The following is a 57,671-nucleotide window of genomic DNA, read 5'->3' as shown; positions in this document are numbered from 1 at the left end:
GGAATTTAATAAATTGAATTATGCTGAGGTTACTCTTTTTAATTAGCATATCTATCACGCTACCTTTGGGGCGCTCTACACTAGAATTAAGTAGTAACTACAAAGCACTAAGCAAGCTATTAGTTTTCAGGACGAATAGGTATCCGTTTTGTCTGCTTAAAAGTCAGGTTGTCTTTAGCAGTCAGCGCTATAACTCAGACTATATCTTGTTTAAGATTAATGGCAAAAATTTTTATAGATGCGTTTGCTATTTAGCAAGAACTAATATAGGTTAATTTTATCGGAAAACGTCAGGCAGTTTGCATAAACTCTACCTACAAATTTTGATATTTACACATCAAGTTTTTTGGGGTATCATGCAACTAGAAACATAGTTTCTAGTTGCATGAAATATATTCAGTCTAAAATTATCTCATTAACCTACTAAAAGCTGGTATCAATATTCTTAGTTAGAAATAGTCAGGCTAGGCAAAAACCTAAGAGAGAAGAATCTGAAATTTCTCATACTACTTCAGTGACGTTTATCGACTCTTTAGAATAGAATCTCTCCTAGAGTAGTCCTCCCGTTTCTTAAAAAGAGAAACTCAGTTAAAAACGGAGTATTGAGCGTTTATTAAAACTAGATATTAATTCTAAAAGTTATTCTACAATGCTTCTTCCTAGATTAGCTTAATCTGGAGAAATTGCTAAGTATTTTTGCTAAGTGCTTGAAATGCTTTCGATTTTAAATTAGGCATTATCTAATTATGCGTAGAAATCTCGCAGAGATGTATGATGTCTCGATTAATGCGTAAGTCTCTAAGTATTCGGAGATCGCGTATAAACAATAGTCAAGCACATGAACATAATTGGTTAACCATCTTTATTCGATAACTAACTATATTAGTGCTATTTCGGGGCGGCCGGGCTAGGCAAGCCACCTCCGCTTATTACAAAGATTGTAATACTAGTTTTATACGCGCTTAGTAATTGTGCGCAGCCAGGACACGCCTGGTCCTACACAAGCACATCTAGTAAATAACCTAGTAGTCTGCCCAGTGGGCGGCGGGGCACACGTACCCATCATCTCCTACCGCACCTAGAAATATTAAAGGTTGATAAGAGTCATTAAGAATGATCCGATATCACGCGATATTTACGTGATACATCCACCAATACTAGCGCAGTTAAATTTCGCGTGCCAGTATTCTGACACTCAGAGGTTGTTTTGAACGAAAAGTACAATCCCGATTCTCCTGAGTCGGCTCTTCAGCATTCATTGCTAGTGCCAATCACGGCGGAAGTTGGAGACGGTGAAGAGCCTCCCCGGCGCGGTTTACGACGGGGGCTACGCAGCCTAATGGCTCGCCGACGGGCGGTGATAAAGTTAAAGAGAACTATTGCTGTTAATACTACTTCCGCAATGAAATCACCTATTAGCGAGGTAGGAGCTCATACACGTATGCCTTCTAAAGATAAAGATCCTATTAATATAGATCAGGGTAAAAGCGCTCAGCGTAGCAGACGCCCGGCACAGTCGGGCAGGGCCCAAAAAAGAGACGGATATACCAACGATGCATTCGCGTACGTTACATCACCAGCATTCGATGCAGATAACACTAGTATAGGCGGCTCTCCTCCTATTAAACGAGCTTTATCAGCGGAGAATGATGCACCAAAGCTACATAAGGTATTAGCCGAGGTCGGCATAGGCTCACGTCGCGAAATGGAGGAATTAATTATTGCTGGTCGCGTATCTGTCAATGGTGAGCCAGCACACATCGGTCAGCGAATCATGTTAACTGATCAAGTTCGTATTAATGGCAGACTAGTTAAGCGAAAGCTGCCGCACAAGCTACCACGCGTTCTAATCTATCATAAGCCAGCAGGCGAGATTGTCAGCTGTGCGGATCCGGAAGGTCGCCCATCTGTATTTGATAAACTACCGCTAATTAAGGGGGCAAAATGGCTAGCTGTCGGTCGACTAGATTTTAATACTGAAGGCTTATTGTTACTAACCACATCTGGTGACATTGCAAATAGATTCATGCATCCGCGTTATCGAGTTAAGCGCGAGTATGCAGTGCGGGTTATAGGCGAAATAACAGAGCGTACGCGGCAAAAGCTATTAAGCGGAGTTGAGCTGGATGATGGTCCAGCAAGCCTCCTCCATATCCAGGATAGAGGAGGAGAAGGTGTTAATCGCTGGTACCATACAGCTCTTTTAGAAGGTCGAAACCGAGAGGTGCATCGTATATTTGAAGCCGTAGGTTTAACTGTTAGTCGGTTGATTCGAACATGCCATGGTCCGATTATTTTACCTCGCAGTCTCAAGCGTGGCCGCTGGGAGGAAATAGAGGATAAACAGGTGCGCTCGTTGATGTTAGCTGTTGGATTAAAAGATCCGGTGGAAGATAGAGTAGGAAAAGAGCGTAACAGGGAGATACCACATCGTCATCCTGATCCGATGCAAACAGCAATCGGCTATATTGGATATGATGCGCCAGGCCCGCAGCGGCGATTAGACTGCCGCATACGCGGTAGTAGAGATTGGAGTTCATCTCCAGTGCGAGCACCAGGATACACCGGCTTTTCTGCCGCCCATAGACATGGTAATATAAAAAATGGAAACACTAGCACTAATAGCTACAATGCTAATCGTAACCGGAAATCTGGAAAAGATGTCCAGAAAGACAATCTACTTGATAAGCGCAGTATAATAGTACCATCCTCACCAGGTAGTCCAGGTCAGAGCAGCTTGCCACGTAGACGCCCGCGAGGTTAATTAAGCGTGCGCTTATTAGAGTTAATCTAACATACGTAGTATAGTATTTCAATGCGATATTTTAGGTCCCCATCGCTTTGTTACTTTTAGTTGCGTTTTACTATGTAAATTGCGGGTCGCCTTGAAAAACACTATACTTGATAAGTAAACAAAACTCTTGTTATTTAACAATGCGGTTTCGAAGCGTTACCACCAGTAAAAAAATGAGGCGTTTTAACGCCCATTTTTTTATCGTTTACTCGGTGCAGCGTTATCGTTCAAAATAGTTATATGTTGATACTTCATTCTACTGCTGATGCGTGCTACTTTCGAGAGCGTACTTGATACAAAAAATAAAAACTGGCGCGTGTGTTGCGCGCGATCCGTGCTGCATGAGGGCAAACAACATGCAATTGTCGAAACTGATTAAAAATAGTGTTACTGGGCTCGGATATGAGCTAGTCAATTTAGAGCATTCCAGACGAGGCATGCTACGCGTGTTTATTGACCAACCAGCGGGTATTGCGCTAGATGATTGCCAAAAAGTGACACGCCAGCTTCAACACGTGCTCACAGTTGAGAATATTAATTATGAACGTCTTGAGGTTTCGTCTCCAGGGCTAGACCGGCCACTGAAAAATCGAGCAGATTTCCAACGTTTCGCCGGAAATAAGGCAATAGTGACCCTTAAACATCCACTGAACCATAGCAAATCGTTTTGCGGCATTTTGCATGCGCCCAATGACGATAAGATAGGTTTAGAGGTAAAAGGGAAGGACGGCTCAATAAGGCTCGACTTTGCGTTTGCTGATTTAGAGCGCGCCTGTCTTGTTCCGCAAGTCGATTTTAGGAGCCGAAAATAATGAGTCGCGAAGTGTTGATGCTAGTAGATGCTTTGGCGCGTGAAAAAAACGTCAACACAGGTGTGGTATTCGCTGCGCTCGAAGCCGCGCTAGCTTCGGCTACGAAGAGACTATTCGATAAGGACGTTGACATACGCGTGTCAATTAACCGCGAGTCTGGCAAGTATGAAACTTTCCGACGCTGGCATATCGTTCCAAACGAGGCAGGCTTACAACAGCCAGATCAAGAAATTTTGCTTTTTGAGGCACGCGAGCAAGATCCAGATGCGCAATTAGACGGTTATATAGAAGAACCTATTCCATCGATCGAATTTGGGCGCATCGGAGCGCAAGCTGCTAAGCAAGTAATTCTACAGAAAGTACGCGATGCTGAGCGGGAGCAAATCTTAAATGATTTCCTAGGGCGAGGTGAGAAGATTATGAGCGGCTTAGTAAAGCGGCTCGAAAAAGGAAACCTAGTTGTTGAATCTGGGCGGGTTGAAGCACTACTACGTCGCGATCAACTGATTCCGAAAGAGAATTTGCGTATAGGTGATCGTGTTCGTGCGTATATAACTAAGGTTGACCGCTCACTACGAGGAGCTCAGATCGAGCTTTCTCGGACCGCTCCAGAATTCTTGATAAAGCTGTTTGAGCTTGAGGTACCAGAGATCGAGCAGGGTCTACTAGAAATTAAAGCGGCGGCGCGCGATCCCGGTGTTCGGGCAAAGATTGCAGTAGTAGCCTATGATAAGCGCATTGATCCAATTGGATCTTGTGTCGGTATTCGTGGTTCTCGCGTGCAAGCAGTGCGCAACGAGCTAGCTGGCGAGAACATTGATATTGTGCTCTGGTCAGCAGATCCCGCACAGTTCGTTATCGGCGCCCTTGCACCAGCTGCTGTTCAATCAATTGTCGTTGATGAGGAAAAGCATGCTATGGATGTTGTCGTCGATGAAAACGAGCTGGCTATCGCGATCGGCCGTAGCGGCCAGAATGTACGGCTCGCTAGCGAGCTAGCTGATTGGCAGATTAATATTATGACACCGGATGAGTCAGCCGAGAAACAGTCTCAAGAGCGCAGCGTTCTGCGCAACCTATTTATGGAGCGCCTAAATATTGATGAAGAAGTTGCTGATATTTTAATTGACGAAAGTTTTACGAGCCTCGAAGAGGTCGCGTATGTTCCTTTTAATGAGATGCTTGAGATTGAGGCGTTTGATGAAGACACAGTACGCGAATTAAGAAATCGTGCGCGTGATACGCTGCTAACGATTGCTATCACAAATGAGAAAAAAGTAGAAAACACATCTCTTGATCTAAAGAGTCTTAATGGGATAGATAGACATCTTCTCGCTAAACTTGCTGAACACCAGATATATACGCGTGAAGATCTGGCTGAGTTAGCTGTCGACGAATTAATCGAGATAACTGGCATCGAGGAGAAGACCGCAAAAGCGCTAATCATGAGGGCGCGTGAACACTGGTTCCAGTGATAGGCGAAACGTAACATTATGATAGCGTATTAAATTAATACGGCTCGGTAAGCCACACTAAGATATCAACTGCAAAGACCCTTGTCTTTGCCCTAAGAGGGATGAATGGCGAGCAACAACGTAGCTCAATTTGCCGCGGAACTGAAGATGTCGATAAGCCTTCTGCTTGAACAGCTTCAAGCTGCGGGTATGCAAAAGGCTAGCGCTGACGATGTATTGTCCGAAGTAGACAAAGCGCGTTTGCTAGATCACTTACGCAAGTCGCGCGGCAGTGCTAACACTGGTAAATGTAAAATCATGCTGACGCGTCGGCAGACATCGGAAATTAAGCAGGCCGACGCGACTGGTAAAGCTCGACTGATCCAAGTCCAGGTTCGAAGGAAACGAGTATTAGTCAAGCGCGATGAGACAAATATCAAAGCGCCAGATAGTAGAAACATAAATAGTGAGGCCACTAATCTTGCTCAGCGTGAGGAGCAAGCTCGCCTTGAAGCCGAGACATTAACTCAGCAGGCATACGAATTACGTGAGCGACAGGAATATCTTAAACGTGCCGAAGCAGCCAAAGCAGCTGAAGCTGTTTCCTGGGCTGCTCAGCAAGTAGCTAATCAGAAGAGAAATTACGATATGCAACAACAGGGGGGTCAGTCCGATAATAATACTGCTCGTCTAGCCGCTGGGCGTGGTGCTGCTGCACAAAAATCGGTAGACAACACCCGAGGCACTGCTGAAAAAGCTCGCCTGCAGCAAGAAGTTATTCGAAAGCGCCGGGAAACAGCGGAAGCGGAAGCACAAGCGATCCGTAAGATGATAGCAACGCCGCGTAAGGTAATGATTATTAAGCCCCCTGAACCACCAAAGCCAATCGAACGAGTTAAGACTGTTGTTGAAGCAAAAAGCACATTGCATAGGCCGACTAAGCCAGCAGTAGGCATGAAGAAATCAGCATCAACAGTCGCCCTATCTAGCGACAAGAAAAAAATTCCGAATAAGGGTAGTTGGCAGGAAGATGCCGCAAAGCGGCGGGGTATAAAAACGCGAGGTGATTCAAGTGGCGGCGTCGACCGTAGCTGGCGAGGCAGTCCACGCGGGCGCGGCAAGCATCAGGATACACGTACGAATTTTCAGGTTCCGACCGAACCGGTTATACGTGAAGTGCATGTGCCCGAGACAATTACTATAGCCGATCTAGCGCATAAGGTAGCCGTTAAAGCTTCTGAAGTCATTAAAATAATGATGAAACTCGGTCAGATGGTAACAATTAATCAAGTGCTAGATCAGGAGACTGCAATGATAGTCATCGAAGAGCTAGGTCATCATGCGGTTGCCGCGAAGTTAGATGATCCGGAAGCACTGCTGATGAAAGGCGAAACAGCTGATGTTGAAGTTCTGCCACGTCCGCCAGTTGTCACCGTTATGGGGCATGTCGACCACGGCAAAACGTCGTTGCTTGACTATATTTGTAACTCAAAGGTTTCTGCGAGCGAAGTAGGTGGCATCACACAGCATATCGGCGCATACCGTGTCAAAACATCACGTGGTGTGATTACGTTTCTCGATACGCCGGGTCATGAGGCATTTACTGCCATGCGTGCGCGAGGCGCAAAGTCAACTGATATTGTGATTCTAGTGGTTGCAGCAGATGATGGTGTTATGCCACAGACAAAAGAGGCAATTTCGCATGCGAAAGCTGGTGGAGTACCGATTATCGTGGCGATTAACAAAATTGATAAACCCAATGCCGATCCTAATCGGGTAAAACAGGAATTGATATCAGAGGGTTTAGTATCGGAGGAGTACGGGGGTGATTCACCATTCCTTGAGGTATCTGCCAAGACTGGAAAAGGTATTGATGACCTGCTTGAGAATGTATTATTACAAGCTGAGATTCTCGAGTTAAGGGCACCTATTGAGGGGCCTGCCAAAGGCATTGTAATTGAGGCAAGGCTAGACAAAGGCAAAGGTCCGGTTACTACAATTTTAGTACAATCCGGGACGCTATTTCGTGGTGACGTTGTTCTATCAGGCTCCGCTTATGGCCGTGTGCGAGCGATGACCAATGAGTTGGGTAAAGCAGTAAAGTTAGCTGAACCAGCAACCCCAATCGAGATCCAAGGGCTCTCGGAGGTACCGTGTGCAGGTGAGTCAGTAATTGTCCTGCCGGATGAACGTAAAGCGCGTGAAATAGCACTATTCAGGCAAGGAAAATTCCGTGACGTAAAGTTTGCGAAGCAGCAAGCTGCAAAGCTTGAGAATATGCTAGAACAGATGGATGTTGGAGAGGTACAAAACTTACCGCTGATCGTGAAAGCTGATGTGCGCGGCTCGCAAGAAGCATTAGTACATGTTCTACAAAAGCTGTCGACTAATGAGATACGCGTACAGATTATACATAGTGCAGTAGGCGGTATTAGTGAAACTGATGTTAATCTGGCAATCGCGTCTAAAGCTGTCATAATCGGCTTTAACACACGTTCAGACGTTCAGGCGCGCAAGCTGGCCGAAACGAACGGTGTTGACCTACGACACTACAGTATCGTATATGATGTTATAGGTGAGATAAAAGCGGCGATGTCCAGCATGCTAACGCCGGAGAAATGCGAGACAGTAATCGGCACAGTTGAGGTACGTCAAGTCTTCAAGGTGCCAAAGATCGGTACAGTCGCAGGATGTATGGTAATAAACGGAGTTATTAGGCGTACTGCATCAGTGCGGATTCTGCGAACTAGCGTAGTGATTTATACTGGCGAGCTTGATTCACTTAAACGCTTTAAAGACGACGTAAAAGAGGTAAAACAAGGTTTCGAATGCGGTTTATCGCTAAAGAACTTTAATGATCTCCAAGAGGGGGATCAATTTGAGGTGTTCGAAGTTACTGAGGTAGCGCGAGCTGTAATCTGATTATCTTCGCTAAAGTAGACTCTCTAAAGTCTAATCCCCTTTAAAGGGAGGTTAATCCATGCTCAAAAAACGCAATAGTAGTAATCGAAATATGCAGATCGCCGACCAGATCAAGCGAGATTTAGCAGAATTGATTACGTATGAACTCAAAGATCCTCGAATTGGTCTAGTGACAATCCAAGCGGTTGAACTGACACTAGATTATTCACATGCAAAAATATTCTTTACAACACTGACCGGAGATCCTAAACAAACAGAAATAGCACTTAATCATGCGGCTGGATACTTACATAATTTACTGTTCAAGCGCCTGCATATTCATACAGTGCCAACCTTGCACTACGTGTTTGATAAGTCAATTGAGAGGGCTGCACAAATATTAAGGTTAATTGAAAAAGCGAACGCAACACGCATTTATTAGAAATAACTTGGGGAGCATATCCTATCGATATAACACAACAACTCGACTCGGCGCTTAAATGCTCTACCTCATGTCCAATCGATGGTGTGTTATTACTAGATAAACCAATAGGACTATCTAGTAATAATGCTCTAATGCAGGCTAAGCGCTTGCTTCACGCAAAAAAAGCCGGGCACGTAGGAACACTAGATCCGCTTGCGTCCGGTTTGTTGCCATTATGTTTTGGCGAAGCGACTAAGTTTTCAAAAGATCTTCTAGATGCAGATAAAGCTTATGATGCGACACTAAAGCTTGGCGTATCGACGACGACTGATGATGCGGAAGGTGAGGTGCTGCAGACGCGGCCTGTTACGTGCGACCGAACTGATGTTAATGCAGCGCTTATGGCATTTCGAGGGCTAATCATGCAGGTTCCGCCAATGTACTCAGCACTTAAGCGCAACGGAAAACCACTTTATGCATATGCGCGTGCAGGCCATACACTCGAACGTGAAGCCCGTGCAGTAACAATATATGCATTAGAATGCGTTACTTGTATTTTAGGCGAGTCAGCGTCTGTAACGATCCGAATCGTATGTAGCAAAGGTACTTATATTCGCGCTCTTGCAAGAGATATTGGAGAGATCCTAGATTGTGGGGCACATTTGGTAATGCTTCGTCGCACTAGTGTCGGGGAATTAACACTAGCTGATGCAGTAACATTAGACAGATTATCTAGTATGGATAAGCTACAACGTTCAGCTTATCTTCAGCCAATTGATACCTTGTTGTTAAAATTTGTGTTGGTCGATTTAGATACCGAAATGGCCCAACGATTTATGAATGGTCAGCAATTACGGTTAGCAAATAAACTAGGAGTTAGCGAAAATAGTAGAGTGAGAGTATATGACGCTAATAAGAGTCAATTAATTGGAATTGGCCGGTGGCGGTGTGGAGTACTATTACCAGAACGGCTTATCTCGTATCCCCGCTAATCTCACTGTTCTCTTACTATTGAGCATGTAGTATTCTTAGCGTTTAATATCTATCTTCTATAATAAAAACAGTAGGAATAAGAGCAGTTATAGTTAGCGTATTATTCTAGTGTAGATCAATATATTAAAACTAACTGTACGACACTTATTATGTAAACGACTCAATAGAGACGAACATAATATATGTAATTGCTTACTGCGACATTTTTGATTTATAACTAAATTATAAAATAATATATCCAAATTTTGGAAATTAATTAATGCGTAATATTAAAAAGCTCTTGTCATCTATAAATAGTCGGCTTCAAAAATTTATTTGAACTTTTTAGTAAAATCTTACTTAGACAAAAACATAGTATAAATCTATTAGATAGGCGGTTATTATTTGAGATTTTTTTCGTTAGCGAGTTAATATGATAAGAAATAATATTAAGCTCTACTCGCTCTATTCGTTTGCTCGATTTCGTTAATCTAAATCGCTAAGCTTAGAAGCTATAATGGTGAATGCTTCTGTCGTGATATAGCGTAAATTAATCTTTAAGATATATTTTCCATATATTTTAGACAATAGAATTATTAGAATACTAGCTAATATGCTTGACAGGCATACGAATATATATCTAAGGGCAAGATTACCAACAGTAAATCAATGTAGCATAAATTGTTGGTTAGTGCGTGTCTTGCTCAAAAGATTACTTTTTCAATTAAGATTTGCACAACAGTACTAGTTAAATATTTGTATGGCAGATCTATAGCTACGATAGTTACAAAAGATCTATTTATCTAGGTATTAGCTTAGCTTGGGCGTAATGAAAAGGTTCATTTCTAATAATATTAGGCAAGACTGCCTAGCAGTGGTTATTGGGGTTGATTGGTATCACTTAGTTCCGTCGGATGTTACTACTCATAGTAGGTCCTAATGTTGGTATAGCTTTAGTAAACATATAGATCAGGCTAGCAGTAGATTGCATTGACGTATTATCGATTTATTAAAGGATTCTAATAAGTTAAATCATAGTTAGAAGCTTTCTGTGTAGACTAAAAATAAGATACTTCCTATTGAAAATAGGAAGTTAAAGTGCAGATCTGCTTTCAAACTTGACTTCATCTAAATGTTAAAAGCGTATCTAATGTCCCTAGACTAATCTCTTATACACTCTGTGTGTTGACTGAACGTTGAGTACTTTAGTTAGTTTTCTAAAATTACTGATACTCTAATAAATCAACTAAAAGCTTTACCTCCATCACTGATTAGCTCTGCTAACTTTGCTTGAAAGATCGCATAGCATTTGGAGAGTCTTTCGTTGCAGTTAACAAACTTGTGAGGATAAAATAATTTTATCTGAGATCAAAAGGTTAACAACTCATCTAGTATTCGATGGTACATTATCAGCATTCGAGAATGCTGATACGATCTTTTCTCCATAAGTTTAACGCTCGATATGCCTACTGTTGCTTATATTGCTAGTTACCATGAAATAGTAAAGTGAGGGGGCTGCTAAGTTATCTGTTCTTACTACCTCTAACGCTATAGAGTAACCCCTCGGCTGCGTACAGCTCATTTTGTATTGCGTCAGCGAACTCTCATAACACCCCGCGTTCGAAAAATACCTTTATGACACGTCCGATCCGTAATATCGCCATCATCGCACACGTTGACCATGGTAAGACTACACTTGTCGATCAACTACTCCGGCAGTCTGGCACATTCCGTGAAAACCAACAAGTTGCTGAGCGAGTAATGGACTCGAACGATCTTGAGAAGGAGCGCGGTATTACGATTCTCGCAAAGCACTGCTCTGTCGAATACAAAGATACACATATCAATATTGTTGATACACCCGGGCATGCTGATTTTGGTGGTGAAGTTGAGCGGGTGTTATCAATGGTTGATTCAGTGCTTCTGCTGGTTGACGCAGTTGAAGGGCCGATGCCACAGACACGCTTTGTGACGAAAAAGGCCTTGGTTCTCGGGCTTAAGCCAATTGTAGTAGTCAACAAGATTGATCGTCTAGGCGCACGCGCAGATTGGGTCATTAACCAGACATTTGATCTATTTGATAAGTTAGGTGCAAATAACGAGCAGCTCGATTTTCAGGTAGTCTATGCATCCGCACTAAATGGCTACTCTAGCCTGGATGTATGGGTGCAGAATGGCGACATGCGTCCCTTATTTGACGTGATACTACAATATGTCCCAGTCCAAAAAGTGGATGCATCCGCGCCACTACAGTTGCAAATTACATCATTAGATTATTCGAGTTATATAGGTCGAATTGGTGTAGGCCGAATTACACGCGGGCATATTAAAGCTGGCCAGTCCGTCGTAATGCGTTTCGGACCGAAGGGTGAACTACTGAACCGCAAGATTAATCAGATTCGCGTCTTCAGGGGGCTAGAGCACGTACAGGTAGACAGTGCGGAAGCTGGCGATATTGTATTAATTAACGGTATTGACGATATCGGCATTAGCGCAACAATTTGCTCGTTAGACGCGCCAGACGCATTACCAATGATTATTGTCGATGAGCCAACATTGAAAATGAATTTCTGCGTAAATACGTCGCCGTTAGCAGGCAAAGAAGGAAAGTTCATCACCAGCCGCCAGCTCCGTGAGCGACTAAATCGGGAACTAACTCTTAATGTTGCATTGAGAGTTAGGGATACTGCTGACGAGACAGTATTTGAGGTATGCGGCCGTGGTGAACTTCATTTAACTATCTTGATTGAGAATATGCGTCGTGAGGGCTATGAACTCGTAGTATCACGTCCAAGTGTAGTAATTCGAGATATTAATGGCATCAAACATGAACCATATGAGTTGTTGGCAGTAGATCTAGAGGAGGCGCATCAGGGTGCGGTAATGGAGGAGCTTGGTCGTCGTAAAGGTGAGCTAACTGACATGTCGCCTGACGAACGTGGTCGTATACGACTAGAATACCGTATACCTGCGCGCGGACTCATTGGCTTCCAGGGAGCATTTCTTACGTTGACACACGGCGCTGGCTTAATGAGCCATATCTTCGATACATATGAACCCATGCGAGGAGGCGTGATTGGCGAGCGGCGCAATGGGGTACTAATTTCTCAGGATAATGGAAATGCAGTCGCATACGCATTGTGGAAGCTGCAAGATCGTGGTCGCATGTTCGTATCACCGGGCGATGCGCTTTACGAAGGGATGATTATCGGCATTCACAGCCGTGAGAATGATTTAGTAGTCAATCCAATTCGTGGAAAGCAACTGACTAATGTACGCGCATCGGGAACCGACGAGGCGGTACGTCTTATTCCACCAATCCAATTAACGCTTGAATATGCAGTCGAGTTTATTGACGAAGATGAAGTTGTTGAAGTCACACCACAGTCGATCCGACTACGGAAACGGCACTTAAAAGAACATGAGCGCCGTCGTGCAAGTCGCGAGGCTACAGCCAATTGAAGTACGGGGCAGTAGCCTTACTTCTAGCTAGAAAATTATATATGCTATTGATGCAGTACTTTTAGAGGAGGTGTATGCATATAGCCCGTTTCTGGTCCGATCGATTAAGCTCGGGCGTTAACGAGCTTTCGGATAAGGTAAATGGGTTTAATATAATAAACATGATAAGCTTCTTCTATAAATGTTTCGGGTCCTTCCAAGCTAACTTGATTGCGCAATCCGCTACACGTTCGGCCCGTCGCGCGGAGGGTTTTTTAACCCGCTATTTCTCGAGAAACTCGAAGAAAAGTGAGCTCTAAAATGAAGAGGCAATTCCAGCTGAACTCGCATTTGTTCGGCGGCAATGCTCTATATGTAGAAGAATTGTACGAAGCGTATCTTAATAACCCATCAGCTGTTCACGAAAATTGGCGCAGTTACTTCGATAAGTTACAAAAAGTACCATCCTCAGATGGCCATCATGCAAATGATATTGCACATACTCCAATCGTCAGATCTTTCGCGCAACAGGCTAAAAAAAACGCATTTATTCTACGTAACGGCAGTAGTGACCTATCTTCTACACGAAAGCAAATCTACCTTCAATCACTAATCGGCGCTTATCGCTTCCTCGGCTCGCAATGGGCTAACCTGGATCCTCTAAAGCGCCGAGAACCTCCTCATATTCCCGAACTAGAACCTGTATTCTATAGTTTTACTGAGGCCGACATGGACACAATGTTCCATGTGACCAACCTGTACTTTGGCTTTCAGCAAGCATCGTTACGTCATATTGTGAGGGCACTACATGATACGTATTGCGGCACGATTGGTGCAGAATTTATGTATATTAGTGACCCCGAACAGAAGCGTTGGTGGAAAGAGCGATTAGAGTCTACATATTCAACACCAGATTTCTCTGCTGACAAAAAAAAGCATATTCTTAAGTGCTTAACCGCAGCTGAAGGTCTAGAACGCTACTTACATACAAAGTACGTCGGCCAAAAGCGCTTCTCTCTTGAAGGCGGCGAGAGCTTTATTGCGGCGATGGATGAAGTCGTGCACCACACGGGCAGAAAAGGTGTGCAGGAGATCGTGATCGGCATGGCCCACCGTGGTCGACTGAATGTGCTTGTCAACACTCTCGGTAAGATGCCTGCGGACCTATTTGCTGAATTTGAGGGTAAGCACGTCGATAGCTTACCTGCTGGAGATGTAAAGTATCACAAAGGATTTTCGTCCGATGTTTCAACAGCTGGTGGTCCTGTACATCTATCTCTGGCATTTAATCCATCTCATCTTGAAATAGTTAATCCAGTAGTTGAGGGCTCAGCGAAAGCACGCATGGATCGCCGTGAAGACCTAGATGGTCTTCAGGTCTTACCGGTGCAGGTTCACGGTGATGCTGCTTTTTCTGGTCAAGGTGTCGTGATGGAGACACTAAATCTAGCTCAAACGCGTGGTTACGGTACTTGTGGAACACTACATATTGTCATCAATAATCAGATTGGGTTTACTACGTCCGATCCACGTGATACACGTTCGACGTTATATTGTACCGACGTCGTGAAGATGATTGAGGCGCCAGTATTGCATGTGAATGGCGATGATCCAGAGGCTGTTGTGTTTGCTACACAACTTGCAATCGATTTTCGAATGAAGTTCCATAAAGATATCGTGATTGATATCGTCTGTTTCCGTAAACTTGGCCACAATGAACAGGATACGCCGGCGGTTACACAGCCATTAATGTATAAAAAAATTGCGCAACATCCTGGTGTGCGTTCGCTATATGCTGCAAAGCTTGTAACACAGGGTGTGATCTCTTCCGATGAAGCTAATCAATATATGAAGATGTATCGTAAGGCGATGGATGAGGGACAACACACGATCAACCAAGTGCTGCCGAACTATAGAAGCAAATATGCAGTTGACTGGCTTCCTTTCCTAAACCGAAAATGGACTGATACAGCGGATACTGCCATGCCACCGGCTGAACTAAAACGCCTAGCTGAACGGATCGTGACGATCCCGAAGAACTTTAAGCTCCACCCGCTGGTAGAGCGTGTGATTAACGATCGTCGTAAGATGGGGTCTGGTAAGCAGCTGCTTGACTGGGGCATGGGTGAACATCTTGCGTTTGCATCACTAGTCGCCTCTGGCTATGCAGTTCGTTTGACTGGACAGGACTCTGGCCGGGGTACGTTTACGCACCGCCACTCGGTTCTGCATGATCAAAATCGCGAACGCTGGAACGATGGCACGTATATTCCGCTGCAAAATATTATGGATGGACAGGCAAGCTTCACTGTTATTGATTCCGTATTATCCGAAGAAGCAGTGCTTGGCTTTGAGTATGGATATTCGACGGCCGAACCGAATACGTTAGTGGTGTGGGAAGCTCAATTTGGTGACTTTGCCAATGGAGCACAAGTTGTCGTTGATCAGTTTATCTCGTCTGGTGAGGTTAAATGGGGCCGCGTCTCGGGGCTGACAATGCTATTGCCACATGGTTACGAAGGGCAGGGGCCTGAACACTCTTCAGCACGTATTGAGCGATACCTACAGTTGTGTGCAGAATATAATATGCAGGTTGTACAGCCGACAACGCCGGCACAAATGTTCCATTTACTACGACGTCAGATGATCCGGCTGTTCCGAAAACCGCTATTTATATTGACACCAAAATCATTATTGCGCCACAAAGAAGCACTATCAAATCTGTCCGAATTAGCGAATGGTAGCTTCTATCCGATACTTAGCGAGACTGATTCATCGATTGACCCCCAAAAAGTTAAGCGGGTACTGATTTGCTCGGGCCGTGTCTACTATGATCTAACTGCCTATCGACGTGAGGCAAGAAGGGCTGACATAGCGATCTTGCGTATTGAGCAACTTTATCCATTCGCACACAAAAAATTAGAAGCCGAGCTGAAGAGGTACTATAACGCAACTGAGGTTGTCTGGGTGCAGGATGAGCCGCAGAATCAAGGGCCTTGGTTCTATATTAAGCATCATCTCTCCGAAGTGATACAAGACAGTATGAAACTAGCGTACAGCGGGCGGCCCGCGTCTGCGTCACCAGCAGTCGGTTATTACACGCAGCACTACGAGCAACAGAGAGCGCTGGTTAAAAATGCATTTAGCCAGCTTAAATGCGCGACGCTCATTAAGTAACTACCACACAAACATAAGGATGCAGCCACGAGGGATAGCGCTACGACTAGGCGCCTAATCGCTCTATACGTATCAGGATAATAACAATGGCTATTGTTGAAGTTAAGGTTCCACAGCTTTCGGAGTCAGTATCTGAGGCTACAATGCTCCACTGGAAGAAACAACTGGGGGAAGCTGTTTCACAAGATGAAATACTAATTGAGATTGAAACTGATAAGGTTGTGCTTGAAATACCCTCGCCGGCTGCAGGTATACTTTCTCAAGTAAGTAAACATACTGGTGACATAGTTATTGCCGATGAGGTCATTGCCAAAATTAATACTGATATAAAATTTAGCGCTATAGCAGGTACTACGGCGATGGCAAGGGTTCAAGCAGGAGGCGCCGAAGTCAAGTTACCCTCGAAAACTTCACCTATTTTTACGATACCATCACTTGGAAATATAGCTTCTCCTGCAGCTTCAAAGTTGCTTAGGGAGAAAGACTTGAGCACCGATCAGCTAAGTAGAACAGGCCGCGGGGGTCGGGTGACTAAGAATGATGTGCTAGCATCTAGTAAGATGCCATTTGGTACTGCATTACCGCAGATCTCTACGTCAAGCGTGAATACTTGGCTGACAGATCGTCCAGAACAGCGCGTGCCAATGTCACGGCTACGCGTACGGATCGCTGAGCGTTTACTGGAGTCGCAACAGACTAATGCGATTCTAACTACGTTCAATGAAGTGAATATGGCACCAGTTATTAATCTACGTAGCAAGTATAAGGTTTCTTTCGAGAAAGAACACGGAGTAAAGCTTGGCTTTATGCCCTTCTTCGTAAAGGCGGCTGTACATGCGCTAAAGAAGTTCCCGATCGTAAACGCCTCAATCGAAGGTAACGATATTATCTACCACGGTTACTTTGATATCGGTATTGCAGTTAGTGCACCGCGCGGATTAGTTGTGCCTATCCTTAGAAACGCAGATCAGATGGGTTTTTCAGACATTGAAAAAAAGATTACTGAATTTAGTATGAAAGCCCGAGATGGAAAGTTATTAATCGAGGAAATGAGTGGTGGTACTTTCTCAATATCGAACGGTGGCGTATTTGGCTCGATGCTGTCGACGCCAATTATAAATCCACCTCAATCAGCAATTCTCGGTGTGCATGCGACGAAAGAGCGGCCAATCGTCGAGAATGGCCGGATCGTGATCCGGCCAATTAACTATCTTGCCTTGTCGTATGACCACCGGATTATTGACGGTCGTGAGGCAGTGCTCTCACTCGCCTCAATAAAAGCAGTACTGGAAGATCCGGCACGCTTACTACTCGACCTTTAAGCAAAAAATATTTTTATGGAAAAAGACTTTGATGTCATTGTGATTGGTGCAGGTCCCGGTGGATATATTGCAGCAATTCGTGCCGCTCAACTTGGAAAACGCGTTGCCTGCATTGAAAAACGAAGGAATCAAGCTGGTGAATTTAAGCTCGGCGGAACTTGCCTGAACGTTGGCTGTATACCCTCTAAAGCGCTTCTAGCTTCCTCTGAAGCATTTGAGATTGCTTCATGTCATCTCAACAATCACGGAATTTCGGTATCGAATGTAAAAATTGATATTGCGCAAATGCATGCTCGCAAGGATGCGATTGTCAACAAGATGACTAGGGGTATTGAGTTTTTATTCCGCAAGAATAATATTACGTGGCTCAAAGGGCACGGAAGTTTTACTAGAAAAACAGATGCTGGCTATCAAATTAATATATCTAGTGAAGATGGAGCAGAGTTAGTAAGCGCGCCTAATATAATTATTGCAACTGGCTCGAAGCCGCGCCACCTACCTTTTTTGAAAGTAGATAATCAAATTATCGTCGATAATGAAGGAGCACTGGCATTTGACTCGGTACCTAAGAAGCTAGCAGTAATCGGAGCAGGTGTTATTGGGCTAGAACTGGGTTCGCTGTGGAGACGTCTTGGCGCCGAGGTAACAGTACTCGAGGTCTTACCATCGTTACTTGGCGCTGCCGATCTGAGCTTAGCTCAGGAGGCTGCTAGACAGTTCGAGCAGCAAGGATTAAAAATCCAATTAGGTGTACAGATCGGAAAAGTCAGTGCAATTGGTGGTGCTACAACAATCCTGTATACATGTAAGAATAATCACGCTCAAAAGCTTGAAACAGATCGGGTGATCATATCTATTGGCCGCATTCCTAATACCGCTAACCTTGACCTTGAAGCTATTGGATTAACAGTTAACAACTATGGATTCATCGATGTCGATCATTATTGTCGTACTAAACTGCCTGGAGTTTATGCGATCGGAGATGTAGTGCGTGGTCCGATGCTTGCGCACAAAGCTGAGGATGAAGGCGTATTAGTTGCCGAAATAATAGATGGACAAAAGCCGCATATCGATTATAACTGCATTCCATGGGTTATCTATACGGAGCCAGAAATTGCGTGGGTTGGCAAGACTGAAGCGCAATTACAAGCAGAAGGCCGGAAAATTAAGAGTGGCCAGTTCCCATTCATAGCTAATGGACGCGCGTTATCTATAAATCGAAGCGATGGTTTTATAAAAGTGATAGCCGATGCAGATACAGATGAACTTCTTGGTGTGCATATTATTTCTGCGAATGCATCTGACCTAATCTCCGAAGCAGTTGTCGCGATGGAGTTTAAGGCCGCATCTGAGGACATCGCACGTATTTGCCATCCACACCCGTCTCTTTCTGAAGTAATGCGCGAAGCTGCACTAGCTGTAGATAAGCGTGCATTGAACATATAACCAGAAGTCGTTTGCAATAAACGAAAAATAGAGAAAGCGACACTCGCGTATTCTCTTTGCGCTGATGAATGTTATCGAATACTATGAAAAAGAACTAGCTAAGCATGGCTATAAAGCTGATGTAGCGCAACAACGAGCAATAAAACAGCTGCAGTACTGCTACGACGACTGGATAATCTATAAAGCACGGTGTTCTAATGTGCTTAAAAAGTGGATTATTAGACCTAATCTGCCTCGAGGGCTCTATATGTGGGGTGGTGTTGGACGTGGAAAAAGTTTCCTGATGGATATTTTTTACGCTGTCGTGCCAGTGCAACGAAAAACACGGTTTCACTTTCATGAATTTATGCGGGAGGTGCACCGTGAGCTCACGAACCTAAAAGGATACGCCAATCCGATAGATGAGCTTGCACGCCTAGTTGCAAGGCGTTATCAATTTATTTGCTTTGATGAATTTCATATTTCAGATATTGCTGATGCCATGATTTTGCACTTGTTATTATCAAAGTTATTCAATAACGGCGTACAGTTCATCATGACTTCTAATTATAAGCCTAGTACAATATATCCAGATGGCTTGCATCGAGACCGAGTGTTACCTACAATCGATTTAATTCATGAAAAGCTAGAAGTATTAAACATAGACGCAGGTACCGACTACCGCCAGTGCACAACAGCGCAGATACAAGCTTACTATACCCCGTTAGGTATCCGCGCCGATAGCTTATTACATGCAGCGTTTACGCGGTTAGCTAAAGTACAAGATAATAACGCAGTATTTCATTTTGAAAAACGGAGGCTTAAAGCACGTCTCTGTGCTAATGGTGTTGTTTGGTTTGATTTTTCGACGTTATGTGCCGGACAATGCTCACAAAATGACTACCTAGAGTTAGCAGCATGCTTTCATACGATTATTTTGTCTGGCGTTCCTCAAATGACGCCATATATGGCCTCTGAAGCGCGCCGTTATACGTGGTTGATTGATATATTATACGATCATAAGATTAAACTATTGATGTCTGCTGCTGTTCCTGCCGAACAACTCTATATTGAAGGGCTGATGGCTAATGAATTCACGCGGACTGTATCACGCATTGTCGAGATGCAATCGCAGGAGTATTTTAAAGCGCCGCTTCGCTTCTGCGATAGATCATTAACGAGAAAATCTGACGCTGTTATCATATAAGAAATACTATAGCCCAGTAGATTTAACTCGGATATTATTATCCTATGGTAATATTTTCTCGATATAGACTTATTGTAATGGTGGTATACAGTAATAAAAATCAAAACTGACGTATGTTTTATAGCATAGCAGCCCTATTGTTTAATAGTGAAATTTCTGAAAACATTCAGACTCACTCATTACTGCATAAGTTTTATAACAGAGTAGATAGGTAGGTTTCAATGCGCACGATAAGCACTAAATTATGTCAACGCGCGACAAAATTACTCTATAGTTAATAAGTCTGATGATAGAACTATCCATGCTAAACGTAGTCGAATATGTATATTGATAAGGCTTACCGCTATATAAAACCTGAATTAATTAGTTAGTTATTCTTTATTAGCTTGATATTTAAAGCTGTAACACATTAGGTTTTATAGATTATGCCAGTGTATTCCTTACGATGTAAAAACCGAAAGTATTTAAACAAGAGTAGAAACTTAAGCATTACAGAAAAACTCTAGCGGTATAATCTAGAGTTATCTATTGTAGTCTAGAGTCTAGAGAATATTTTTGATCTTCCTCTGGGTAGATACCGATGCATTGATACTTCATTCTAATGTAATTGTTGACACAACGTCGTCAGATTAAGACAATTAGGGTCTGACTTACTTGTGTAATAGTAAAGTCGCCCAGGTGGCGAAATTGGTAGACGCACTAGTTTCAGGTACTAGCGGGTAAATCTGTGGAGGTTCGAGTCCTCTCCTGGGCACCAATGCTTGCACTATTATGCAATGAGGAAGTAATATTCCAATAACATAAAATACTTTATAGCAGAGTATATCTTCAGTTTCTAACTACAGGCTAATAGTTCATTCACTCGATGTTATGCACTGCCCGATAGGCAGATGTAGCAAGGGTACGCATTTTAATCGGATAAACTTATGCACAAATCATTATTCAGTAAGTTCAGACACAGCTCTACTGCGTTCTAGCGCAGCACCGACACCTGGACGCTCTAATGCATATATTACGCACATTCTTAATAACTCTTTATCAACAAGGCCTTGAGAAAATATCCTTATCCGATTCCTAGTCGTAAAGAAATTCGTAACGTATTGTGCACAACGCATCAGCTACTTACCGGCAATGACATTGCTGAAATGCTAGAGGTTAAACGACAGGAGCGCGAAGGATTTGTCAAGCGTCTTAATGCGATGGAGCGCGATAGTCAGCTTAGACTTGATAAGCTTGGTTATTACCATCTCACAGATCCGTCCAGCTTTATCACTGGTCGGGTTCAGGGCCACCGAGACGGTTATGGGTTTTTAATTCGAGATGATGCTGGCGCTGATCTATTCTTATCTCATGCAGAGATGCGGAAAGTTATGCATAATGATCAGGTTCTTGCGCGTGTGATGAGTCATGATCGGCGAGGCCGTCCGGAAGCGTATATTGTAGAAATTACCGAGCGAAGAAATAAGAGAATTATTGGGCAGCTTCTGTACGAAAACAGTGTATGGGTCGTCTCACCAGAGGACAAGCGCATCGGTCACAACATCCTCGTGACACAGATGGGTACAGTTAAGCCCAGGGTTGGTCAAGTCGTTTCAATAGAATTAACAGATTTTCCGAAGCGTTATTCACATCCAGTAGGCAAGATTAGTGAAGTGCTAGGCGATATTAATGATCCCGGTATAGAAATTGAGATTGCCGTGCGTAAATATGGCGTGCCATATCAGTTTTCAGATGCAGTGCTAGCCCAGGCAGCCGAGCTGCCGGACCAGATATCTGCATCAGATCTTCGCCATCGCGTCGATTTGCGTAATATGCCGTTCGTAACGATCGACGGTGAAGATAGTCGTGATTTCGATGACAGTGTCTATTGTGAACCAATCCATAATGGCCAACAGAATGGGTTTCGATTGCTGGTAGCTATTGCTGATGTATCCCACTATGTTGCCGATGGAGACACCCTTGATTGTGAGGCATTCAAACGTGGCACGACCGTGTATTTCCCGCGCCGCGTGATCCCGATGTTACCTGAAAAACTATCAAATAACCTATGTTCATTAAACCCTAACGTGGATCGTTGCACACTTGTGTGCGATATAGAGATTAACTCACGTGGTCATATTCAGAGATACAAGTTCTATCCAGCAGCGATACATTCTGTAGCACAGCTTACATATACTGAGGTGTCTGCTATTTTGTCGAACCCTAAAGGGCATGGATCAGCATCTCGTTCTAAGTTATTGCTGCATCTTCAGCACCTGCATGCTGTGTTCAAAATATTGCTTCAGGCACGAGAAAATCGGGGTGCGATAGAATTTGACACAAATGAAACCTATATTGTGTGTAATGCACAAGGCAAGATTAAGCAGATCCTGCGGCGTCAGCGTAATGATGCGCATAAACTAATTGAAGAGTGCATGCTAGTCGCTAATGTATGCGCAGCTGATTTTCTTAAGCGTAATAAGCATCCTGGTCTGTATCGAATCCATGCCAGTCCAATAAAAGAGAAGCTTGCGAGCCTACGGACTTTCTTACGAAGTTTAGGCCTAAAGTTGGGCGGGGGTGACAAGCCGAATGCGAACGATTATGCGGCACTAATAAAAGAGGTTCGAATCCGTCCCGATGCAACAATGCTACAGACGATGCTGTTACGCTCAATGCAGCAAGCCGCCTATAGTCCCGATAATATCGGACACTTTGGTCTTTCGTATGATGCGTATGTTCACTTTACCAGTCCAATTCGACGTTATCCAGACTTACTTATACACCGTGCAATTCACGCGATCTTAGCGGGTAAAAAGTATCAGCCTCATCTGCCTATACTCTGTTATGACAATGAAAAAGAAGCGCGTACACGATCTTGCACAGCTACCTGGCATGCGCTTGGTCTGCATTGTTCAGCTAATGAGCGCCGTGCCGATGAGGCCTCACGTGATGTTGAGACATGGTTAAAATGCTACTTTATGAAAGATAAACTTGGAGAAGAGTACGGAGGAATTATCAGCAGCGTGACACCATTTGGTATATTTGTGCAACTTGACTCGTTATTTATTGATGGTTTAGTTCATGTTACTGAACTAGGCCCCGATTATTTCCAATATGACGAAATAAAAAACGAATTACGTGGAGAACATAGCGGTATACGATATAGTCTTTCTATGCATATACGTGTGCAGGTTAGTCGTGTTAATTTAGATACACGTAAGATCGATTTGCGCTTGATACGAGAGGTATCGAAACAGCCTAAATTTCTCTCAGACTCCTGTAATAAGCCAATTAATGGTGCGAGCGAATCAGTTACACACAGAGAAATAACAACGTTTATACCAAGCATGCATCGTAAAAAAGTTTGCTACGTAGGCAAGATTACTTCAAAAAGTATCTGCTAAACGACCGACTATAGTACAAGATAGATGCGCAGCAAGAAATTATAGATTATTTGCGTTTTACTTTCTTGAAAGCAGTCTACATGGCACATTTAAAGGTTTTGTATGGATTTCATACGATTACTACTCGGCTACGTCACAGCCCTTTGAGCATAAAGGAAATTTTATATGACCCGACACGACGAGATCGCCGTATGCAGAATTTTCTGCATACGGCGAAGTCATATAGTGTGCGGTTAATTAGCGCGGATAATATGAGGATGTCCGGTCTAGCCGGTACTAAACAGCATCAAGGTGTTGTTGCACGTGCTATGGATCTCCCCCTAGCTAAAAATTTAGATGAGCTACTCAAAACGCTTCTTGAACCTGCGTTACTACTGATTCTAGATAGGATCACTGATCCAAATAATCTTGGTGCGTGTCTGCGCGTAGCTGATGCAGCCGGTGTGCAAGCAGTAATCGCACCACGAGATCATACGGCTGGTCTTAATCCAATTACATTAAAAGTAGCGAGTGGCGCGACCGAAACAGTACCATATATTATGGTTACTAATCTTGCTCGTTCACTACGTGAATTGAAAGAGGCCGGAATTTGGGTAATTGGTACTGTTACCAATGCTCAGCGCAGTTTATACGCAACCCCACTCGATGGCCCAGTTGCGCTAGTCATGGGTTCTGAAGGAGGGGGCATACGCAGGTTGACTCGCGAAACCTGTGACGACTTAATACATATTCCAATGATGGGTAGTGTAGACTGTTTAAATGTATCAGTTGCCAGTGGAGTTTGCCTATTTGAGGCACTGAGACAGCGAACAAAGCACTAAAAATTAATGAATTAGAATATATATTTCTGCTGTTATTTGTGAGGTTGTGATGTCTTATATAATATTACTCATACAGAAGTTAAATTTAGAGTAAAAAATACAATTATATTTTTTATCAGAAAATAGCATTCTGTGTCGCTGCCTTTCAAAAGCAGGGGAGGTGCACTGTAAGAATTTTACTTCTGTAAGTAAGATCTATAAAAGCAAGAAAGCATCTTCTATACTTAATAAAAAGTTATTTTTACTATTTGGTGTATATTAGCACAAATTTTGTGTGTGATCAACGCCTCTATTAAAGCAACATAATTTCATCATATGCTTCAACTAATAATCTAGTGCCTAGCCTAACATAGGCAAATAAATTTTTTGAAAGCTTTAGACTATCGAAAAATTTTATGCTAACGATCAAGGAAAAGTATTTTTTATCTTTTTAAAACCGTCTTAGGTTACTTAAATTTAAGTTTACGTATATTTATATTTATTTTAATTTTTATTAAAAAAGACTAATCTAGTCTAGATTAATTAACTTTTTTTAAAAAATGCTTTATAAAATAAAACTATTCATCACTTTTTTTAAAAAATTTCTTTTATATAAATGTTAGTTTTTCTATAAATTTGTCAAGAAAAAATTTAGTAAAATAAAACTGATATTAGAATTGATACCCACTCTGTATGAGAATTTTTAATTTTTATTAAAAAAATAGTATTAATGTACTAAATTCTTAGTTAAAATTTTTTTATAAACTTTATATCTTTATTTTAAATGACTCAAGAAGAAATAAAGCGCCTTGTTGGTCAAGCGGCAGCTGATTATGTAAATACTCAAATACCGGAAGGTGCGGTAATTGGTGTTGGGACTGGATCAACCGTAAATTACTTTATTGATGCACTTGCTAGTCAGCGGAATCGATATCGCGGAGCAATATCGAGTTCTATTGCAACAACGCATCGCTTAATATCGAATAAGTTTCGTGTATTTGAATTGTGCGATATTGAGTTTCTACCTATTTATGTAGATGGTGCAGACGAAATTGATTCATATGGCGCAATGATCAAGGGCGGTGGTGGTGCATTAACGCGTGAAAAGATTGTTTCGGCGGCGGCTGAAATATTTGTATGTATTGTAGATGATAGTAAGGTAGTGCAAACTCTTGGAAAATTCCCGTTACCGCTAGAGGTTATGCCGATAGCTCGTTTAGCGCTGACTCGCCGACTCGCCAAGTTGTCTGTTGGTACGCCAGTTCTGCGTCTTGCGCATGATGGGAAACCATTTATTACCGAAAATGGTAATGAGATTCTTGACATCAATGGGTTAGTTATTGAGAATCCTATTGCGCTTGAGTGTAGCCTGAATCAATGGCCAGGCATTGTGACTGTCGGCTTATTCGCCGCATTTGGTGCTAATTTATGCCTAGTTGGTACTAAACACGGTGTACAACGTATTAATTACGTAAAGCACTATTCATCTCTTCTGCAACCAACTATCTCAAGTATTTCACCCAGTGTTAGAAATAGATATTAAGTACCCTAATTTTATTGAGGATTGAGGCTGGTGTATTGCGTGTGTTAGTCAACTGTGACTTATACACTTTCTTTATTATAGAAGACGTTTAAATTTATATTTAAACGCGATTTAAATAAATTTATAATAATTGAGCTATTAATTTAGTTATGTAGAATTCATTTCTATTTCCTAGGTTTTTATTAGAACTAATACTCCGGCATAATATTATTCTATGTCAGTTTAGTTTATAGTCCATCTGTATTAATCTGTATTAAATAGCTCATAGAAAACATGGAAAAACGAGTCACTGATACTAGGTTATATTTAAATATAAAACAAAGAAAGATCAATAGCATGTGCACATCTTGTGTCTGAATAATTATACAATATTAGAGGTTGTTAGAGCTTTATGTCATAACAATGCACGTTTTTCTGATGACATACTATAGCTATAATATGTAAATATACTGCACTCAGATTAGGCATTTTTGTTCTACAAACATAATAGACTATAATAAATAGTAACTCAAAATTTTTTTGATTGCCTTCACAGCTAAGCCCCTTGAAGCAGATATTAATAAATAATAAAGTTATAATAGACACGTATGAAAAGATATTGTTGTAGAGTAAATCTGAATTAAATAGTCTGATATTCCCTTACAGGGTACATCTTCATGAGCAAACTCTATTCATTCTCTATCCGATCTCTGAAAGGCGATGATATCGCACTAGAATGTTATCGGGGTAAAATTCTCTTAATTGTTAATACTGCTAGCGAATGCCGTTTTGTATCCCAGTATGCGGGATTACAGATTTTGTATGAGCAATATGCGGGATACGGTTTTGAGATACTAGGATTTCCATGCGATCAGTTTGGCAAGCAGGAGCCGCGTGATACACAGAAGATTAATAAATTTTATCAAATAAACTATGCGCTTAAATTTCAGATGTTTGATAAAATTGATGTAAACGGAATTAATGCCCATCCGTTATACTGTTATCTAACAAGAAAAGTACCCGGGCTGTTCGGAACCAAAGCAATTAAATGGAACTTTACTAAGTTTCTGGTCAACCGAGAAGGTAAGCCAATTAAACGCTATGGACCTATTACTGGTTCTAACGTGATCATGCCGGATATTAAGAAGTTGCTTTAACATAGCTTAACTAGTATATAAACAATTTTTTGAAAACTAAAAGCAGGAAGCTATTAAGTTAATAGTAAGGTGGCCTTCATGTTTTATACTTACAGACAGTTTTATCTTTCAACTTGATAAGTCATTAAGTTTTTAAGAAGCTTAAATTGTAGTACAGCGTGATAATAGTCTATACGGTATAATAAAAGAATTCATTCAGCTTGATGATCTAAAGTTAAATGACTTTTCAATAAAAACGAAAAGATCAAAATGTTTTTATTAGCAGAATAAATAAAGCTTTAATTTATTAAATACAAAGTAGTTTAGGATTTTCAAGTTAATGAAAAATTAATTATACCAAATCCGCCCTATCACACTGCTATAGAATTGGTGCGAACAGCCGTGCAATATGCATTGCTATACGTCGCCACGCTGGAGTTCGCTCGTATTCGTTAGCTTGAATCAGATCAGATAATGCAAAATCTGCCTCGAGCATAGCGGAAACCTCTGCGGCGAATATAGAATCAACAATCAATAGCATAATCTCAAAATTTAAGCGAAATGATCGATTATCAAGGTTCGCACTACCAATCGCAGCAGCAATAGAATCAATAAGTACAACTTTTTGGTGAAGGAAGCCGGGTCTATAACAGAAGACCTGGATGCCCGCATGTACCATATCATATGCGTATAACCGAGAAGCTTCAAAAACAACAATATGATCACAGCGTGCCGGGATCATTACCCGAACGTCAACACCGCGCATTACTGCCAGTCTAAGGGCAGAGAATACAGCTTCGTCAGGTACTAAGTAAGGACTAGTAATCCAGATCCGCTCACGTGCCGCATGAATAGATGCGACAAAAAATAGCAGGCATGTTTCTTGTCGGTCAGCTGGGCCACTTGCGATAACTTGGCAATGCATGTTGCCATCGCATGGTCTAATAAGTGATGTAGTATAGGGTAGCCGCTGAGTAGCCCAGAACCAATCCTCTATGAATACAAATTCGATTTGTTTCACAACAGGTCCATGAACTTCAATGTGCGTATCACGCCATGGTGATAACGATGGTTTTCCACCTAAGTATTCAATACCGACGTTATGACCCCCGATAAACGCGCATTCTCCATCGACAACGACAATTTTTCGGTGATTCCGGAAATTAAGTTGGAATCGGTTAACAAAGCGGCGGTTAGTAGTAAAGGCATGTACTTCTACGCTCCCGGCACGTAGAGCGCTCAGGTAGGCTATCGGCAGGTCGATACTACCGATGCTGTCATATAGCAAGTGTACCTGCACCCCCTGTGCTGCTTTAGCTAGAAGTGCGTCACGAAGCATATCGCCGACTGTATCGGCTCGAATGATAAAAAATTGGACAAGCACATAATAACGTGCTGCATTGATTGCATCAAATATTGCTGCAAATGTTGCTTCGCCATTAATAAGTGTGCGCACATGGTTACCAGCTGAAAACGACATACGCGCAAGCGATGACAATGCGGTAATAGTTTGTATACCTAGCTGGTTAACCGGCGCATTGTCTAGCACGTTAGCTTGCTTACTAATATCACCAATCAAATCTAAACGCAGCTCTCGGATCGCCTTATATTCAACGCGTCGCGCATCGACATAACCCTTAAAACGACTACGTCCAAGAAATAGATATGGAATTAGTGTCAGGTGAGGCATCGCTATAAGGGAAACAGCCCACGCAATTGCACCTTGAGACGTACGCGTGTGAAGAATCGCATGGCAGGCGGCAATGATGCCGAGCACATGACCGCAAGCGATTAATGTACCAAAATGGAGCCAATCTAGCTTCATACAGGAAAGTAAGCTAATAATAGCTCACACAGCGCGCTATTCCTTGTATCTTACCCGTCATGATACTTTTAGCAGTTCTCATGTAACATACATGGCGATCTGCTGCATGTGTTGAACGTAGAGCAGTGCCTTACTAGACAGCAAGGTCATTTATTAAAAGTGGTATATGACACTAATACCATTTTTGTTATTTTAATGTTTGTAGTGCGGTAGATCTGCCGCATGCAGCAAAAAAACACTATCGTTCCCAGCATTAGTTGGAAGCCATTCCAGTGGAAGACCACCGAATGCAGCTTCTAAGTGGTGTCGCCCGTTTCCAATTTCGATGATTAAAAGGCCATCTTGAGTTAGCCATTTGTGTGCTGCTCCGATAATCCGGCGTACAATATCCATACCATCGAAACCCCCAGAAAGTGCAATATGTGGTTCGTGGCAGTACTCGGCGGGTAGGGTTCTCATTAATTCATCGTTAACATACGGCGGATTAGTGATAATCAAATCATATTGGCGTGACGGTAGTGGCTTAAACAGGTCACCCTCGAAAAGCGTAATCCGCTCATTTAAGTCATACTCATCGATGTTCCGTTGAGCTACCTGAAGCGCCGTTTTTGACAAGTCAATCGCATCAATGTCGGCATAAGGAAATGCGTAAGCCGCTATAATCGCAAGACAACCAGCCCCGGTGCACAACTCGAGTATTGCACTCAGTTCATCTGGTGCGTTGATCCACGGAAATAGACGCTTGAGCAATAACTCGCCGATAAGAGAGCGCGGCACTATTACACGCTCATCAACATAAAAATGATAGCCTTGCAACCAAGCTTCATGTGTCAGATAAGCCGCAGGCAACCGCTGTGTGACGCGCCGCTCAATAATATCAAATACTGCGCTGATTTCATCTTTCAGCAAACGAGCATCAAGGAATGGATCTAACGTATCTAGGGGCAAGTGTAGAGTATGAAGTACTAGATATGCAGCTTCATCATAAGCGTTTGCATTACCCTGTCCGAACGCTAATTGAGCCTGATTAAATCGAGTGACTGCATAGCGTAGTAAGTCTCGGACAGTCAAAAAAGAGTGGTTCATGGTAAACGCTGGGTTAGCATTGGTAATAGAATCGGTCACAGAATGTCAGCGGGGCTAATTAATGTTAGGACTACCAAGAAACGCACAAATTATTATGTAATAAGACGCTCTAGCACGCCCCGATACACGTTTTTTAGTAGCTCAAGGTGGAGTAACTCAATATATTCATCGACTTTATGGATTGAAGCATTACATGGGCCAAACTCTATAACCTGCTTGCAAATCCGCGCAATAAATCGGCCATCAGAAGTGCCACCAGTTGTAGAAAAAACAGGGCATATACCCGTCTCAGCTTTGATTGCCTGCTCGAGCGCACTAGATAGTTCGCCACGCGGTGTGAAAAATGGCATCCCACTTAAGTTCCAGGTCAATACATACTCTAACCCGTGGGCGTCAAGAATCGAATGCACACACGCTTTTAATTTATCGGGCGTTGTTTCCGTTGAGAAACGAAAGTTGAAGTCGACGTTTACACTGCCTGGGATTATATTAGTTGCGCCAGCTCCAGCATGGAGTTTTGATACTTGCCATGTAGTTGACGGAAAATATTCATTGCCCTGATCCCAAGTTACGCGCACAAGGTCCGCTAGCGCCGGCGCGAATAAATGCACGGGATTTTTAGCTAGGTGGGGGTATGCGATATGACCCTGTATACCACGTATAGTCAACATGCCAGACAGAGAACCGCGCCGCCCATTCTTTAATGTATCGCCGAAGCGTTCGCCAGAAGTTGGTTCACCGACCACGCAGTAGTCGAGGAGATCACCTCGCGCTTCAAGCCACTCAACTATTTTAATTGTACCATAGCACGCCGGTCCCTCTTCATCACTAGTAATTAGAAAGCCGATAGAACCGCAGTGCTCCGGATAGGTCGTAATAAATTCTTCTGTTGCCACAATAAAGGCAGCCAATGACGATTTCATATCAGCTGCACCACGTCCGTACAGGCGGCCATCACGCTGCATAGGAACAAATGGATTAGTGCTCCAGTGCTCAATAGGCCCGGTTGGCACTACATCGGTATGACCAGCAAAGGCTAGAAGCTTACCCATCCGACTATGGCCACGCTTAAGTGCCCAAAGATTAGTAACACCGCCTTCGGAAAATATTTCGCAGTTAAATCCGAGCGCTACGAGGCAATCTATTATCAATGCTTGGCAGCCTTTATCCTCAGGTGTAATAGATGCACGTCTGATAAAAGACTCAGTCAGGGCAAGTGTACGACTCATAAATAGAAAAGGTCAGAATAGTACTGAATACTTATCATTAGATGATGCGATCACCTTAATGACGTCATTATTTACGATTACATATCGATGAATTAAGCGATTGTTGTCGATTATTAACGTGGTATCGCTGTTTTTGAAAACACTACTTTTTCTCTATTTTGAAAGCACGCTATATTGTGCTATCTAGATGCATGTATGCTAAGTTTTATAACTTGACAAGTTTATAAGGTCATAAAGCCGATTTTATTGCTTCGCACAGAGGAACCCTAACGAATAGTTATTTAGTTTTCCCGGAGCAATTCGTTAATTGCAACTTTTGCCCGAGTTTTAGCATCGACTTTTTTAACGATTACGGCACAGTATAAACTATGTCCACCGTCAGACGACGGTAGGTTACCTGATACAACAACGGATCCCGGCGGTACACGGCCATAAATGACTTCTCGGGTCTCACGATCATAGATTTTCGTGCTTTGTCCTAGATAAACTCCCATTGAGATCACTGAGTTTTCTCCAACGATTATTCCTTCGACTACTTCAGAGCGTGCACCAATAAAGCAATTGTCTTCGATAATTACCGGATTAGCCTGCAGTGGCTCGAGTACGCCTCCAATACCTACTCCTCCGGATAGGTGAACGTTTTTTCCGATCTGCGCACAAGAGCCCACGGTGGCCCAAGTATCGACCATTGTACCTTCACCGATATATGCACCGATATTGATATATGAAGGCATCATAACGACGTTCTTCGCGATATATGATCCCCGGCGTGCTATTCCTGGCGGAACAACGCGAAAGCCTCCAGCAGCGAAATCTTCGGGTGTGTAGTTTACGAACTTAGATGGAACTTTATCGTAAAATTGCGAGTAGCCACCAGCGGGCATAGGTATATTCTCTTCTATTCGAAATGATAGCAGCACCGCTTTTTTTATCCATTGGTTAACGATCCACTTGTCTCCCCTCTTTTCTGCTATACGCAGTGTGCCTTGATCTAGTGCGCTAATAACATATGCGATAGCCTCACGGACATTGGTAGGGGCAGATTGGGGTAACAGCTGGGTACGTTTTTCCCAGGCAGTGTTAATAATTTCCTGTAATGCTTGCGACATAGATTGATAACTCAAGTATGGTTAATATCGATGCAATGCTCATATAAGCTACTATTGCAGTATATGTTAGCGCGTTATAGGCTTTTACAAAACTCTACGATACGGCGAATGCCTTCTATGCATTTTGATTTATCGGGAACTAGTGCGATGCGCACATAGTCACATCCTGGGTTAGTACAGTACACAGTTCTAGCAAGATATGATCCCGGCAAAACAGTAACATTATGAGCGGCGTATAGGCGGCGTGCGAATGTACAATCATCTAATCCAGTGCATGAAACCCGCACCCATAGGTAAAAACCAGCGTCGGGCATCGTGATATCTAATACTTCGCTTAGCATCGGAGTAACGGCGGAGAATTTCTCAACGTACCGTTGACGATTATCGAATACATGCTGCTCGTCGCCCCACGCAGCGATGCTCGCAGCTTGGTAGACAGGGCTTAATGCTGAACCATGATAAGTTCGGAATAAGAGAAAGTTTTTCAAAAGCGACGCATCGCCGGCGACGCACCCAGAACGCATTCCGGGAATATTTGAACGCTTAGATAAACTGGAAAACATGACGATGCGCTCGAAGCTACGGCCTAGTATATGGGCAGCCTGTAGCCCGCCGATTGGCGGGCTACATTCTTCGAAATATATTTCAGAGTAACATTCATCTGAGGCAATTGTGAAACCGAAGCGATCGGACAGCGAGAAAATCTCCCTCCAATTATCTAGATCTAGCACCGCTCCAGTCGGATTACCTGGCGAACACACATACAGGAGCTGTGTGCGTGTCCAGACATGATCTGGTACTGTACTGTAATCGCACACGTAACGATATGCTGGATCACTATTTACGTAGTATGGCTGAGCGCCAGCAAGCAGCGCTGCACCTTCGTAGATTTGATATCCTGGGTTTGGGCATAGTACGACAGGCTGAAATCCTACGGCATTTGTATAGCTTGAGTCGATAATTGTTTGCGCGAATGCGAATAATGCCTCGCGTGACCCAGACACTGGTAACACCTCGGTAGCTGGATCCACTGAGGGCAATCTATAGCGCCGCTGCAACCACAGTGCGATCGTATGCCGCAGTGGCAATGCGCCAGCAGTTGCCGGATATAACCCCAATCCATCGAGCGAAGCCTGCACGGCCTCGCGAATAAATGCCGGTGTTGGATGCTTTGGCTCACCGATACTAAAATTAATCGGAACATATGCCGGAGAAGGCGTCACACCGCTGAATAGCGCATGCAGCCTTTCAAAAGGATATGGTTGCAGGAGGTTGAGCCGCGGATTCACTGATAGATCTTTAGGGCGACGCGAGAAGAGAGAGCGACTGCTGCTGCACTAATATGCACGCAGTGGTTATGTTAAATGAAGGTTAACTTCTAATTTTAGCATGTCTGCATATATTATTCAATTGCTTGGTTGGTTTCTTAGTGTTGTTAGTCCCAATAACTGTAAAAATTTAACAATTTAGCTGAAGTATACTGGATGATCTACAGATCTATATACTTTGCAAATCAATGTAGGATGTAGCCTTCTATATAGCTCGTGTGCAAACGATTTAGGAAAGAGAATTCCATAGAGACAGAGATAACACCCCAGCTAGCACAATGTTAACTAGCTACTTTAACAGGAAAGAGAAATAGACGTGAAGTGTCAACCTATCCGCATTTGGACAGGAAGAAACCAACCACGTTACCGTTGAGCGTCTCCCTTAGCCAGCTGGATAAATGTCATTCATTGAATCTAAATAGCTAGGTGAGTCAGACTAACCATCTTATCACTACATTCAGCTCGCCGAACATGAGGACATTGAAATACCGAGCTTATCTAGCGAATACACGCAGATCATAAATGGGTAGTAGAGCTAACCTACGGGACATATTGAAATGCTTTTCTTAAAGGGGGGAACTGCGATAAAAGAATTGCACCTTTTATATTAGAGTTTTTAACTTTTACTTGTGGGATAAGCAAAATTTGCCTGCTACACGATAGTAACAGCGAAAGCTTTTTGAATCAGTGTATGTAATTTAGCCTAAATATATGTTTTTTTAGCATCATAATTTTACGTAATGATATATGCAAATTGTCGAATCATAGGATAGATTATCCTTGCTAGATAGCACGACAGTTCCTCAAGTTTAACGCCTAGTATTCATCCTCTTACGTAACGCCCCTGACATACGGGGCAGCTTAAAAGAAAATCTTGCGATTTTGGCTAATGTACAACTACCCCCCATTGGGGAGTTAAGTGTGTTGTACGGTCTACAATCGGTAAGAAAATGCGTAGTGCGCTACACGTGTGCACCTGGTTTATGTAGCGCTAGGATTTTTATTAAAAGCACCTCGCATAAACGCTAATACTTAGTTTCTTATCGTAATTTTACCATAAATAACCAAATTTCATGTTATGTATGATATTTTCGCAGGCCTTTAACTGTCCATCTAAGCGCGTCACCTGGCTGCGTAACAAACTGAATTGTGCTAATTATGCATACTACGTGCTTGACCGACCCGAGATTACGGATGCAGAATATGATAAATTTTTCAAAGAACTTGAAAAACTTGAGATAGATCATCCGGATCTAATCACACCTACTTCGCCGACACAACGTATCGGCGGCACGGTTGCTGAAGGTTTTTCTCCTGTTATTCACGATGTGCCAATGCTTTCACTGAATAATGGGTTCGAAGACAGCGATGTTATTGCGTTCGATAAGCGCGTCAGCGATGCATTGCAGCATAGTGACGTCGAATACGCGTGCGAACTAAAATTCGATGGTCTAGCAGTTTCCCTGCGCTACGAAGATGGCCGTTTCGTGGAAGCCTCAACACGGGGCGATGGAAAGATTGGTGAAGATGTAACCGCGAACGTAAGAACTATTAGGTCACTGCCATTAATTCTCGTTGGCGACACAGTGCCGAGACTCATTGATGTACGCGGCGAAGTGCTGATGTTCAAGCTTGATTTTGAGCGACTCAACGAGCGGCAACGCATGGCAGGACAGCGTGAATTCGCAAATCCGCGTAATGCGGCAGCTGGTAGTCTTCGGCAGCTTGATTCTAGGATTAGTGCGAAGCGTCCATTATCGTTTTTCATGTATGGTATCGGTGTTCTAGAGGGCGCCTCAATGCCGGACACACATTCAGCGCTACTTGACTGGTGCGCAAGAATGGGCTTGCCAGTAAGCCAGGATCGGGCAGTAGTGCGTGGCGCAGTAAACCTGATAACATTTCTTCATAGTGTAGGTGCGCGCCGCTCGTCGTTGCCGTACGATATCGACGGTGTCGTCTACAAGGTTAACCGACGCGACGAACAGGAAAAACTTGGTTACGTTTCCCGTGCGCCCCGCTTTGCTTTGGCACATAAGTTTCCAGCTCAGGAAGCACTAACCCAGTTACTAGAGATCGAGGTGCAGGTCGGTCGTACTGGTGCGATCACGCCAGTTGCACGGCTCAATCCAGTCTTAGTTGGTGGTGTCACTGTAACCAATGCGACTCTACACAATGCGGACGAGGTACTTCGCAAGAATATCTTAATCGGGGATACTGTTATTGTGCGGCGTGCTGGTGACGTTATTCCAGAAGTAGTCGGCGCTATTAAGGATCACAGGCCGGCCAATGCAAAGCCTTTCACGATGCCAACCCACTGTCCAGTTTGTGGTTCTTCAATCGAACACCGGCCAGATCGGGCAATCGCGCGATGTATAGGTGGATTAATCTGTGCCGCTCAGCGTAAGCAGGCGTTATGGCATTTCGCGAAGCGGCGGGCACTCGACATAGAGGGAATCGGCAAGAGAATTATTGATCAATTGGTTGATCAGAATCTAATTCATACGCCCGCGGATCTATTTAACCTAGTCTTTTCGACTGTGTTGAAATTGAATCGTTTCGCGGACAAATCTGCACAAAACCTTATTGATTCGTTGGTGCGAGCACGGGACACAACATTGCCACGATTCATCTATGCGCTAGGTATTCGATACGTTGGCGAGGAGACTGCAAAGGCACTAGCTCAGCATTTCGGCTCGCTCAATGCGCTAATGAATGCCAGCGAGAAAGCACTGCTTGAGATTAACGATGTAGGCCCCGTGGCCGCAAAAGCAATCCACCATTTCTTTTTAGAGCCACATAATCGGATAGTGATTGATCAACTTCGAACGGCGGGCGTTCAATGGCCTGAGAGGCCGATGGCGCTCCATAAACAAAGTGGTCTACTAGCAGGTATAACGGTGGTACTAACGGGAACGTTAACCCTATCCCGTAATACAGCCAAGGAAATGCTAGAGGCGTCGGGCGCGAAAGTCACGGCATCAGTATCGAGGAAGACAAATTACGTCGTAGCTGGAGCTAACCCAGGTAGTAAACTGATAAAAGCTAAGGAGCTAGGTATTGCGATTGTGAATGAAGAAGAGATGCATAGACTTTTGGAGGGTGCGCAGCAATGTTCTGCTTAATCATACCGTGCCCACGATTAATGCATATTGAGGAATTTTAGATAAGGCAATTGCTGGAGCCATATCAACCTATTGAGAGATAATATATGCAGCCAGCAGCGCAGACTTCACCGCGCTTCAGTTTTAGCCCGAGAGCGTATGGGGAAATGCGTATGTTGATAATGCTGTAAAGAAAGTTTGTGTATCAAGTACTCTCATACAAAGTACACAAGAAAACTTTTCTTGTGGTGTAATATCGCAGATATTTATAGCTTCTAGGTGGCGCCCCGCGGGAGCTATTTCTGCATGGGACTTTATCAAAACAGCGCTTTATTTCATTTAAAAAATAAAGTCTTGTCTTCATTAGTTTATTTTGAGTCCTCAAAAAGAACATACTAATTATAGCATCGAAGCTTATAGATGGACTTATTTCATTAAATACAGATTAACAAGTAGCTCTGCACCTGATCGGCATGACTGCTCTACGTAATGAATAGTGTATAAGATAGTGCGGCTATATAGCAGTGGGTACAGTTTAGTAGCCTAAACACACTCTGTGATAATCATCGGCTTAGCTGGGGTATTAGCTGATATAGTTAATACCTCATATCCAGTTTGCGTTACTAGTACCGTGTGCTCCCATTGCGCGGATAAACTATGATCGCGTGTCCTGACGGTCCATTGGTCTGACATCGTCCTGATCTCGCGGCGCCCGGCATTAATCATGGGCTCGATAGTAAAGATCATTCCTGGCTGGATCTGCATACCAGTACTGGGATGGCCGTAGTGCAGGATTTGTGGCTCTTCATGAAACACATTGCCAATACCGTGGCCACAATATTCTCGTACGACGCTGTATCCGTGTGCTTCAGCGTGATGCTGGATTGCGTACCCAATATCGCCTAGGTGCGCGCTAGGCCGCACCTGATCAATACCGAGCCACATGCATTCGTAGGTGACTTGTACGAGCCGATTGCACAGGATCGATCCCGAGTTGACGATAAACATTCGGCTCGTGTCGCCAAAGTAACCGTCTTTGATCACTGTAATGTCGATATTTAGTATGTCATTATTTTTTAATTTTTTATTGCTAGGAATACCGTGACAAACCACATCATTTACAGAGATGCAGGTTGCTTTCGGATACGGTGGATAGCCAAACGGCTGGTAGTTAAGCGGTGCAGGAACTGTATGCTGCTGATAAAGCATATATTCATAACAAAGTTTATCTAGTTCGCTAGTGGTAATGTCAGGCTTAATGAAGGGCGTGATGTAATCTAGCACCTCGCTTGCAAGACGGCATGCAATACGCATTTTAGCTATATCGTATTCGTTTTTAATAATGACGGGCATATGTACACGTTGGGTAAAAGTACAAAGTTATGCTGCATTATTGCATCTATGCTGTGCGCAGATAAGAAATAAAATGTACGGTAGGCGTTGTCATTATAGAAACGAGCAGAATGTAGAGCATATGTGTGCTGCAAAAATCGACTAATTTCTCTAAGAGAACGGCTAAACAAGAATGCTAACGTATAAATTATAGTTTTTCTGAGCACTATCAGTATTACTAATATTAGCCTTTTTATAATTATGCTTCTATCTGTCCTCGATAATATGTAATCGCATAAGATAGCTCATAAATATGACTTACACTTTATGCTTCGATTTTATTTGTGAGCCTAGTAAGCATCGATTGAAAAGCCACGCCCACCTGGGGTTTAGTATAAAATATAGCTAGCCTGACAAGCTATTCGATTTTCAAGAAAAATCGATTTTTAATCAGGATAATAACATGTTTTACATTGCAAAAATGCATTTGTCTCGTTAGAGACAGACTCAGTATATATGTAAGACATAGAAATCTTAGCGACGGTGCTACAATTACTTACTCAAGTTTGATATATCTCACTAATCTGAGATTATATGGCAATCCGTTATACAAACTGTTTGAACTTTAATCCTCTCTGTCTTGAGAAGATGAGAATACTCATTGTTTTTTGAAAATGAAATCTGTGCTTTGTAAAAATCCGAAAATATAACAATAAATAATCTATGCTTAAACTCAACTTTCCTGACATATTATAATATTTTTATTATGTAGGTTCCGTATGTGAAATATATCGCTATACTTTAGTCTAAGAAGATAATACTTATGTTGTCTATATATTCTTATATATTTATCAGCACACGAAGCATAGAGAAACACTGTCTTTTCTGGAAAAGAATTGAGAAAAGACATAGTCGTACGGGCTAATCTGTCCGTAGAATTGATAATTACTACCTTGCTTATACTAATTAATACAATATAAGGATTTTTTAAGCATAGAATTGTAAACTATTTCAATCTCCTATACCAAACTCTATTTCAGCGAAATCGGTAATTAGATGAGGTGTGTCGCTATCTGCTATCTAGACGCCGTTTGAAGGGTATTTATAATTAGTTTATCTTATTTTATTTATTCGATAAAAAGAAACTTAAAAAGTAAGTGTTACTCTCTAAATAAGAAAAGCCTTCGTTAAATTACTAAAATTACACAGTAAGCAATAGCTAGCATGCGCTAGCTACAGAAAATAGAATACACTAATTATTTTTCTATATACAATTAACGCACTTAACTTAGGTAAGTGCATATGTGGTACAATTTTACTGTATTTCAATTAATTTTATTAATTACAAGCCGGCTAATTTAAGGGTGTTACGCGATACAGATGTAATACAGCAGCTGGCTTAAGACCTGAACCCTTATGGAGAATTTTATGACGGTGAGAATGCGTCACATGTTAGAAGCAGGTGTACATTTTGGTCACCAGACCCGATTTTGGCACCCAAAGATGGCACCATTTATCTTTGGTCATCGCAACAAGATTCATATCATCAACCTTGAAAAGACTTTGCCAATGTATAACGATGCGCTGAAATACGCGCGTCAAATCGCGACTAACCAGGGCACAATTCTATTCGTCTGTACAAAGCGCCAAGCACGCGACACGATCGAAAAAGAGGCGATACGAGCCGGGATGCCGTACGTGAATAACCGCTGGCTCGGTGGGATGTTGACAAACTTTAAGACACTAAAAATTTCAATTAAAAAGCTTAAAGACATGGAAGCGGTTATTGAATCCGGCGAAGTTGAAAAAATGAGCAAGAAAGAGGCGTTGATGTTCGAGCGTGAGATGGAAAAGTTGCAAAAATCGATCGGTGGTGTAAAAAGCATGGGAAGCATACCAGATGCAGTGTTCGTTATTGACGTTGGTTATCATAAAATCGCTATTACAGAAGCAAAGAAGCTTAGCGTGCCAATTATTGCGGTTGTGGATACGAATCACGCGCCAGATGGTATTGACTATGTAATCCCAGGCAATGACGATGCAAGTAAGGCCGTTGCTTTATATGCGCAAGGTATTACTGACGCAATTCTTGAGGGTCGAGAAAACGCGCTAAACGACGTTATACAAGCGGTGAGCGGCAACAATGAATTCGTCAGGCTCAACGAGCAAGTATGATTCTTGATGGGTTAGCATCTAGTTAAGCAATGGGGCTTCATTGAGCCCCCTTTTTTTAGGAGAGACATTACTCTCATACCCTGGGTTCTGCTGTGTCATGCGACAGTATATTGAAATAATATCCACGCATTATATAGACCATCGATAGTTCAATAGATTTACAAGGGGTAGACAATGGCGACAATTACATCAACCATGGTTGCAAAGCTACGCGCAAAAACCGATGCGCCAATCATGGAATGCAAGAAAGCGTTGATTGAGGCTGATGGTGCTATGACTCGTGCTGAGGAGGTGCTCCGAGTAAGACTCGGAAGCAGAGCTAGCAGGGCAGCAGTACGCATGACGTCGGAAGGCGTAATCGAATCATTCATTGGTGACAGTGGTGCCTTAGTCGAATTGAACTGCGAAACAGATTTCGTGGCAAAGAACATAAATTTTATTTCCTTCGCAAAAAAAGTCGCGAAATTAGTTGCTACTCAGAATCCATCGGACGTTGCCAAGCTGTCCACGTTATTACTAGATGGTTCACCAGTGGATACAGTACGCACCGTACTGATTGGAAAAATTGGAGAAAACATAACGATTCGCCGATTTGTGCGCTTTGAGACTAAGTATAAACTAGCGTCATACTTACATGGAACACGCATTGGTGTGCTAGTTGAATACGACGGCACTAATGAGCAGGTTGGTAAGGATATTGCAATGCATATCGCTGCGATGAAACCAGTGTCCCTCTCATCAGACGACGTATCAGCTAAACTAATTATGAAAGAACGTAGCATTGCTGAGAAGAAGGCATCCGAGTCAGGGAAGTCGCCTGATATCGTCGCGAAGATGATCGAGGGCAGCGTTCAAAAATACTTGAAGGAGGTTTCGCTCTTTAACCAACCATTTGTGAAAAACGATAAGCAGACAGTCCAACAGATGCTTCAGGAAACGAATACAGTAGTGCGGCGATTTGCACTATTTATGCTTGGGGAAGGTGTTGAGAAGCATCATGACAATTTCGAGATTGAAGTGGCTGCGCAGGTTGCCGCAGAACAAAAGAAGTAAGCTGTTATGCGTGAGTGGTAGCGAACCTATGCGGGTATGGCGCTACTCTTATATGCTTCCGGCTAGCGACAACCCGCGTCGCATCGGCGCATTATTATGCGTCTGAGTACGTGTTAGTTGTCACGGTGCATTTTCAGTGCTTAATCCGAAACGCATTTCTCCTATATAGCCCTGAAGTTTTTCACGGTGCAAGCGAATATCTGCCATGTCAACTGTCTATAAACGCCTTCTGCTTAAACTCTCTGGCGAAGCCCTGATGGGTGATGATACATTTGGAATTAAGCGTACAACAATCGAGCGAATCGTTGCGGATATCGTCAACGTTATAAAGTTAGATTGTCAGCTCGCTCTCGTGATCGGTGGCGGTAACATCTTCCGTGGTGTGGTGGGAGGTTCGTCGGGTATGGATCGCGCAACGGCAGACTACATGGGGATGCTCGCAACGATGATGAATGCCTTAGCGCTGCAGGATTCTATCCGCCATGCAGGCATCGAGGCGCGCGTGCAGTCTGCGTTGCGAATGGACCAAGTAGTGGAGCCTTATATCCGGTGGCGTGCAATCCGACAACTGGAGGAAGGACGAGTTGTTATTTTTGCTGCCGGCACAGGTAATCCATTTTTTACTACGGATACCGCCGCTGCGCTACGGGGTGCAGAAATTGGCGCAGAAGTTATTCTTAAGGCCACAAAAGTCGACGGTGTCTACTCTGCCGATCCTAAAAAATATCCGACGGCTACACGTTACGCAACGATCAGCTTTGATAAAGCGATCAATCTCAATTTGAAGGTGATGGACACAACTGCATTTTCATTATGCCGAGACCAAAATTTACCTATCCGGGTATTCTCGATCAATAAGCCGGGCGCCCTAAAACGTATCGTACAAGGCGGTAACGAAGGCACACTAGTACATGTATAAACAGTCGGGGCGGGAAAAACCGTCAATATAACCTATTCCTGTGTAGCTTATTAGTATTAGGCTATATTGTTTAGGAGGTCTGATGACTATCGAAGATATTAAGAAAGACGTGGAGCAGAAGATGCGCCGCTCCTTAGAAGGTTTTAAAAATGATTTTCTAACAAAAATACGAACAGGTCGAGCTCATATAGGCTTACTAGATCACATTCAAGTCGACTACTTCGGTTCGAATGTGTCGATTTCGCAGGTTGCGAATCTAGCGCTAATCGATTCTCGCACGATTAGCGTGCAGCCGTGGGATAAAAAAATGGTTACAGTTGTTATGAAAGCGATTCGTGAATCCAATTTTGGTTTGAATCCAGCGTTGCTGGGTGACCTGATCCGTGTGCCAATGCCAGTCTTGACAGAAGAGCGTCGACGAGAGTTGAGCAAAGTCGTGAAGTCAGAAGGCGAAAGCGCGAAGGTAGTAGTACGTAATCTACGCCGTGATGCGAATGATCAGTTAAAAAAATTATTGAAAGATAAAAATATTTCTGAGGATAATGAGCGGCGAGCGCAAGACGAAATTCAAAAGCTAACTAATAAGTTTGTCGCTGCAATAGAGAAGTTAGTTCAGATTAAAGAATCAGAAGTTATGACAGTATGAGGCGATAAAGCGGTGCCATAGATACTTCCTATTTGCCTTACATCTTTCGGCTGGCCAATGCGGAACGACGACATGATACATACTAGTTCCACGGTGTGCACACCGTCTGTTACAGACGTACCGCGACATATTGCAATCATCATGGATGGAAATGGGCGATGGGCAGAAAGCAGGCACCTACCACGTGTTTCAGGTCATATAAAAGGACTCGAGGCAGTACGGGCCATAATTGGGGCATGTGCAACGCAGGGCACCGCATTTCTAACTTTGTTTGCGTTTAGTTCTGAGAACTGGAGACGGCCGGTCGACGAGGTGTCATTCTTAATGCATCTTTTTATCAGTGCACTTGAGCGCGAAATTTTGCATCTGCATACAAATGATATTAGGCTGCGTGTGGTCGGTGATTTATCAATGTTTGAATCCCGAACGCAGGAGCTGATATACCACGCAGAAGTTAAGACAGCGGGTAATACGGGTCTGACACTCACTATCGCAGCAAATTATGGAGGCCGTTGGGATATTTTACAGGCCACACGTAAAATTGCGCAGCAATGCATAGATGGAAACTCCACCATACAGAATGTAAATGAGTCGAGTTTTGCACAACATTTGGCGATGGCGTATGCGCCGGAGCCGGATTTGTTTATTCGCACAGGTGGAGAACAGCGCGTTAGCAATTTTCTTTTATGGCAGCTAGCCTATACTGAGTTTTATTTTACCCGCGTTTTTTGGCCAGAGTTTAATGATGCAGAATTAAGTAAAGCGATCGCCGCATACCGCAAACGCGAACGACGCTTTGGGCGCACTAGCGCACAACTTACTCAAAAGCTGAAAAATGTAGATTTGATTTCATGCTAAAAATCCGCATGATTACAGCGATTAGCATGCTTTCAGTTTTATTACCAGTTACGTTCTGTGTACCGTTAGGTGGTTTCGGCTCACTTATCGCTTTTATACTTGCTTTTGCCGCATGGGAATGGGGTAAATTATTAAAACTGCCGGGTATCTGGCCGTTTTACTATTCAGTACTATCTAGTGTGATGCTGGTTGCCTACATATTAACTAGCGCAGTGCTAGGTGACGCGCCATTATGGATAGCCGCAGCATTTTGGATTGTCGGGGCGCCATTTGTTCTGTTGCGTAAGCCGATATTAGTTAGTGGTGCATGGCGAGGTTTCCTGCTGATAGTAGGAATGGTTCTATTCATCGCGTGTTGGCATACGGTGATGGTCACTCGTATGGCTGGTGTTACATGTGTACTATCCTTATTATTTATTGTTTGGCTTGCCGATAGCGGCGCATACTTTATAGGGAAGCGCTTTAGACGGTACAAGCTGGCACCAGTAATTAGTCCTAGTAAAACATGGGGAGGAGCAATCGGTGGATGGTTATCGGCTATTATGGGTGCGCTGCTTGTGTTTTACGTAAATTCCAGTCTATTAACTGTAACAAACTTATTAGTTAAGCGTTTCGGAATAGTAGGCGCGATACTTGCACTCAGCTTTCTAGTCGTTTTTAGCATAGTTGGCGATTTGTTTGAATCGCTGTTAAAGCGCCAGGCTGGTGTGAAAGATTCGAGTCAGTTACTGCCCGGTCATGGCGGTGTGTTAGACCGGATCGACGGGCTGTTACCTGTACTCCCGCTGGCGATGCTGCTTTTGAGTTGAACTATTCATCATGCAATATTGTGTAACTCTTCTGGGCTCGACAGGATCGATCGGCGAGAGCACGTTGAACGTGATCGCTCGATATCCGGATAGATTTCCTATCCACGCGTTAACTGCGCACCATAACTGGGAAAAACTTGCTCAGCAATGTATACGCTTCGCGCCATATGTTGCAGTGGTTGATGATGCGCAGACGGCAACGCAACTTCGGGAACGCTTATGCGAAGTAGGTTGTATGACTCGTGTTGACTATGGCCGTGCTGCGATCATATCCGTCGCGGCAGATACGGCCTGCAATACGGTGGTTTCAGCTATTGTTGGTGCGGCTGGGCTGGAGCCAACACTAGCGGCGGCACGCGCTGGTAAGCGGATTCTGCTCGCGAATAAGGAGGCATTAGTAATGTCTGGTGCATTATTTATGGATGCGATCCATACAAGCGGTGCTACCCTGTTGCCTATTGATAGTGAGCATAATGCAATTTTCCAATGTTTTCCTCGTGAGCCCAGTTTACATGGAGAAGTAACCCGAATCCAGCTAACCGCGTCCGGCGGTCCATTCCGCCTGCGCGAACCGTTTACGTTAGTTAATGTAACTCCAGAGGAAGCATGTAAACATCCAAACTGGATTATGGGGCGTAAAATCTCGGTTGATTCCGCTACAATGATGAATAAAGGCCTTGAAGTAATTGAGGCAAGCTGGTTATTTAATCTTCGGCCAGAACAGATTCGCGTATTAATACATCCACAAAGTGTAATCCATTCTCTAGTATCGTATGCAGACGGCTCAACACTTGCGCAGCTAGGCAATCCCGATATGCGCACACCCATCGCCCATGCACTAGCGTTTCCGAAGCGGATCACATCAGGTGTTGAGGAGTTAGATCTAGCAAAAGTTGCAACTCTAACTTTTGAACCACCTGACTATGAGCGTTTTCCGTGCTTGTCGCTAGCGCTACAGGCATTAAATGAAGGAGGCGCTGCGAGCACAGTGTTGAACGCAGCTAACGAGGTAGCAGTTGAAGCGTTTCTTGCACGACATATTAGATTTACCGCGATCGCAGCAGTGATCAGTGATGTACTTGAGCAAGTACAGGCCGATGTTTTAACGACACTAGATGCAGTGCTAGATACTGATGCACGAGCGCGTCGGGCGGCTCAAAAAGCGCTAGCTCGATACCTATACGCATAATTAGTCGGATATATACAAAATGGTAAGATCTCTATTTCTGGTGCTAAGCAATGCTTTATAAGCTATCGCTTAGCTCTTTTTAAGAGTTGTCAGCTAACTTGATAGATAGCCAATCCCGTTATTCCAAAACGATTTGTGTTAGGAAATTCTAGATGTGCGCTTCGATCGCCTAACATTGCAGTATTAAAGAAAAGCGCGCAAACATATGTTTGACAAGTAGTATTTTTTGAGTAATTAGTGCGCTATTTTGGCTATTCTAATACAGTTTCGTTCCTCGATGGAAACCGTGTACTTATGCATTGAAGTAATCTAGATTCACATGTTTTAGAACATCCACAATCACAATTGCTTGTAATTTCGTACGCTGTAGATAAAGACGTTATATATCATAAACAGCTCAATGCAGGTCAGAATAATTTCGATAGAATTGTGGGCGAATGTGTGAATATTTTAATCTATTTAGTGTATTAATCTAGGCGAATATTTATCGATATTACTAGACTATCGCCGGAGAATCTATATAGGCTGTCCATTATATTATTTAGTCATAACTAAAATAGCAAAAGTTTTAAAAACGATAGAAATTCTTTATAGGCGATAAACCTCGTATGCATCCTTACGTTATCTTTGGGCATACTGATTAACCTCACCCCTAAGTATTTTTAAGTACGTTACCATGTGCGTGTGCCTAGCTCGATATACCTTGCAACAAAAATATTGAGGAAGAAAGTTGTTTAAACATTACCGCTTTGTTCCTAAGCTGGTTGCAGCGGCGTTGTTCTCGACATGTGGAATAGTTGCGCATGCGGCAGTGCCGTTTGTCGTTCAAGACATTCGCCTCCAAGGACTACGGTGGGTAGAGCCGGGTATAGTATTTGCCTACTTGCCAATTAAGAAAGGTGACATGTTCACTCATGAAAAAGGATCAAAGGTAATCCATGCATTGTATGCGACAGGTTTTTTTAGTGACGTCCGAGTGCTAGTGCGAAAGAATACCTTAGTGGTTAACGTTCAGGAGCGCCCACTTATTAGCTCAATTAGTTTTGATGGTATACATAAGTTCTATACAGAAAACCTGATTGAGATACTACGCTCGGTTGGCCTATCTAATGGACGCTACTATGATGAGGCGCAGCTCGAAAAGGCTAAGCAGGAATTGAAACGTCAATACCTAGTGCGCGGTCACCATGCGGCAGAGATAAGAACGACGGTTCAACCAATTGACATCGATCATAATCGTATATCTATCTTATTTTCAATCGTAGAAGGACCAAGAGCGAAGATCCGACAGATTAATTTTATTGGCAATAAAATTTTCTCGACTAGCATATTACGTAACGAAATGCAGCTGTCTACATCGCACTTATTCTCTTGGTATACAAGAACTGATTTATATTTGAAAGAAAAGTTTACCCGTGATCTTGAAAAGATATACTCATATTATCTGAATCAGGGTTACTTTGAGTTTCAAATTGACTCGACGCAGGCATCGATTTCACCAAATAAAAAAGATATATATCTGACGATAGTACTGCATGAAGGTCACTCATACAAAGTGTCTTGTATTAACCTTTCTGGAAACTTGCTCAACAAGAGGGCTGAATTAGAAAGGCTAGTGCAGTTAAGGCAGGGGGATCAATTCTCCATAGAGAAACTACAGGTGTCAACTACAGCAATTATCCAGAAGCTTGGTGAGTATGGCTACGCTTTTGCCAATGTAGAGGCACAGCAGAATATCGATCGGGAACATCATACAGTAAAATTAATTCTGCATGTTGATCCGAGCCGGCGTGTCTATGTACGCCGAGTAAATATCACGGGTAATCATGGGACGCATGATGAAGTAATCCGTCGTGAGATACAGCAATTTGAGAGTTCGTGGTTTGATAACCGCCGTCTTATTCTGTCGCAAGATCGGATTAACCGACTAGGCTACTTCACTGACGTAAAATTCATGATAACTCCAGTAAAGAACACGAATGATCAAGTTGATATTGACCTCAAAGTAATTGAGAAGTCGACTGGTGCAGCAACGCTTGCTGCAGGCTGCTCATCTACAGATAAGATGGTAATCTTGGGTGGCGTATCACAAGAAAGTGTGCACGGCTTTGGCAAAAGCTTATCGTTGAACTTTAACACTGCTCGTTCGTACCGCGAGTTATCTTTTACACATATCAATCCATATTTCACAATAGATGGGATCAAAAAAATCACAAATGTTTACTATCGTACGTATCAGCCATTATATTTCTGGTCTGATTCAGACTTTCAAATTATTACCGCGGGAAGTAGCTTAAAGTTTGGTATTCCGTTTTCAGAAGCTAACACTATATATTTTAGTGTTGGCGCTGAACAGAATCGTGTAAACATGAAGTCTTCGTCTCCGAAAAGCTATATCGACTATATAAAAAAGTTTGGCTACATCTCAAATAACATTCCAATCACGTTTGGTTGGTCGTACGACACCCGCGATAATACGACAGTGCCAAGCCGCGGCTATTATATGCAGGTCAACGCAGAATATGGCACACCGCTTGATAAAATACAGTACTGCAAGACAAATATACAAGTACAACACTATTACTCGTTTTCCCATGGCCTAATATTAGGCCTAAACTTTCGGGGTGGCTATGGTAAGGGGTTAAGCAAACAGCCTTACCCAATTTTTAAGAACTACTTTTCTGGCGGGATTGGATCAGTACGTGGATATAAGCCGAACTCACTTGGTCCACAGGACACAATAACAGGCAATCCTACAGGTGGATCAACTATGATGACGGGAAGCATCGAGTTGATGTTTCCCGTGCCAGGAATTAGTTACAATCGAACATTACACGCATTTACTTTCCTAGACAGTGGTAACGTATGGAACACGGGCAATAGTAATCTCGAATCAAATAGCTTACGCTACAGCTATGGCTTGGGCTTAGAATGGATCTCACCGTTTGGACCGTTAAGGCTGAGCTTAGGTTTACCGCTTATAAAGCGTAGTGGCGATCAGTATCAGGAATTGCAGTTCCAATTTGGTACTGCATTCTGAAAATAGCTTGTATTAATGTGAAAGATGACTTTACTAACCAGTATATTATTATACCATAATAAGTACGATATATAATATTAGCTGTATCATTACGGTGGTAGCGCTTAATTCGAAAAATGCAATAGAATCGGTCTATTCAGACTTTGCTTCACATGAGTCAGTGCTAACAAAATCTGTAAAATTAGGCGAAAGCGCTTAAAAGCGGGTAGGTAACCTTTAAAGATAGAACCAAATCTAGAAGCGATGTGCTATAAGAGCAGTGCCTCGATACTCTTATACGAACAGCAGTTCAACTTAGAACAGGTTAATATGGTCTTTCAACACAAACATAGAGAGTTTTGAGAAAATCTAAATCAGTGGCACAATAAAGAATCAGCTAGTGTATTTGACTATGCTAAAAGTGACTTTTTGAGTCGAAACACTATTACCCAATAGTACGAAGATCAATCTACGTAAGTCCGTTCATCAACATTACAGACCAGATTTATATGCTTGTTAAAGGCGTGGCGAATTGACTGCAGTATCATCGCACCTATCTATAACTCTAACCCAGTTAATGCAACTTTACGGGGGCATAGTGATTGGCGACGCTAGTAGCATAGTCACAGGCTGCGCGCCGCTAGAGAGTGCAAAACCCGGACAGCTTGCCTTTGTTGGTCATTCAAAATATTTAGAATACGTGAGCTCAACGCATGCGACAGCGATATTAATAAGCCAGCCGGATTTAGATAAGCTTCGGATTAAGAATGAAATAACCGGCAACGCGCCTGAGCCAGCTTTCATTGTGACGCTAAACCCATATTCTTATTTTGCGCGCGTTTCACAGCAGTTCTCGGAAGCAGCGGCTCTATCGTCTTTAGTAGAAGGTGTGCATCCTAGTGCGGTAATCGATCCCACTGCGACGGTGGCAGCTAGCGCATCGATTGCCTCACACGTCACAATCGAAGCAGGCGTAGTAGTCGGCGAGTCTGTACATATCGGTGCTCATGTTTTTATTGGTCATGATGCTGTAGTTGGCAATAATTCGCACCTATATCCGAACGTAACCGTGCACCATGGCTGCCAACTCGGCGAGCGTGTAATTGTGCATTCAGGCGCAGTAATCGGCGCCGATGGCTTTGGATTTGCGCCAGACTTCGTTAGAAAAGAAGGTGATCAACAAACTGGCGAATGGGTAAAAATACCGCAGGTCGGCATAGTTATGATTGGCCCGGATGTAGAAATCGGAGCAAACACAACAATTGATCGCGGCACTATGACCAATACTGTTGTTGAACAGGGAGTAAAAATAGATAACTTGGTACAGATTGGGCACAACTGCCGGATTGGTGCTCACACAGTAGTTGCAGGTTGCTCAGGCATTGCTGGCAGTACGACAATTGGTCAGTACTGTATTATTGCTGGTGCAGTTGGTATCGCCGGCCACGTTACGCTTGCCAATCGTGTAATTGTGACGGCGAAATCCGGAGTGTCTAAATCGCTACTCAAGCCGGGTGTTTATACAAGTTCTTTTCCTGCTGTTCCACACAAAGACTGGAATAAAAGCGCGGCACTATTGCGTAATATTAAAAAACTATGCGATCGGATTAAGAAGTTAGAAGCAGAACTTGAAGCAATCCATGCGCTGCTCGACGATGTGGGTGAATAAAAGTATAAACATTTATACGATGCGCGCCTCAGTCGTCCTGAAACATGATGAGTACTGAAATAATAAACCTGGACATCCACAAGATTCTCGCTCTGCTTCCACATCGCTATCCGATTCTGCTTGTTGACCGCGTGCTGGAACTAGAGCCGTATAAGCGCATCAAAGCATTGAAAAACGTAACAATTAATGAACCATATTTTACCGGTCATTTTCCAACGCGACCTGTAATGCCGGGTGTGCTTATCCTCGAGGCGCTTGCACAAACTGCTGGGTTACTTACGTTTGCCGAGGAGCAGTATGATCCAGAAAATACGCTGTATTACTTTGTTGGTATTGATAATGCACGGTTCAAGCGTGTTGTTGAGCCAGGCGATCAACTGATCTTACATATTTCGTACGAGCGCTGCAAGCGTAGCATCTGGAAATTTAAAGGGCGTGCGGAAGTGGATGGGGCAGTGGCGGTTGAGGCCGACTTAATGTGCACGGTTAAGCAGATGGATTCTGCCTTCTGAGTGCGGGCGTTTTCGCAACGTAAAACGAAGCAAGGGCGAAGATATGACTCGTATTCATTCCGCCGCTATTATCGAAGCGGGCGCGAGTTTGGACGATACCGTTCAGATTGGGCCCTATGCGGTTATTGGAGCTCATGTACGCATTGGTGCGTATACGACAGTCGGTTCGCACACGGTTATAGAAGGGCATACGACGATAGGAGACAATAATCGTATTGGCCATTTTGCAGCGCTTGGCGGTGCCCCGCAAGATATGAAGTATGCCGGAGAATCGACTCGACTTGAGATAGGTAATCGCAACACGATTCGTGAATTCACGACAATTCATACCGGTACTGCGCAAGATAACGGCTTTACTCGTATTGGAGACGATAACTGGATTATGGCGTACGTGCATATTGCTCATGACTGCCAGGTTGGTAACCATACAGTATTTTCGAGTAATGCACAGATTGCTGGACATGTTAATGTCGGTGATTGGGCGATTTTAGGTGGTATGTCCGGAGTTCACCAATTTGTTCGTATCGGAGAGCATGCATTTCTCGGTGGCGCGTCAGCGTTAGTACAGGATTTGCCACCATATATGATCGCGGCTAGTGAAAAAGCACAGCCGCATGGCGTTAATATCGAAGGGCTACGACGGCGTGGTTTCACCGCCGATGCGATTTCTGCGCTGCGGGCTGCACACCGCACCCTCTATAAAAATAGCTTATCGCTAGACGAGGCGAAAGCACAGTTGCGCAAGTTAGCAAAGCGTGGTGGCGATGGTGATGCGCCGGTTACGATATTCCTACGCTTCATCGAAACAGCTAAGCGCGGCATTATTCGCTAATGCATTAATTATGATGCTATATTCTACCCCCCTAAAACTAGCGATGGTAGCAGGCGAGGCATCTGGTGACCTCTTAGGGGCGTCATTACTTTCTGGGCTTGCTAGTCGTCTGCCGATAGACACGCAATACTATGGTATTGGTGGTCCACGAATGATCGAACATAGGTTTAAAGCACACTGGGCAATGGATAAGTTGTCGGTTCGTGGATATGTTGAGGCGCTGAGTCATATCGCAGAAATCCTACGTATCCGCCGACGGCTGAAACATCAGCTATTGACTGAACCGCCAAGCGTATTTATCGGTGTCGACGCGCCGGATTTTAACCTATCACTTGAGAAAGAGCTACGGTATGCAGGTATTCCAACGATACACTTTGTTTGTCCATCAATCTGGGCGTGGCGAGGCGAGCGCATCAAGAGGATTATTAAGGCGGTAGATCATATGCTCTGTGTGTTTCCATTTGAAACAGAAATTTTGAATAAGGCTGGCGTTACTTCCACATATGTAGGACACCCGCTTGCTGACGAGATTCCAATGCAGCCAGATTTCATAAATGCTCGACGTCAGAGTGGTTTACCAGAAAAGAAACCTATCGTAGCAGTGCTACCAGGCAGCCGCTACTCTGAGATACAGTTGATTGGTCCAACGTTCTTTGCGGCAATGGATCTGATGCATAAGCGTGAGCCATCATTGTGCTTTGTTGTACCTGCGCCAAATGCGTTTATTCGTGCGCTTCTACAGCCGCTCGCGGACCGGTATTCAAAATTGCCACTGACACTGACTGAGGGCAATGCACGGTTAGTGATGATGTCTGCCGACGTAGTTCTGGTTAAGAGCGGCACTGCAACATTAGAGGCGGCACTGCTAAAAAAGCCAATGGTAATCTCTTATAAAGTGCCATGGCTGACAGAGAAGATAATGCGGAAAAAAAGTTATCTTCCGTATGTTGGTTTGCCGAATATCCTTGCCGGGCGGTTTATCGTGCCAGAGATTCTGCAGAACTGTGCAACGCCAGAAGCGCTTGCTAATGCTACACTGCTTCAACTGAATAATGAGACAAACCGACGTATGCTAGTCGAACTATTTACTGAGATGCATGAATGCTTACGTTGTAACGCATCAGTACGTGCTTCGGAAATAATTGTTGACATAATTAACGCTGGCACATCACGAAGAAGATTCAATGACTAGCAATAGCATGAGCACGCTGAGCTATGATGAAGTAGCTGATGCTATCCAAAATAGATTAGATTTTGATGATGGAGCCGATATTGTTTGCTGCGGTGTTGATGAAGCAGGACGTGGACCATTAGCAGGTCCAGTAGTAGCGGCTGGAGTGATTCTTAATCACACTGTACCTCAAATTCGTGGGCTCAATGACTCTAAGGCTTTGAGCCCGGCGGCGCGAGAAAAACTTTTTGACTTAATTGTTTCATGCGCATTAGACTATTGCGTCGCATCTGCAAGCGTTATCGAAATTGACACTTTCAATATTTTAAACGCAACAATGCTGGCGATGCAGCGCGCAGTGCAAGGCCTTAGAATTACACCTCATCTAGTTAAGATAGATGGCAATTGCTGCCCATTGCTCTCAATAAGAGCAAAAGCAATTATCCGCGGTGATGTACTCGTGCCATCGATTTCTGCAGCCTCGATTCTAGCAAAGGTCACGCGGGACCGTATAATGCGAGAGTTACATAGCGAATTCCCGCACTATGGGTTTGACTCGCATATGGGCTATGGCACACCACAGCATTTAGCTGCTCTACGCACTTACGGGCCGTGTGTGCATCATCGGCGTTCATTTATGCCGGTGCGTGAGGCTTATCGAATATTGAATCTCGAATTTTAAGATGATCTACTATTTTAGCACCTAAAGTAGTGACTTTTGTAGCAGCATTTACTTACTGTAGTGATTACCGAGTTCTAAAATAGAATAATCATAGTGCAAAGCTATTACATATAATATAGTTATAATTTTTTCTGTTTTTTATACAAAGCAAGGTAACTTTTCTAGACTTTTAATGCTATGCTGATATAGCTAATATTACTTTCTTGTTTGATATTTCTAATACTGGTAAAATAAGTTTTTATTGGAGAGATGGATGAGTGGTTTAAGTCGCACGCCTGGAAAGCGTGTATAGGTTATACCTATCGAGGGTTCGAATCCCCCTCTCTCCACCATAAATATTCGTAATAAAAATCACGATTTTAATATAAGTAAATTTAAGTTTTACTGCCGATATAAATATCAGTTAGCTTTATAATTACACTATTCCCATTCAATTGTCGCTGGTGGCTTACCTGAAATATCGTATACAACACGATTAATGCCTTGAACCTCATTAATAATTCGATTTGATGTACACATAAGCAATTTATACGGTAAATGTGCCCAATGCGCACTCATGAAATCAAACGTCTGAACTGCACGCAACGCAATAACATAGTCATACGTTCGACGATCGCCCATCACGCCTACGCTGCGCACTGGTATAAAAACTGCAAATGCTTGGCTGGTTAGCTCATACCATGATTTTCCGCTGCTGGGATCAATTGTTGTATGTAACGTTTCTATAAAAATCGAATCTGCTTTGCGTAGTAGATCTATAAACTCTTGCTTGACCTCCCCAATGATCCGAACACCTAGCCCTGGCCCAGGAAATGGGTGTCGATAAATAATCGACGATGGCAAATTAAGCTTGATGCCGAGTGTGCGTACCTCGTCTTTGAATAACTTATCTAGTGGTTCGAGTAGTTTTAGATTTAGTGTTTTTGGTAATCCTCCAACGTTATGGTGACTCTTGATCGTATGCGTGCCTTTCTTACTTTTTACGGCTGATTCAATCACATCTGTATATATTGTGCCTTGTGCAAACCATTTTGCGTTTCTCAGCTTGCGTGCCTCGCTCTGGAATACCCTAATAAATTCCGCTCCAATAATTTTGCGTTTATGTTCCGGATCAGTTACACCAGTTAGTTTACTCATAAATGCGTCACTAGCATCAACATGAATTACATTCAGCCCAAGATGCTGGCTAAAAGTCTCTATAACCTGCTCAGTCTCGTTCAGTCGTAGCAAACCATTATCTACAAATATACAGGTCAACTGCTCACCGATTGCACGGTGCAGTAATGCTGCTGCAACCGATGAATCAACGCCACCAGACAATCCCAGGATGACTTGCTCGTTACAAACCTGAGCACGGATCTGCTCTACTGCATCAGTGAGATAGCACCCTATTTCCCAATCTGGATTTGCTCCACATAATTCAAGCACAAACCGGTTGAGTATGTCACGTCCCTTAGTCGTATGCGTAACTTCCGGATGCCATTGCAACCCATAAAACCGCCGATCTTCATCGGCTATAGCCGCAATCGGGCATGACTCGTTCGATGCTATTAATTTAAAATTGGGTGGCATTATAACCACCTTGTCACCGTGACTCATCCAAACATTTTGTATACTATGCCCTTGTAGTGTTCTTGAATCCTCAAGCCCCTCCAGTAGCCTCGTATGATTACATAGATGTACCTCAGCATAGCCGAACTCGCGTATATGACAGCGATCGACTTTTCCACCAAGTTGCAACGCCATTGCCTGCATGCCGTAACAAATGCCTAATACCGGCACACCTAAGTTGAAAACAGCTTGTGGAATAGATGGCATATCTACGTCAGTAACTGAACTGGGTCCACCAGATAAAATAACGCCATGTGCCCCAAATTTTCGCACAAACGCATCATCTATATCATAGGGATGAACCTCAGCGTATACATGAGCCTCACGCACACGCCGGGCAATTAACTGTGTAAACTGAGAGCCAAAGTCAAGAATTAGGATTTTATCGTGCATAGAAACAGGTAAATCTTTATGGAATCAAATTAGCGGCTTGATCTACAACAGAAGTTCTAGATGATGAAGGAGAGCATGCAAATCGCCAAAAGAAACCATATGAGTATGCCCCATAAGCTTATAGTGCGTATAACAATTAACATAAATCATACGATTAGCTCATCATAAATAGTTGTGTAACAAGACTTTTCGTAAGTTACGCTTAATCAATATGATAGTTTGGTGCTTCTTTTGTAATCTGCACGTGATGTACATGCGATTCACGAACGCCTGCCGCTGTTATTTCGACAAACTCAGCCTTCTCATGTAACTCCTGAATAGTTCTGCAACCACAATAGCCCATGCTCGCACGCAATCCACCGATTAATTGGAACAGGATCGCGTTTACACTGCCTTTATATGCGACACGGCCTTCAATTCCTTCCGGTACTAGTTTATCAACATTAGTTGAATTACTTTCTTGAAAGTAGCGATCTGCAGAACCATCTTGCATGGCACCAACTGACCCCATCCCACGATACAATTTATATTGACGTCCCTGAAATAGAAATACGTCACCAGGCGATTCCTCAGTGCCAGCTAGCATACTACCCATCATTACAGCATCAGCGCCGGCGGCTAACACCTTTGATACATCTCCAGAGTAACGTATACCACCGTCTGAAATCACGGGCACGCCACTACCCCGCAATGCATTAGCGACGTTTGCGGTTGCAGTAATTTGAGGCACGCCGACTCCTGAGATAATCCGCGTTGTACAGATTGAACCTGGACCGATGCCGACCTTTACAGCATCGGCACCATGCTCGACTAATGCTTTGGCTGCTTCATTAGTCGCAATATTTCCACCAATTACATCGATATGAGGAAAATTTTGCTTGACCCATCGCACCTGTTTTAGAACGCTCTGACTATGCCCATGAGCAGTATCAACGACGATCACATCTACACCTGCTGCTGCTAGTGTTTCGACACGCTCCGCATTTTTGGGACCAACGCTAATAGCTGCCCCAACACGCAGCTTCCCTTGCTCGTCTTTGCAGGCATCCGGATGCTCAGTTGCTTTTGTAATATCTTTAACTGTTATCAACCCACGTAGTTCAAACGTATCATTAACGACTAAAACACGCTCTAGGCGATGGCGATGCATAAGTGCTTTAGCTTGAGCAAGCACTGTTCCCTCTCTAACAGTGACCAGCTTCTCACGAGGGGTCATAATTGTCTTTACTGACTCATTTAGCCGCTCCTCAAAACGTAGATCACGGTTTGTTATAATCCCGATAAGTTTTGTGCCATCGACAACCGGAAAGCCTGAAATTCCATGCTGGTGTGACAGTGCAATCACGCTGTAAACTTTCATGTCGGGGGGCACGGTGATTGGATCTCGTAATACGCCAGACTCGAAGCGCTTGACCTTCGCTACTTCACGCGCCTGTGCAGCAGGTGTTAGGTTCTTGTGCACGATTCCTATTCCACCTTGCTGCGCCATAGCAATCGCAAGCCGCCCTTCGGATACCGTATCCATAGCCGCTGAAATTAGCGGTATATTTAGTGATATATTCCGGGTGAGGTTAGTTTTGAGGGTAGTATCACGCGGCAGTACGTTCGAGTATGCCGGTACGAGAAGCACGTCGTCGAATGTGAGTGCTTTTTTAATAAGACGCATGAAAAATCCTATGGGCACAAAATCAGATTATACTAATAGTCTTCCTAATTCTCCCTGATAAAACAGTTAGTTACAAAAATAAGTTCTTATTTTTAGCTAGTGCTAACGCAGGCATAATTTTAATTACAGACTTCTATGTATCTAACAAGAAGACATCCTTGCTTACAATATAGAAAACGTTCTAGATTAGAATTGAGGAATCTTATAGTTGACTGGAGCTATAGGTTGCTAATTCTTACAAGAAGTAGAGCTAGATTTTAGTTCGCTCATTATTAAGTAAACTATTAAACAGTTTCCTATTTTTTGCCTAAATTTACACTATTCATAGTTTAATTATGTGCTCTTGATTTAATTAATTATGTCTGTTGATAGAAATATTACTTAACCACCTGCGCTTTATTCTAAAATAACTAAAGAATTACACTAAGCGAAACTGGTGCTAATTAATTTAATTAATTGCTAAGCTAGCGCAGCTCGTACTTGAAACTAGCTATGCATTAACTACCGCAATATTTAATCAAATTCTAGGATTTAAATCTAGAACTAAATAAGTATTAATCACGCTAACAGGCTCGCTCTGTTAGCGTGCAGCATGTTTTAGAAGCCTTGCTTTTTCGCGTTTCCAGTCGCGTTTTTTTTCAGTTTCTCGCTTATCATGTAGTTTCTTACCCCGGGCTAGAC

General features: G+C 43.2%; 38 protein-coding genes and 2 tRNA genes (1 of these 40 cut by a window edge). 31 read left to right on the top strand and 9 right to left on the bottom strand.

What is annotated here, in order from left to right:
• Positions 1-1,207: 1,207 nt before the first annotated feature.
• From K0T93_RS02115 to K0T93_RS02040, 16 genes are all read left to right on the top strand, one after another.
• Positions 1,208-2,764: a pseudouridine synthase gene (locus K0T93_RS02115; protein ID WP_225721737.1), complete on the top strand. Its 1,557-nt coding sequence runs from the start codon at positions 1,208-1,210 to the stop codon at positions 2,762-2,764.
• Between the two features lie 386 nt (positions 2,765-3,150).
• Positions 3,151-3,606, top strand: a complete 456-nt coding sequence (rimP, locus tag K0T93_RS02110) for a ribosome maturation factor RimP (RefSeq protein WP_225721765.1) — start codon at positions 3,151-3,153, stop codon at positions 3,604-3,606.
• Entirely contained in the window at positions 3,606-5,081 is a 1,476-nt protein-coding gene (gene nusA / locus K0T93_RS02105) for a transcription termination factor NusA (RefSeq protein ID WP_225721736.1), read from the top strand. The genes rimP and nusA overlap by 1 nt, the downstream gene beginning before the upstream one ends.
• A gap of 105 nt (positions 5,082-5,186) precedes the next feature.
• Positions 5,187-7,982, top strand: coding sequence for a translation initiation factor IF-2 (infB, locus tag K0T93_RS02100; protein ID WP_225721735.1), 2,796 nt, complete (start codon positions 5,187-5,189; stop codon positions 7,980-7,982).
• 58 nt (positions 7,983-8,040) lie between these two features.
• Positions 8,041-8,403, top strand: coding sequence for a 30S ribosome-binding factor RbfA (gene rbfA, locus K0T93_RS02095; protein WP_225721734.1), 363 nt, complete (start codon positions 8,041-8,043; stop codon positions 8,401-8,403).
• 77 nt (positions 8,404-8,480) lie between these two features.
• Positions 8,481-9,377, top strand: a complete 897-nt coding sequence (truB, locus tag K0T93_RS02090) for a tRNA pseudouridine(55) synthase TruB (RefSeq protein WP_225721764.1) — start codon at positions 8,481-8,483, stop codon at positions 9,375-9,377.
• Positions 9,378-10,992: 1,615 nt separating this feature from the next.
• A complete protein-coding gene (gene typA, locus K0T93_RS02085; RefSeq protein ID WP_225721733.1) occupies positions 10,993-12,819 on the top strand; it encodes a translational GTPase TypA in 1,827 nt (608 codons plus the stop codon).
• Positions 12,820-13,119: 300 nt separating this feature from the next.
• Complete coding sequence (locus K0T93_RS02080) at positions 13,120-15,975, top strand: 2-oxoglutarate dehydrogenase E1 component (RefSeq protein WP_225721732.1); 2,856 nt, start codon at positions 13,120-13,122, stop codon at positions 15,973-15,975.
• 86 nt (positions 15,976-16,061) lie between these two features.
• On the top strand, positions 16,062-17,297 hold the full coding sequence (gene odhB, locus K0T93_RS02075) for a 2-oxoglutarate dehydrogenase complex dihydrolipoyllysine-residue succinyltransferase (protein ID WP_225721731.1): 1,236 nt from the start codon (positions 16,062-16,064) through the stop codon (positions 17,295-17,297).
• Positions 17,298-17,312: 15 nt separating this feature from the next.
• Positions 17,313-18,743 carry a dihydrolipoyl dehydrogenase gene (gene lpdA / locus K0T93_RS02070; RefSeq protein ID WP_225721730.1) on the top strand — a complete coding sequence of 477 codons (1,431 nt, stop codon included), beginning with the start codon at positions 17,313-17,315 and terminating at the stop codon, positions 18,741-18,743.
• A gap of 64 nt (positions 18,744-18,807) precedes the next feature.
• Positions 18,808-19,929, top strand: a complete 1,122-nt coding sequence (gene zapE, locus K0T93_RS02065; protein ID WP_225721729.1) for a cell division protein ZapE — start codon at positions 18,808-18,810, stop codon at positions 19,927-19,929.
• A 672-nt stretch (positions 19,930-20,601) separates the two neighbouring features.
• A tRNA-Leu gene (locus tag K0T93_RS02060) sits at positions 20,602-20,686 on the top strand.
• A 292-nt stretch (positions 20,687-20,978) separates the two neighbouring features.
• Positions 20,979-23,315 (top strand): ribonuclease R, encoded by a 2,337-nt coding sequence (gene rnr / locus K0T93_RS02055; protein WP_225721728.1) that lies wholly within the window; start codon positions 20,979-20,981, stop codon positions 23,313-23,315.
• Positions 23,316-23,395: 80 nt separating this feature from the next.
• Positions 23,396-24,136 carry a 23S rRNA (guanosine(2251)-2'-O)-methyltransferase RlmB gene (gene rlmB / locus K0T93_RS02050; RefSeq protein WP_225721727.1) on the top strand — a complete coding sequence of 247 codons (741 nt, stop codon included), beginning with the start codon at positions 23,396-23,398 and terminating at the stop codon, positions 24,134-24,136.
• A gap of 763 nt (positions 24,137-24,899) precedes the next feature.
• A complete protein-coding gene (rpiA, locus tag K0T93_RS02045; RefSeq protein ID WP_225721726.1) occupies positions 24,900-25,658 on the top strand; it encodes a ribose-5-phosphate isomerase RpiA in 759 nt (252 codons plus the stop codon).
• Between the two features lie 656 nt (positions 25,659-26,314).
• Positions 26,315-26,794, top strand: coding sequence for a glutathione peroxidase (locus tag K0T93_RS02040; protein WP_225721725.1), 480 nt, complete (start codon positions 26,315-26,317; stop codon positions 26,792-26,794).
• A gap of 358 nt (positions 26,795-27,152) precedes the next feature.
• On the opposite strand, the gene cls is transcribed toward K0T93_RS02040, so the two are convergent.
• From cls to dapC, 5 genes are all read right to left on the bottom strand, one after another.
• Positions 27,153-28,598 carry a cardiolipin synthase gene (gene cls / locus K0T93_RS02035; protein ID WP_225721724.1) on the bottom strand — a complete coding sequence of 482 codons (1,446 nt, stop codon included), beginning with the start codon at positions 28,596-28,598 and terminating at the stop codon, positions 27,153-27,155.
• Between the two features lie 192 nt (positions 28,599-28,790).
• Complete coding sequence (gene prmB / locus K0T93_RS02030; protein WP_225721723.1) at positions 28,791-29,684, bottom strand: 50S ribosomal protein L3 N(5)-glutamine methyltransferase; 894 nt, start codon at positions 29,682-29,684, stop codon at positions 28,791-28,793.
• 92 nt (positions 29,685-29,776) lie between these two features.
• The gene (gene dapE, locus K0T93_RS02025) at positions 29,777-30,913 is read right to left on the bottom strand and encodes a succinyl-diaminopimelate desuccinylase (RefSeq protein ID WP_225721722.1); all 1,137 of its coding nucleotides are present in this window, start codon (positions 30,911-30,913) and stop codon (positions 29,777-29,779) included.
• Between the two features lie 281 nt (positions 30,914-31,194).
• Positions 31,195-32,022 carry a 2,3,4,5-tetrahydropyridine-2,6-dicarboxylate N-succinyltransferase gene (gene dapD, locus K0T93_RS02020; RefSeq protein ID WP_225721721.1) on the bottom strand — a complete coding sequence of 276 codons (828 nt, stop codon included), beginning with the start codon at positions 32,020-32,022 and terminating at the stop codon, positions 31,195-31,197.
• A gap of 74 nt (positions 32,023-32,096) precedes the next feature.
• Complete coding sequence (gene dapC, locus K0T93_RS02015; RefSeq protein WP_225721720.1) at positions 32,097-33,311, bottom strand: succinyldiaminopimelate transaminase; 1,215 nt, start codon at positions 33,309-33,311, stop codon at positions 32,097-32,099.
• Between the two features lie 1,121 nt (positions 33,312-34,432).
• Here dapC and ligA point away from each other — a divergent pair.
• Positions 34,433-36,475 (top strand): NAD-dependent DNA ligase LigA, encoded by a 2,043-nt coding sequence (gene ligA, locus K0T93_RS02010; protein ID WP_445082798.1) that lies wholly within the window; start codon positions 34,433-34,435, stop codon positions 36,473-36,475.
• Positions 36,476-36,997: 522 nt separating this feature from the next.
• Here ligA and map read toward each other — a convergent pair.
• The gene (map, locus tag K0T93_RS02005) at positions 36,998-37,807 is read right to left on the bottom strand and encodes a type I methionyl aminopeptidase (RefSeq protein WP_225721718.1); all 810 of its coding nucleotides are present in this window, start codon (positions 37,805-37,807) and stop codon (positions 36,998-37,000) included.
• A gap of 1,407 nt (positions 37,808-39,214) precedes the next feature.
• Here map and rpsB point away from each other — a divergent pair.
• The 14 genes from rpsB (at position 39,215) to K0T93_RS01935 (ending at position 53,652) form a co-directional block, all read left to right on the top strand.
• Positions 39,215-39,961, top strand: a complete 747-nt coding sequence (gene rpsB, locus K0T93_RS02000; protein ID WP_225721717.1) for a 30S ribosomal protein S2 — start codon at positions 39,215-39,217, stop codon at positions 39,959-39,961.
• 174 nt (positions 39,962-40,135) lie between these two features.
• Positions 40,136-41,014 carry a translation elongation factor Ts gene (tsf, locus tag K0T93_RS01995; RefSeq protein WP_225721716.1) on the top strand — a complete coding sequence of 293 codons (879 nt, stop codon included), beginning with the start codon at positions 40,136-40,138 and terminating at the stop codon, positions 41,012-41,014.
• Between the two features lie 205 nt (positions 41,015-41,219).
• The gene (gene pyrH / locus K0T93_RS01990) at positions 41,220-41,933 is read left to right on the top strand and encodes a UMP kinase (protein ID WP_225721715.1); all 714 of its coding nucleotides are present in this window, start codon (positions 41,220-41,222) and stop codon (positions 41,931-41,933) included.
• 82 nt (positions 41,934-42,015) lie between these two features.
• A complete protein-coding gene (frr, locus tag K0T93_RS01985) occupies positions 42,016-42,579 on the top strand; it encodes a ribosome recycling factor (RefSeq protein ID WP_225721714.1) in 564 nt (187 codons plus the stop codon).
• Between the two features lie 72 nt (positions 42,580-42,651).
• Positions 42,652-43,437 carry a polyprenyl diphosphate synthase gene (gene uppS / locus K0T93_RS01980; RefSeq protein WP_225721713.1) on the top strand — a complete coding sequence of 262 codons (786 nt, stop codon included), beginning with the start codon at positions 42,652-42,654 and terminating at the stop codon, positions 43,435-43,437.
• A complete protein-coding gene (locus K0T93_RS01975; RefSeq protein ID WP_225721712.1) occupies positions 43,431-44,246 on the top strand; it encodes a phosphatidate cytidylyltransferase in 816 nt (271 codons plus the stop codon). Before uppS ends, K0T93_RS01975 begins: the two co-directional genes overlap by 7 nt.
• Positions 44,247-44,256: 10 nt before the next feature.
• Entirely contained in the window at positions 44,257-45,435 is a 1,179-nt protein-coding gene (locus K0T93_RS01970) for a 1-deoxy-D-xylulose-5-phosphate reductoisomerase (protein ID WP_225721711.1), read from the top strand.
• A gap of 730 nt (positions 45,436-46,165) precedes the next feature.
• Positions 46,166-48,475, top strand: coding sequence for an outer membrane protein assembly factor BamA (gene bamA, locus K0T93_RS01965; protein ID WP_225721710.1), 2,310 nt, complete (start codon positions 46,166-46,168; stop codon positions 48,473-48,475).
• A gap of 511 nt (positions 48,476-48,986) precedes the next feature.
• On the top strand, positions 48,987-50,123 hold the full coding sequence (lpxD, locus tag K0T93_RS01960; RefSeq protein WP_225721709.1) for a UDP-3-O-(3-hydroxymyristoyl)glucosamine N-acyltransferase: 1,137 nt from the start codon (positions 48,987-48,989) through the stop codon (positions 50,121-50,123).
• A gap of 47 nt (positions 50,124-50,170) precedes the next feature.
• On the top strand, positions 50,171-50,635 hold the full coding sequence (gene fabZ, locus K0T93_RS01955) for a 3-hydroxyacyl-ACP dehydratase FabZ (protein WP_225721763.1): 465 nt from the start codon (positions 50,171-50,173) through the stop codon (positions 50,633-50,635).
• Positions 50,636-50,678: 43 nt separating this feature from the next.
• The gene (lpxA, locus tag K0T93_RS01950; RefSeq protein WP_225721708.1) at positions 50,679-51,467 is read left to right on the top strand and encodes an acyl-ACP--UDP-N-acetylglucosamine O-acyltransferase; all 789 of its coding nucleotides are present in this window, start codon (positions 50,679-50,681) and stop codon (positions 51,465-51,467) included.
• Between the two features lie 10 nt (positions 51,468-51,477).
• Entirely contained in the window at positions 51,478-52,659 is a 1,182-nt protein-coding gene (gene lpxB / locus K0T93_RS01945) for a lipid-A-disaccharide synthase (RefSeq protein ID WP_225721707.1), read from the top strand.
• A gap of 7 nt (positions 52,660-52,666) precedes the next feature.
• Positions 52,667-53,320 carry a ribonuclease HII gene (gene rnhB, locus K0T93_RS01940; RefSeq protein ID WP_225721762.1) on the top strand — a complete coding sequence of 218 codons (654 nt, stop codon included), beginning with the start codon at positions 52,667-52,669 and terminating at the stop codon, positions 53,318-53,320.
• A 243-nt stretch (positions 53,321-53,563) separates the two neighbouring features.
• Positions 53,564-53,652, top strand: a tRNA-Ser gene (locus K0T93_RS01935).
• Between the two features lie 88 nt (positions 53,653-53,740).
• On the opposite strand, the gene guaA is transcribed toward K0T93_RS01935, so the two are convergent.
• The 3 genes from guaA to smpB all read right to left on the bottom strand — a co-directional run.
• Positions 53,741-55,324 (bottom strand): glutamine-hydrolyzing GMP synthase, encoded by a 1,584-nt coding sequence (guaA, locus tag K0T93_RS01930; protein WP_225721706.1) that lies wholly within the window; start codon positions 55,322-55,324, stop codon positions 53,741-53,743.
• Positions 55,325-55,526: 202 nt separating this feature from the next.
• Positions 55,527-56,990 carry an IMP dehydrogenase gene (gene guaB, locus K0T93_RS01925; RefSeq protein ID WP_225721705.1) on the bottom strand — a complete coding sequence of 488 codons (1,464 nt, stop codon included), beginning with the start codon at positions 56,988-56,990 and terminating at the stop codon, positions 55,527-55,529.
• 580 nt (positions 56,991-57,570) lie between these two features.
• Positions 57,571-57,671: the 3' portion of an SsrA-binding protein SmpB gene (gene smpB / locus K0T93_RS01920; protein WP_225721704.1), read on the bottom strand. The gene runs 349 nt beyond the window's last position; 101 of the gene's 450 nt are visible here — the last part of the coding sequence; its start codon lies off the right edge, out of view — the gene reads right to left on this strand; its stop codon occupies positions 57,571-57,573.

The sequence above is a fragment of the Candidatus Vallotiella sp. (ex Adelges kitamiensis) genome (assembly GCF_020342435.1).
Taxonomy (GTDB): Bacteria; Pseudomonadota; Gammaproteobacteria; order Burkholderiales; family Burkholderiaceae; genus Mycetohabitans.
Note: the sequence above shows the minus strand (reverse complement) of the source record. Positions and strands in the feature narration are given on the sequence as shown.

Excerpts from the sequence above, each read along its gene's own strand:
- rimP (WP_225721765.1), top strand. The coding sequence starts at position 3,151 with ATGCAATTGTCGAAACTGATTAAAAATAGTGTTACTGGGCTCGGATAT.
- nusA (WP_225721736.1), top strand. The coding sequence starts at position 3,606 with ATGAGTCGCGAAGTGTTGATGCTAGTAGATGCTTTGGCGCGTGAAAAA.
- infB (WP_225721735.1), top strand. The coding sequence starts at position 5,187 with ATGGCGAGCAACAACGTAGCTCAATTTGCCGCGGAACTGAAGATGTCG.
- rbfA (WP_225721734.1), top strand. The coding sequence starts at position 8,041 with ATGCTCAAAAAACGCAATAGTAGTAATCGAAATATGCAGATCGCCGAC.
- typA (WP_225721733.1), top strand. The coding sequence starts at position 10,993 with ATGACACGTCCGATCCGTAATATCGCCATCATCGCACACGTTGACCAT.
- K0T93_RS02080 (WP_225721732.1), top strand. The coding sequence starts at position 13,120 with ATGAAGAGGCAATTCCAGCTGAACTCGCATTTGTTCGGCGGCAATGCT.
- odhB (WP_225721731.1), top strand. The coding sequence starts at position 16,062 with ATGGCTATTGTTGAAGTTAAGGTTCCACAGCTTTCGGAGTCAGTATCT.
- lpdA (WP_225721730.1), top strand. The coding sequence starts at position 17,313 with ATGGAAAAAGACTTTGATGTCATTGTGATTGGTGCAGGTCCCGGTGGA.
- zapE (WP_225721729.1), top strand. The coding sequence starts at position 18,808 with ATGAATGTTATCGAATACTATGAAAAAGAACTAGCTAAGCATGGCTAT.
- rlmB (WP_225721727.1), top strand. The coding sequence starts at position 23,396 with ATGGCACATTTAAAGGTTTTGTATGGATTTCATACGATTACTACTCGG.
- rpiA (WP_225721726.1), top strand. The coding sequence starts at position 24,900 with ATGACTCAAGAAGAAATAAAGCGCCTTGTTGGTCAAGCGGCAGCTGAT.
- K0T93_RS02040 (WP_225721725.1), top strand. The coding sequence starts at position 26,315 with ATGAGCAAACTCTATTCATTCTCTATCCGATCTCTGAAAGGCGATGAT.
- cls (WP_225721724.1), bottom strand. The coding sequence starts at position 28,598 with ATGAAGCTAGATTGGCTCCATTTTGGTACATTAATCGCTTGCGGTCAT.
- prmB (WP_225721723.1), bottom strand. The coding sequence starts at position 29,684 with ATGAACCACTCTTTTTTGACTGTCCGAGACTTACTACGCTATGCAGTC.
- dapE (WP_225721722.1), bottom strand. The coding sequence starts at position 30,913 with ATGAGTCGTACACTTGCCCTGACTGAGTCTTTTATCAGACGTGCATCT.
- dapD (WP_225721721.1), bottom strand. The coding sequence starts at position 32,022 with ATGTCGCAAGCATTACAGGAAATTATTAACACTGCCTGGGAAAAACGT.
- ligA (WP_445082798.1), top strand. The coding sequence starts at position 34,433 with ATGATATTTTCGCAGGCCTTTAACTGTCCATCTAAGCGCGTCACCTGG.
- map (WP_225721718.1), bottom strand. The coding sequence starts at position 37,807 with ATGCCCGTCATTATTAAAAACGAATACGATATAGCTAAAATGCGTATT.
- rpsB (WP_225721717.1), top strand. The coding sequence starts at position 39,215 with ATGACGGTGAGAATGCGTCACATGTTAGAAGCAGGTGTACATTTTGGT.
- tsf (WP_225721716.1), top strand. The coding sequence starts at position 40,136 with ATGGCGACAATTACATCAACCATGGTTGCAAAGCTACGCGCAAAAACC.
- pyrH (WP_225721715.1), top strand. The coding sequence starts at position 41,220 with ATGTCAACTGTCTATAAACGCCTTCTGCTTAAACTCTCTGGCGAAGCC.
- frr (WP_225721714.1), top strand. The coding sequence starts at position 42,016 with ATGACTATCGAAGATATTAAGAAAGACGTGGAGCAGAAGATGCGCCGC.
- uppS (WP_225721713.1), top strand. The coding sequence starts at position 42,652 with ATGATACATACTAGTTCCACGGTGTGCACACCGTCTGTTACAGACGTA.
- K0T93_RS01975 (WP_225721712.1), top strand. The coding sequence starts at position 43,431 with ATGCTAAAAATCCGCATGATTACAGCGATTAGCATGCTTTCAGTTTTA.
- K0T93_RS01970 (WP_225721711.1), top strand. The coding sequence starts at position 44,257 with ATGCAATATTGTGTAACTCTTCTGGGCTCGACAGGATCGATCGGCGAG.
- fabZ (WP_225721763.1), top strand. The coding sequence starts at position 50,171 with ATGAGTACTGAAATAATAAACCTGGACATCCACAAGATTCTCGCTCTG.
- lpxA (WP_225721708.1), top strand. The coding sequence starts at position 50,679 with ATGACTCGTATTCATTCCGCCGCTATTATCGAAGCGGGCGCGAGTTTG.
- lpxB (WP_225721707.1), top strand. The coding sequence starts at position 51,478 with ATGATGCTATATTCTACCCCCCTAAAACTAGCGATGGTAGCAGGCGAG.
- rnhB (WP_225721762.1), top strand. The coding sequence starts at position 52,667 with ATGAGCACGCTGAGCTATGATGAAGTAGCTGATGCTATCCAAAATAGA.
- guaA (WP_225721706.1), bottom strand. The coding sequence starts at position 55,324 with ATGCACGATAAAATCCTAATTCTTGACTTTGGCTCTCAGTTTACACAG.
- guaB (WP_225721705.1), bottom strand. The coding sequence starts at position 56,990 with ATGCGTCTTATTAAAAAAGCACTCACATTCGACGACGTGCTTCTCGTA.